General features: G+C 63.1%; 52 protein-coding genes and 1 pseudogene (1 of these 53 running past the window's edge). 23 read left to right on the forward strand and 30 right to left on the reverse strand.

From position 1 onward, the window contains the following. The coding region (locus tag HWN72_RS20360) for an alpha/beta hydrolase (RefSeq protein ID WP_211151214.1) at positions 1–482 on the forward strand (482 nt) is incomplete at its 5' end. A gap of 67 nt (positions 483–549) precedes the next feature. Here the strand turns inward: HWN72_RS20360 and HWN72_RS20365 are convergent. The 6 genes from HWN72_RS20365 to HWN72_RS20390 form a co-directional block, all read right to left on the reverse strand. After that, on the reverse strand, positions 550–711 hold the full coding sequence (locus HWN72_RS20365) for a hypothetical protein (protein WP_211151215.1): 162 nt from the start codon (positions 709–711) through the stop codon (positions 550–552). Positions 712–989: 278 nt separating this feature from the next. Further along, positions 990–1448 (reverse strand): hypothetical protein, encoded by a 459-nt coding sequence (locus HWN72_RS20370; protein WP_309141585.1) that lies wholly within the window; start codon positions 1446–1448, stop codon positions 990–992. A gap of 258 nt (positions 1449–1706) precedes the next feature. Continuing rightward, positions 1707–4955 (reverse strand): error-prone DNA polymerase, encoded by a 3249-nt coding sequence (locus HWN72_RS20375; RefSeq protein ID WP_211151217.1) that lies wholly within the window; start codon positions 4953–4955, stop codon positions 1707–1709. Between the two features lie 10 nt (positions 4956–4965). After that, on the reverse strand, positions 4966–6792 hold the full coding sequence (locus HWN72_RS20380; protein ID WP_211151218.1) for a DNA polymerase Y family protein: 1827 nt from the start codon (positions 6790–6792) through the stop codon (positions 4966–4968). Beyond that, on the reverse strand, positions 6707–7315 hold the full coding sequence (locus HWN72_RS20385; protein WP_309141586.1) for a protein ImuA: 609 nt from the start codon (positions 7313–7315) through the stop codon (positions 6707–6709). The genes HWN72_RS20380 and HWN72_RS20385 overlap by 86 nt, the downstream gene beginning before the upstream one ends. Before the next feature lie 136 nt (positions 7316–7451). Beyond that, complete coding sequence (locus tag HWN72_RS20390; protein WP_211151219.1) at positions 7452–7853, reverse strand: hypothetical protein; 402 nt, start codon at positions 7851–7853, stop codon at positions 7452–7454. A gap of 241 nt (positions 7854–8094) precedes the next feature. Here HWN72_RS20390 and HWN72_RS20395 point away from each other — a divergent pair, with 241 nt between their 5' ends. Next, positions 8095–8370 (forward strand): HU family DNA-binding protein, encoded by a 276-nt coding sequence (locus tag HWN72_RS20395; RefSeq protein ID WP_211151220.1) that lies wholly within the window; start codon positions 8095–8097, stop codon positions 8368–8370. A gap of 84 nt (positions 8371–8454) precedes the next feature. Next, positions 8455–8922, forward strand: a complete 468-nt coding sequence (aac(6'), locus tag HWN72_RS20400; protein WP_211151221.1) for an aminoglycoside 6'-N-acetyltransferase — start codon at positions 8455–8457, stop codon at positions 8920–8922. 353 nt (positions 8923–9275) lie between these two features. On the opposite strand, the gene HWN72_RS20405 is transcribed toward aac(6'), so the two are convergent. Continuing rightward, on the reverse strand, positions 9276–9620 hold the full coding sequence (locus HWN72_RS20405; protein ID WP_211151222.1) for a hypothetical protein: 345 nt from the start codon (positions 9618–9620) through the stop codon (positions 9276–9278). A gap of 578 nt (positions 9621–10198) precedes the next feature. Between HWN72_RS20405 and HWN72_RS20410 the strand changes: the two genes are divergently transcribed. The 3 genes from HWN72_RS20410 to HWN72_RS20420 all read left to right on the forward strand — a co-directional run bounded on the left by HWN72_RS20410 (position 10199) and on the right by HWN72_RS20420 (position 11513). Then, positions 10199–10942 carry a Crp/Fnr family transcriptional regulator gene (locus tag HWN72_RS20410; protein WP_211151223.1) on the forward strand — a complete coding sequence of 248 codons (744 nt, stop codon included), beginning with the start codon at positions 10199–10201 and terminating at the stop codon, positions 10940–10942. 91 nt (positions 10943–11033) lie between these two features. Continuing rightward, positions 11034–11270, forward strand: coding sequence for a hypothetical protein (locus HWN72_RS20415; protein WP_211151224.1), 237 nt, complete (start codon positions 11034–11036; stop codon positions 11268–11270). A gap of 36 nt (positions 11271–11306) precedes the next feature. After that, entirely contained in the window at positions 11307–11513 is a 207-nt protein-coding gene (locus tag HWN72_RS20420) for a hypothetical protein (protein ID WP_211151225.1), read from the forward strand. Positions 11514–12589: 1076 nt separating this feature from the next. On the opposite strand, the gene HWN72_RS20425 is transcribed toward HWN72_RS20420, so the two are convergent. Further along, complete coding sequence (locus HWN72_RS20425; protein WP_211151226.1) at positions 12590–12769, reverse strand: DUF3606 domain-containing protein; 180 nt, start codon at positions 12767–12769, stop codon at positions 12590–12592. Between the two features lie 162 nt (positions 12770–12931). Here HWN72_RS20425 and ligD point away from each other — a divergent pair, with 162 nt between their 5' ends. Both ligD and xth read left to right on the forward strand, forming a co-directional pair. Further along, positions 12932–14812: a DNA ligase D gene (gene ligD / locus HWN72_RS20430; protein ID WP_211151227.1), complete on the forward strand. Its 1881-nt coding sequence runs from the start codon at positions 12932–12934 to the stop codon at positions 14810–14812. Next, positions 14809–15621, forward strand: a complete 813-nt coding sequence (gene xth, locus HWN72_RS20435) for an exodeoxyribonuclease III (protein ID WP_211151228.1) — start codon at positions 14809–14811, stop codon at positions 15619–15621. The genes ligD and xth overlap by 4 nt, the downstream gene beginning before the upstream one ends. A gap of 18 nt (positions 15622–15639) precedes the next feature. Here xth and HWN72_RS20440 read toward each other — a convergent pair whose 3' ends face one another. After that, a complete protein-coding gene (locus tag HWN72_RS20440) occupies positions 15640–15957 on the reverse strand; it encodes a UrcA family protein (protein ID WP_211151229.1) in 318 nt (105 codons plus the stop codon). A 214-nt stretch (positions 15958–16171) separates the two neighbouring features. Continuing rightward, on the reverse strand, positions 16172–16513 hold the full coding sequence (locus tag HWN72_RS20445; protein WP_211151230.1) for a hypothetical protein: 342 nt from the start codon (positions 16511–16513) through the stop codon (positions 16172–16174). A gap of 734 nt (positions 16514–17247) precedes the next feature. Here HWN72_RS20445 and HWN72_RS20450 point away from each other — a divergent pair. Next, the gene (locus HWN72_RS20450) at positions 17248–17880 is read left to right on the forward strand and encodes an SOS response-associated peptidase family protein (protein ID WP_211151231.1); all 633 of its coding nucleotides are present in this window, start codon (positions 17248–17250) and stop codon (positions 17878–17880) included. 53 nt (positions 17881–17933) lie between these two features. On the opposite strand, the gene HWN72_RS20455 is transcribed toward HWN72_RS20450, so the two are convergent. From HWN72_RS20455 to HWN72_RS20490, 9 genes and pseudogenes are all read right to left on the reverse strand, one after another. Beyond that, complete coding sequence (locus HWN72_RS20455) at positions 17934–18440, reverse strand: DUF2726 domain-containing protein (RefSeq protein ID WP_211151232.1); 507 nt, start codon at positions 18438–18440, stop codon at positions 17934–17936. A gap of 63 nt (positions 18441–18503) precedes the next feature. Further along, on the reverse strand, positions 18504–21761 hold the full coding sequence (gene mobF, locus HWN72_RS20460; protein ID WP_211151233.1) for a MobF family relaxase: 3258 nt from the start codon (positions 21759–21761) through the stop codon (positions 18504–18506). A gap of 2 nt (positions 21762–21763) precedes the next feature. Then, complete coding sequence (locus tag HWN72_RS20465; RefSeq protein WP_211151234.1) at positions 21764–24097, reverse strand: type IV secretion system DNA-binding domain-containing protein; 2334 nt, start codon at positions 24095–24097, stop codon at positions 21764–21766. After that, positions 24087–24374 carry a hypothetical protein gene (locus HWN72_RS20470; RefSeq protein WP_211151235.1) on the reverse strand — a complete coding sequence of 96 codons (288 nt, stop codon included), beginning with the start codon at positions 24372–24374 and terminating at the stop codon, positions 24087–24089. Before HWN72_RS20470 ends, HWN72_RS20465 begins: the two co-directional genes overlap by 11 nt. A gap of 457 nt (positions 24375–24831) precedes the next feature. Beyond that, on the reverse strand, positions 24832–24996 hold the full coding sequence (locus tag HWN72_RS20475) for a hypothetical protein (RefSeq protein WP_211151236.1): 165 nt from the start codon (positions 24994–24996) through the stop codon (positions 24832–24834). A gap of 370 nt (positions 24997–25366) precedes the next feature. Beyond that, complete coding sequence (locus HWN72_RS20480) at positions 25367–26782, reverse strand: DUF6880 family protein (RefSeq protein WP_211151237.1); 1416 nt, start codon at positions 26780–26782, stop codon at positions 25367–25369. 484 nt (positions 26783–27266) lie between these two features. Next, positions 27267–27407, reverse strand: a complete 141-nt coding sequence (locus HWN72_RS20485; protein ID WP_211151238.1) for a hypothetical protein — start codon at positions 27405–27407, stop codon at positions 27267–27269. 22 nt (positions 27408–27429) lie between these two features. Further along, a pseudogene (locus tag HWN72_RS31225) lies at positions 27430–27699 on the reverse strand (transposase); the annotation flags it as partial. Between the two features lie 31 nt (positions 27700–27730). Beyond that, positions 27731–27895, reverse strand: a complete 165-nt coding sequence (locus HWN72_RS20490) for a hypothetical protein (protein ID WP_211151239.1) — start codon at positions 27893–27895, stop codon at positions 27731–27733. Positions 27896–28016: 121 nt separating this feature from the next. On the opposite strand from HWN72_RS20490, the gene HWN72_RS20495 reads away from it, so the two are divergent. Genes HWN72_RS20495 through HWN72_RS20505 form a run of 3 tightly spaced genes read left to right on the forward strand, consistent with a single transcriptional unit; the run spans position 28017 to position 32757 of the window. Next, positions 28017–30371: a membrane-bound PQQ-dependent dehydrogenase, glucose/quinate/shikimate family gene (locus tag HWN72_RS20495; RefSeq protein WP_248006189.1), complete on the forward strand. Its 2355-nt coding sequence runs from the start codon at positions 28017–28019 to the stop codon at positions 30369–30371. Positions 30372–30386: 15 nt separating this feature from the next. Beyond that, positions 30387–31349: a cation diffusion facilitator family transporter gene (locus HWN72_RS20500; RefSeq protein ID WP_211151240.1), complete on the forward strand. Its 963-nt coding sequence runs from the start codon at positions 30387–30389 to the stop codon at positions 31347–31349. A gap of 55 nt (positions 31350–31404) precedes the next feature. Next, a complete protein-coding gene (locus HWN72_RS20505) occupies positions 31405–32757 on the forward strand; it encodes a transposase (RefSeq protein WP_248006190.1) in 1353 nt (450 codons plus the stop codon). A gap of 133 nt (positions 32758–32890) precedes the next feature. Here HWN72_RS20505 and HWN72_RS20510 read toward each other — a convergent pair whose 3' ends face one another. After that, the gene (locus tag HWN72_RS20510) at positions 32891–33322 is read right to left on the reverse strand and encodes a hypothetical protein (protein WP_211151241.1); all 432 of its coding nucleotides are present in this window, start codon (positions 33320–33322) and stop codon (positions 32891–32893) included. Between the two features lie 253 nt (positions 33323–33575). Between HWN72_RS20510 and HWN72_RS20515 the strand changes: the two genes are divergently transcribed. Then, positions 33576–34325 carry a Crp/Fnr family transcriptional regulator gene (locus HWN72_RS20515; RefSeq protein WP_211151242.1) on the forward strand — a complete coding sequence of 250 codons (750 nt, stop codon included), beginning with the start codon at positions 33576–33578 and terminating at the stop codon, positions 34323–34325. Between the two features lie 31 nt (positions 34326–34356). Here the strand turns inward: HWN72_RS20515 and HWN72_RS20520 are convergent, their stop codons facing one another. The 3 genes from HWN72_RS20520 to HWN72_RS20530 form a co-directional block, all read right to left on the reverse strand. Then, positions 34357–35556: a tyrosine-type recombinase/integrase gene (locus tag HWN72_RS20520; RefSeq protein WP_211151243.1), complete on the reverse strand. Its 1200-nt coding sequence runs from the start codon at positions 35554–35556 to the stop codon at positions 34357–34359. Then, the gene (locus HWN72_RS20525; protein ID WP_248006191.1) at positions 35553–36602 is read right to left on the reverse strand and encodes a site-specific integrase; all 1050 of its coding nucleotides are present in this window, start codon (positions 36600–36602) and stop codon (positions 35553–35555) included. Before HWN72_RS20525 ends, HWN72_RS20520 begins: the two co-directional genes overlap by 4 nt. Positions 36603–37135: 533 nt before the next feature. Further along, positions 37136–37354 (reverse strand): hypothetical protein, encoded by a 219-nt coding sequence (locus HWN72_RS20530; protein WP_036530932.1) that lies wholly within the window; start codon positions 37352–37354, stop codon positions 37136–37138. A 186-nt stretch (positions 37355–37540) separates the two neighbouring features. Here HWN72_RS20530 and HWN72_RS20535 point away from each other — a divergent pair, with 186 nt between their 5' ends. Continuing rightward, positions 37541–37792, forward strand: coding sequence for a hypothetical protein (locus HWN72_RS20535; protein ID WP_008833401.1), 252 nt, complete (start codon positions 37541–37543; stop codon positions 37790–37792). Between the two features lie 71 nt (positions 37793–37863). On the opposite strand, the gene HWN72_RS20540 is transcribed toward HWN72_RS20535, so the two are convergent. The 4 genes from HWN72_RS20540 to HWN72_RS20555 all read right to left on the reverse strand — a co-directional run bounded on the left by HWN72_RS20540 (position 37864) and on the right by HWN72_RS20555 (position 44101). Continuing rightward, the gene (locus HWN72_RS20540; protein WP_036530935.1) at positions 37864–40080 is read right to left on the reverse strand and encodes a TonB-dependent siderophore receptor; all 2217 of its coding nucleotides are present in this window, start codon (positions 40078–40080) and stop codon (positions 37864–37866) included. A gap of 266 nt (positions 40081–40346) precedes the next feature. After that, positions 40347–42008 (reverse strand): amidohydrolase, encoded by a 1662-nt coding sequence (locus tag HWN72_RS20545; RefSeq protein WP_211151245.1) that lies wholly within the window; start codon positions 42006–42008, stop codon positions 40347–40349. Positions 42009–42030: 22 nt separating this feature from the next. Then, positions 42031–42531: a hypothetical protein gene (locus HWN72_RS20550; RefSeq protein WP_008831844.1), complete on the reverse strand. Its 501-nt coding sequence runs from the start codon at positions 42529–42531 to the stop codon at positions 42031–42033. A gap of 97 nt (positions 42532–42628) precedes the next feature. After that, complete coding sequence (locus HWN72_RS20555; protein ID WP_036530939.1) at positions 42629–44101, reverse strand: PLP-dependent aminotransferase family protein; 1473 nt, start codon at positions 44099–44101, stop codon at positions 42629–42631. 192 nt (positions 44102–44293) lie between these two features. Between HWN72_RS20555 and HWN72_RS20560 the strand changes: the two genes are divergently transcribed. Genes HWN72_RS20560 through HWN72_RS20575 form a run of 4 tightly spaced genes read left to right on the forward strand, consistent with a single transcriptional unit; the run spans position 44294 to position 47581 of the window. After that, a complete protein-coding gene (locus HWN72_RS20560; RefSeq protein WP_036530940.1) occupies positions 44294–44890 on the forward strand; it encodes an FMN-binding negative transcriptional regulator in 597 nt (198 codons plus the stop codon). Further along, positions 44887–46332 carry an amidohydrolase family protein gene (locus HWN72_RS20565; protein ID WP_008831847.1) on the forward strand — a complete coding sequence of 482 codons (1446 nt, stop codon included), beginning with the start codon at positions 44887–44889 and terminating at the stop codon, positions 46330–46332. Before HWN72_RS20560 ends, HWN72_RS20565 begins: the two co-directional genes overlap by 4 nt. Next, complete coding sequence (locus tag HWN72_RS20570; protein ID WP_211151246.1) at positions 46329–46571, forward strand: hypothetical protein; 243 nt, start codon at positions 46329–46331, stop codon at positions 46569–46571. Before HWN72_RS20565 ends, HWN72_RS20570 begins: the two co-directional genes overlap by 4 nt. A gap of 23 nt (positions 46572–46594) precedes the next feature. After that, on the forward strand, positions 46595–47581 hold the full coding sequence (locus HWN72_RS20575; protein WP_211151247.1) for an amidohydrolase family protein: 987 nt from the start codon (positions 46595–46597) through the stop codon (positions 47579–47581). A gap of 193 nt (positions 47582–47774) precedes the next feature. Here HWN72_RS20575 and HWN72_RS20580 read toward each other — a convergent pair whose 3' ends face one another. Beyond that, complete coding sequence (locus HWN72_RS20580; protein ID WP_008831849.1) at positions 47775–48161, reverse strand: hypothetical protein; 387 nt, start codon at positions 48159–48161, stop codon at positions 47775–47777. Between the two features lie 213 nt (positions 48162–48374). On the opposite strand from HWN72_RS20580, the gene HWN72_RS20585 reads away from it, so the two are divergent. From HWN72_RS20585 to HWN72_RS20595, 3 genes are all read left to right on the forward strand, one after another. After that, complete coding sequence (locus HWN72_RS20585) at positions 48375–49043, forward strand: TetR family transcriptional regulator (RefSeq protein ID WP_036530941.1); 669 nt, start codon at positions 48375–48377, stop codon at positions 49041–49043. 107 nt (positions 49044–49150) lie between these two features. Continuing rightward, positions 49151–50488 (forward strand): SRPBCC family protein, encoded by a 1338-nt coding sequence (locus HWN72_RS20590; protein WP_069709444.1) that lies wholly within the window; start codon positions 49151–49153, stop codon positions 50486–50488. 76 nt (positions 50489–50564) lie between these two features. Next, complete coding sequence (locus HWN72_RS20595; protein ID WP_211151248.1) at positions 50565–51341, forward strand: SDR family NAD(P)-dependent oxidoreductase; 777 nt, start codon at positions 50565–50567, stop codon at positions 51339–51341. Between the two features lie 124 nt (positions 51342–51465). Here HWN72_RS20595 and HWN72_RS20600 read toward each other — a convergent pair whose 3' ends face one another. Together HWN72_RS20600 and HWN72_RS20605 are read right to left on the reverse strand one after the other, a co-directional pair. Continuing rightward, on the reverse strand, positions 51466–52836 hold the full coding sequence (locus HWN72_RS20600; protein ID WP_211151249.1) for a sensor histidine kinase: 1371 nt from the start codon (positions 52834–52836) through the stop codon (positions 51466–51468). A 10-nt stretch (positions 52837–52846) separates the two neighbouring features. Continuing rightward, a complete protein-coding gene (locus HWN72_RS20605) occupies positions 52847–53518 on the reverse strand; it encodes a response regulator transcription factor (RefSeq protein ID WP_008831511.1) in 672 nt (223 codons plus the stop codon). Positions 53519–53619: 101 nt separating this feature from the next. Between HWN72_RS20605 and HWN72_RS20610 the strand changes: the two genes are divergently transcribed. Together HWN72_RS20610 and HWN72_RS20615 are read left to right on the forward strand one after the other, a co-directional pair. Continuing rightward, complete coding sequence (locus HWN72_RS20610; RefSeq protein WP_008831512.1) at positions 53620–54708, forward strand: efflux RND transporter periplasmic adaptor subunit; 1089 nt, start codon at positions 53620–53622, stop codon at positions 54706–54708. A gap of 8 nt (positions 54709–54716) precedes the next feature. Then, positions 54717–57671 carry the 5' portion of an efflux RND transporter permease subunit gene (locus HWN72_RS20615; RefSeq protein WP_211151250.1) on the forward strand. 135 nt of this gene lie beyond the right edge of the window, so 2955 of the gene's 3090 nt are visible here — the first part of the coding sequence; it begins with the start codon at positions 54717–54719; its stop codon lies off the right edge, out of view.

Here is a 57671-nt window from a genome sequence, read left to right on the forward strand (position 1 = left end):
CAGGATACGCGGGCTTCCAGTGGTGGGCGCTATCGAGCATTGCACCTCAAGCGCTAGTCGCCGGCGCCGCTGCAGCTGCTCCAGCGATCGACGACTTTATTGATCGCAAGCTGAAAGAATATGGCCTCACCGAGGCTGACCTTGCGATCGTCGGATTCAGTCAGGGCACTATGATGGCCCTGCAGGTCGGCTTGCGCCGGCCTCGCCCGGTGGCGGCAATCGTGGGTTACGCAGGTGTGCTCACCGGCACAGCCGACCTGCGGCAAGACAAGGTTCCCAAGCCCCCTGTACTGCTGGTGCACGGCACAGCAGATCCGGTCGTGCCGGTCGCTGCCCTACATGCCGCTGAGGGCGATCTGCAGCGTCTGGGTGTCCAGGTGACCACGCACATTTCGGCCGGCATTGGCCACACCGTCGATCCCGCCGGGCTGCGATTGGGTCTCGGCTTTGTCAGCACAGCGTTTTCCGCCCGGAAGTCATGAGTGGTTGATCGCACTGACGAGGGTGCGGCGTTCGCACCACTCACAGCGACGCAGCGGTCGAAACGCGTCAAATCTCTCGTCGAAAGAGGTCGGTCAAAAGAAAGTCGTCCCGGTGAGGGAGCTTTCCGGACAACCAGATGAGGCGCGCATCTGCGTCGGCGATGAAAGCAGGTTCCAACGCAAGTTTCGCCTGGAATTCGCGGCGCACGCCGGCATTGCGCGAGAGCAAGCTCTCCACCATCGGTGCCGCTACGAAGTCCTCGTTTCGGTGGCAGGCGACAGTCCCTCGGGCAAGCCCCCCCACGCGAGAAACGATTCCTGGCTTCCGGTTTGAGCAGCGTGGCGGCGAGTAGGCCAAGCGGCTGATTCGCCGGAACCCGGACCGTGCCGACCGGCACGGGTTCCTCGATCTCTGCACGAACTTCGAGATGATCGGTGTGCGGCCGTCTTGCGGGGCCTGGATCTATCACCGCGCAAATTGCAATCCGGTCACGGATCGGCGCTGGTTCACAGAGACCAAATCGAAGCAGCGGCGTCCTCAGAGCGCTTGATAATCGTCAAAGCTTCAAAAGCTTCCTCCGTGATGGTGTACACCGCCTGCCGCTGGGCACCGCGATTCTGGTGATCGACGCGGTAGCCTTGGTAGTGACGCCTGACCAAACCCGCGCGCACCAGTTCCGATACGGCTCGACTGACGTTCGTCAAGGCAGAGTGACGAAGACGTAGGTCGACTGTCTCACGGATGAGGCTGTCGGCTTGATCGGCTTCAGCAGGCATCAAACCGTGCGCGAGCAAGTCGGAGCGAACTCTCTCGATCACTGCCGCCCGTCTGGAATCGTGGTGAGCGACCGGCATAAGGGCGTCGCACAACCATTCCCTGATGGGGACCAGTTTGTCCGCTTCGCGAACGTATGGGCCGGCCGACCCGGTGCTGGAACTCGCCTGGGCAATCAGATGCAGCACCATGAAGCTGTAGCGGGGTCGTTCGCACACATCGGTCAGGCGCCTGAGTATGCCGGGCAACGTTAGCGGACCGGCTGACGCTCGGGCTGGAGCCGTTGGGGCGACGGGGGCCGCGAAGAGATCAGGCTGGAACATATCAGGAATCAAGCACACCCCGACTCCGGTGTGAATCCCTAAACGACGCCGAAGACCGAATAACCAGCTGTGGCACTTTACCAGCGGGTAAAGTGCCACAGCTGGTTCTTTGTGGGAGACTACCATTCAATGAAAATCGCGCGACTTGATCCTTATCTCGGAAGCCCCGATCACGCCGCGCTCCTGCGTGCGCTCGCGCGCGTCAGGCCCGCCCCCGTGAGTAGCCCCATCGCCAGGCCCCGCCCTGAACGAAAATTCTCTGTCGCCAATCCCGCGCAGCAGAGGTGTGTAGTCGATCACCTTGTCGATGATGATGTGGGTGACGATGCCTTCGCGCTGCAGCCGGCCCTTGAGCCCGACCATCGCCGCCGACAGCACCGTGCGCCGCTGCGCTTCAAAACGGTCCGGCCACAAAATGCCATTCGCAACCCCGGTTTCATCCTCGATAGTGATGAACAGCACGCCTTTGGCCGATCCCGGCTTCTGACGTACCAGAATGATCCCCGCGACCTCGACCTGCCGGCCATCCTTGATCTCGTCGAGCTGCGCCGCGGTTTTGATCCTGCGGCGCTTTAAGTCCTCGCGAAGGAAGTGCAGGGGATGCGCGCGCAGCGACAGCTGGATCGTACGGTAGTCTTCCACGACCTCACGCCCTTCACTCAGCGGCTCCAGCGCCACCAAAGGCTCCTCGCTTTCAGGACTGAAGTGGCCTTCGCGCGCATCGGCTGCCGCGAACAGCGGCAGCGGCGCCTCGCCGAGGCCCTTCGCGCGCCACAGCGCCTGCCGGCGATCTTGCGCCATGCTGCGGAAGGCATCCGCATCCGCGAGCTTCTCGATGGCCGCGGCCGGGACGCCGGCACGGCGCCATAGCGCCTCAGCGCTCTCGTATGGATCGTCGCCGCGCGCCGAGACGATCATCGCGCCGTGCAGGTTGGAGAGACCCCGCGCCATGCGAAGCCCGAGGCGAACGGCCAGATAGCGGCCTCGTGTCGGCTCCAGCGTGCAATCCCAGCGGCTCCGGTTGATGCAGGGGGGCAGGACCTCGACACCATGCGCGCGCGCATCGCGCACAATCTGGGCGGGGGCGTAAAAGCCCATCGGCTGCGCGTTGAGCAAAGCGGCGCAGAAGACATCGGGATGATGGCATTTCATCCAGCTGGAGGCATAGGCAATCTTGGCGAAGCTGGCGGCATGGCTCTCCGGAAACCCGTACGAGCCAAAACCCTCGATCTGCTTGAAGGTGCGTTCGGCAAAGTCGCGCGGATAGCCGCGGCCCACCATGCCTTCGACCAGCTTGTCGTAAAAGTGGCTGACGCCGCCGGTGAACTTGAAGGTAGCCATGGCGCGGCGCAGCTGATCAGCTTCCGCTGCCGAGAAACCCGCCCCGACAATCGCGACCTTCATGGCCTGCTCCTGGAACAGCGGCACACCCAAGGTCTTCTCGAGGACCGCGCGCAGTTCGGGGCGGGGGTATTGGGCGGTTTCCTTGCCTTCGCGTCGGCGTAGGTAAGGATGAACCATGTCGCCCTGGATCGGCCCTGGCCGGACGATCGCGACCTCGATCACCAGATCATAGAACTTGGTTGGCTTGATGCGCGGCAGCATCGACATCTGTGCCCGGCTTTCGATCTGGAAGACGCCCAGCGTGTCCGCCTTCTGGATCATCGCGTAGACCTTGGGATCATCGTGCTGAAGAGAAGGCGATGCCATTCCCATTGCAATGCCTCGGTGCTCTTCTAGCAGCGCGAAGGCACGGCGCATGCAGCCCAGCATACCAAGGCCGAGGATATCGACCTTCATGAACTTGAGCGCGTCGATGTCGTCCTTGTCCCATTCGATGATCTGGCGATCAGCCATGGCCGCCGGTTCGATCGGCACCAGCTCGTCGAGCCGGTCGGAGGTCAGCACAAAACCGCCGGGGTGCTGGGAGAGATGGCGCGGGGTACCGATCAGCTCGCGCGACAATTCGAGCGTCAAGGCGAGACGCGGATCGCTGGTATCAAGGTTGAGCTCGCGCGCCTGTTCGTCGCTGACGCCGTCCACCGACCAGCCCCAGACCAGACCGGCGAGACCGGCCGTCATGTCCTCGGGCAGACCGAGCGCCTTGCCAACTTCGCGCACCGCACCGCGCGCACGGTAGCGCGTCACCACTGCGGTGAGTGCTGCCCGGGTTCGGCCATAAGTCTCGTAGATCCACTGGATGATCTCCTCGCGCCGTTCATGCTCGAAGTCGACGTCGATGTCGGGCGGCTCCTTGCGCTCGCCCGAGACGAAGCGCTCGAACAGCAGTTCGTGCTTGATCGGATCGATAGAGGTGATGCCCAGCACGAAGCAGACACAGCTGTTCGCTGCCGAACCCCGCCCCTGGCACAGGATCTGGCGGCGCCGGGCCTCGGCAACGATCGAGTTCACGGTCAGGAAGTAGGGGGCGTAGCTGAGGCCTTCGATCAAGCGGAGCTCATGGCATAGCTGCTTGGCGTAGGCGTCCGGCACGCCATCTGGAAACATACGGTCGGCCGCTTCGCGGGTCAGCCGCTCAAGCAACGCTTGCGGGGTTTCGCCGGGACTGGCTTCCTGGGGATACTGGTACTCCAGCTGACCAAGATCGAACCTGCAGGCGGCCGCTATATCGGCTGTGGCGGCCAGGGCATCGGGGTAACGCGCGAACCGGCGCTCCATTTCAGCGCCGGATTTCATCTGCCGGTCGGCATAACGCTCGCGTCTGAAACCCAGCGCGTCGATCGTGGTCCGGTGGCGGATGGCGGTAACCACATCCTGGAGCATCTTGCGATCGTTGCTGTGGTAGAGGACGTCGCCGAGCACGACCGAGCGCACGCCCGCTTCGCGGCCCTGGACATCGAGCTCGAAGATACGCATTGCGTCGTTGGGCCGCCGGCGCAGCGCCAACCCGATGTACCCGCGCGTCCCGAAGATCGCCGAGAGCCGCGCCAGGGCAGCCGCGTTGGCGGAGTCCGGCAGGTCCGGAACCAGGATCGCGATCAGGCCTTCGCTCCATTCCGCCACGTCCTCCCAGTGCAGCTCGCATTTGCCCTTGCCGGCGCGGGCCTTTCCCAGCGTGAGGAGGCGAGTGAGGCGAGACCAGGCGGCTCGGTCGGTCGGATAGACCAGCAGGCTGGTGCCGCAGGCAAGGTCGAGCCGGCAGCCGGGGATCAGCCGCACGCCCGCGGTCTTTGCCGCCGCCCACGCGCGCACGACACCCGCGACGGAGTTGCGGTCGACTATGCCCAGGGCAGGGATGCCGAGGTACGCGGCCTGCGCGAACAGCTCTTCGGCCGAGGACACCCCGCGCAGGAACGAGAAGTGGGTGGTCACCTGCAGTTCGACGTAGACCGATGATGTCGGTGCGCTGTTCATCCGAAGATGCTCACCCGAAGATTCCGTGCACATGCCACGAGAGGTCGCCCGAACGCAGATCCTCTCCGTCGCCGCGGCGAAACACCCAGAAGCGTTCGCCGCGCTCGTTCTCAACCCTAAAATAATCGCGAACCGCGTAGCTCTCGCCGGTCCTGCGCCACCACTCCCCGGCGATCCGCTCCGGGCCGTCCGCCCGCACGATGCTGTGCGTGATGCCGCGCCACACGAAGCGCCTTGGCGGCTGATCAGGAAGTTCGGACAGGACGTTGGCGATCCGCTCCGGGCGCGCCAGGATGCGGGCTGGGCGAGGCCAGAGCGTCGGCCAGCAGACGGCGGCTTCCGTCGGCGCGATCCGGCCGATGCTGCGCTCGGGAACGTCGCTCTCGCGCATCGTCGAGCGATAGACGGCACCGCGCCCGAGCCGGGTGACGATCTGGTCGATCAGCAGGGCGACGTCCGCTTCTTCGCCGAGGCCGAGGTCCGCGCCCAAGGCGACGGCGCCGAGCGGCTCGGTCCTTAGCGCCACGAGGCCCATGCGTTCGATGCCGAATCCGGGCTCTATCGTCTCGATCTTCATGCCTAGCAGCCGCAGCATATGGGGCACGTCCCGGGTGCCCCGCGCGGTGCCGACGGTGACGATCTGCTCTTCGCGATCGACACGTTCGCACACCAGGCGCAGCAGGCGTACGCCCAGTCCGCGCGCGAGAAGGTCGTGCGCCAGGCGATGGGCGAGTTCGGCCATGACACGGGCAATCGGCTCTGCCGCGCCGATGGGCTCGGCGAAGCGGCGTTCGACTTGCGGCACATCGAACGGCACGACGCCGACGAGCGGCTCGGCCACCCGCCCGGTCGCCTGGTCGAGACGGGTGAGCAAGCTGGCACCGAACCTGCGGCTCAGCGGCGCGCGCGCCATCGACACGAGGTCATTGATCCGTTCGATCCCGAGGCGCTTTGCGGTCTCGCGCTGCCGGTGTTCGAGGCGCAGAGCCGCAAGTGGCAAGTGCCCGATGGCTGCCAGCTCTCCGTGGAGCGGGCAGATGGTCACGCGCTGTGACCCGTAGCGGGCCAGCGCATGGGCCGCGCCGGCGGTGCCGGCGATGGCGATCCGGGTATTGAGGCCGATGCGGCGACAGAAGCGGCCTATCCGCCGCGCCATCTGCTCTTCGCCGCCATAGAGGTGCGGCACGCCGGTCAGATCAAGCAGCAGGCCATCAGGCGCCTCGACCTGGGCCGAGGGGCTCCAGCGCCGCACGGCATAAAGCGCCAGCCGTTCCAGCTCGCGCAGGTCGCCGCCCGGATCATCATCGCGCACATCAAGTTCGGGCACCAGAGCCCGAGCCTGCGTCAGCGCCATGCCGGGTTGAAGCCCGAGCGCGAGTGCCGAGCTATCCGCGGCGGCGATGATCACTCGCTGCCGGTCGGTCTTTCTTGTGACCAGGGGAGGGGCCGCAACATCGCCGGGCAATGCTGGTGGTCTGGCGTATCCGGGCGTCCTCGCCGCGTCCCGCTGGCGATCGCTCTTGAAGGGATTGTCGGCGGCTTCCGAACGGCGCCCGAGCTCGCGCGGCGATGGCCCCTGGTGCGCCGGCAGCCTGTCGATATCCTTGCCGGGCGCGGCCATGGCTGCGCCAGCGCCTGACCCTTGCGCCCAGCGCGCGCCAGGCCGCCACCCGCCGCCGCGGGGGCACGAGCATGACGAGCCGTCTTCCGGCTCGAAGCCGGCAACGGGCAGGGGTTGGGATGTCGCCTGTTCAGGCGGCCTGCCGGTCCTCGCGGCGTCGCGGCGCAGCCGATCGACGGCGAGGCTCGGCAGGAACAGCGAGGCAACCCGTCGCATCGCAGCCCTCCAGTAGCCAGGATTGAGGATCGCCGCCGCGCTGGCGAACCAGCGAGACCTGCCAGCGTGCCCGGCCAACACCGGGCACCGGCAGCGCCTGCGATGGCGCGCAGGCGATACGCCAGCGGGTGACGGCGGAGGACGGCTGGGCGAGCGGATCTTCAGCAGCGCGCCGCCAGCGGCGCAGCAGCAGCGCCATGGTGCCGCCTTCTTCCGCTGCCAGTTGCAAGCGGCGCGTCGCGGTCATGCCGATACGCGCGGCCTCGCACACCACGGCGGCAAGGCCGCCATGGCGCAGCGCCTCTTCCATGACGGCCAGGGCATCGGCGTCGCGCCCCGCTTCGACCTGGATCAGCCGGCTCGCCGGGATACCGGTGCCGGCGAGGCCCGGCGCGAAAAGGTCGGGACGCTCCATGATCCACAGGACATCGCCCTGCGAGGCGCGGGCTGCGATCCCGGCCGCGAACAGGGTTGCGGCGGCATCGTCGCCCAGGGCCGCCGTTTCTCCTGCGATCTCGTGCAAGGCCGAACTCGCCAAACCCCGGCTCGCAAGCCGGTCGTCGACCTCTGCGATGCCGAACGGAAGGGAAGGCGCATCCGTGCGACATACCGGTGCGATCGCCTGGACCTGGGCAATGAGAGACTGCAGTCTTTCCGACTTAGCTGTGCTTATCATGGTGCTCACCGGACCTAATGTTCGCTATATGTTCTTCTTGTCCTACCGCCGCGCTGCCGCAGACAGATCCCGTGAGACAAAACGGTTCAAGGGGATCCTGGAAATCGGGGCCACCGAAGAGGGGACCGCCTTCCTCAATCGGCCGGGCATTGTCTCCAGTTTCCGCCGAGCCGCGCCAGGTCACGATGAAGCGGCGTTCGATCGCAGCCGCAATCCGCTCGGAGAATTCCACTTTGGCGCCGCGCGCTTTGGCGGGATTACGGTCCGCGAAAGACCGGCGCAGCCATGCGGGGGCAAGCGACAGCGCAATGGCGATGTCCACGCGCAGCTGGTGCGCCCGGCCTAGCCGCTCACGGCCTTCGGGCACGTCGATATCATCCGCCAAGGGTAGGTCATCCGAATCCATAAACAATGGAACATACAGCGAACACATCGACCGAGCGAGGCGTTTGATCGCGCCTCGATATCCACAGCCTGTGGACAAGCGGTAGCATGGCAGGGCCGGGTGCCGGTCAAACCCTTGATCGGCGGCGGGTTTGAGCCATGCTACCGGCGCTGGCGCGAATTGCCACTTGGCCAGACGCGCGGGGCCACAACGATTTCAAACTTCGACAGGACGAACACGAATGAACAACAATGACCTCGCCGACGCCATCGCCTCGGCTCACGACCTGACCAAGGCTGATGCGCGCAAGGTTGTAGACGGCGTGTTCGACGCCATCGCCGAGGCGGCCAGCAAGGGCGAGGAAATCTCGCTCAATGGGTTTGGCAAATTCAAGGTCAAGGACAGCCCGGAGCGCGAAGGCCGCAATCCCGCGACCGGCGAGGCCATGACCATCAAGGCATCGAAGAAGCTCGCGTTCACGCCGGCCAAGGCGGTGAAGGACAAGCTGAACGGCTGATCTGAGGCAGTGCGGCGCTCTGGACGTCAGAGCGCCGCACTGCAAGCTGGTCCGACCCGATGACGATGGAGAGCCTTTGGCGTGATGGTTCGGATTGAAGTAGCTGGCGAACACAACCTCGACGACTGGGCCAATCTGCGGGCGGCGCTTTGGCCGGTGGCCGACGCGGCCGACCATCGCGACGATCTTTTGGAGTCGCTGTCTGAGCCAGGCTCACTGTTCGGCTTCCTCGGGCGCAATGCTGCGGGCGAGGCGGTTGGTTTTGCAGAGGCAGCGCTGCGCAGTGATTACGTCAATGGCTGCGACACCAGTCCGGTAGCCTTCCTCGAAGGGCTATACGTCGCCGAGAGCAGCCGCCGGCTCGGCGTCGGCCGGGGCCTGATCGAAGCGGTCGAGGGCTGGGCGCGCAGCATGGGATGCCGTGAACTGGCCTCCGATGCCCTGCTCGAAAACAGCGCTGCCCATGACGTGCATGCCGCGCTCGATTTTGAAGAAACCGAGCGCGTGGTCTACTTTCGAAAAGTGCTGGATGATGCGCCAACTCTGAGCTGAAATAGCTTCGCCTCGGCTAGTCCAGTGCGATCGATACAGCGGCGCTTGGCCTTGGCAAAGCCCCTCCACGATAATCTCAGACAAAAGGCCGGCGGAGCATAAGCTCCGCCGGCAGCTGGTGGTCGGTCCGGCATGGACCGCCCTCCGGGTCGCCTCGGTAACGGCAGATGATGGCTCTCGCGAAGATCTGGCCAGCGCTTTAAGTCGAAGCGGGAATGCAATGGTCTTGCTGCTGCGAGAGGGTTAAAGCACCCCCGGACAGTTTGCACTCGACGCCAGTCGGCGTTTCACACTGACGGCGCGCCGCAGGCCGAGCCTATTGGCGCAAAATACCCGTCGAACCGGTCTTTCTGCTAAGACGGTTTCACTGCGAAAGAAGCCAGGAAGTCAGCGTAGCGGCGCGAGTAGAGCTGGGCCCAGCTCCCGAGGTTATCGATCTGCGCACGGGAACTCTCCATCACGATGCTGGAAATGACATTCATGCGCTCCGCCGTGCCGGTTGCCGCCGACAACTTCCCGGCCGAGGTGAATATACGATCGAAGCCGGATTGAGCCTGACTTGCAAATAGGTTCTGGGCCGCCGAAGCCTGCTCGCTGATGGCGTTGCGGGCCGTTTCGGCACGCTCGACAAAGCGCTCAACGCCCAAAAACGGCGAAAAACCGTGGCGCCAGTCGATGTTATGCTTGAACTCAGTCATCGGTCTCTCTTTTCGTTGAGGGCAAAACGGCCATACGCGACGCTCAAATGGACGCCGCGCGGAGCCACGGAGGATTAAATCGCTCTATTCAGGAGCACCATCGACGACCGCCCAGAAACGGCTCCTCAATTGGTCGATCTCGTTTGGAGCCAGGCGTGCACGCGGCGGCTGCGTCGGTTCAGACCATGAACGGTGGGCAGGGCGCGGTAAGTTAAGACCGGCGCGCCAGTTCTGCGGCGTCTCAATCATATATGGAAAATCCTTCGGTTAGTTCCGAATTGCCAGCACTGCTGGTTCGTCCAATCGGATTCGCCCCTTCTGTGCCGCGCCTAAGCCCGGCTATGCCCCTGCTATGGCTTCAGATATCGCAAGAGGTCATGATTCGAGTAGTAAAAACAATGTACGCTACCGCACCATCCCGGAACTAAACTTGGATCAATACTAAATGGCTTCTTCGGCTGAGCCTATCGCAAGGTTGTTAGACCGTATGTGAGAGGAACGTCGGCTTAGATCAGTCGTTGTCCTTGTAAGACAAACGGAGAAGTTGCGATAAAAGTCTAAGCGGAGAGGAGATGCCCATGAAAGCCGAAACGAGCTTTGGCAAAACAACGAACTGGCTACTTCTGGGGATGGGAGCGCAGGAACGCCTGCGGTTGTGGCCCCTGTGCGCTCGCCGCCGATTGCCAGTCCGAACTCATCTCGAGCGTACGGCCTCAGCTCTCACCAGTATATGTTTCATCGAAAGCGGAGTGGCCTCCAGTCTCGAGACCGGTGATGTTCGCGACCCTATCGAGGTCGGCGTGGTCGGACGCGAGGGAATGATCGGCACCGCAGCCATTGCCAACCTAATACCCCAACGAGACGCTTTTGTTCAGATAGAAGGCGAGGCATTGTTCGTCGAGATCGGCGATTTCCAGGACTGCATCCGCTCAAGTGTCAATTTGCGCGCGTACCTGTCTCGTTACATTCAAGCCCAGATGGTGCAGATAAGTCTCGCAGCGAGCGCAGGGGTTCGTGCCAGTGTCCAGCAACGCCTGGCTCGCAAGTTGCTGATGTACCGGGACCGCACCGACACCGACGATCTTGCACTCACCCATGAAAGCATGTCGCTCATGCTAGGCGTGCGGCGCGCCAGCATCACTCATGCTGTCCACAACTTGGAAGCCAATGCCTTTATCCGTGCACAGCGGGGCATGATCACGATCAGGGACAGGCCTGGGCTGGAAATATACTGCGGCCGATTTTACGGTGTCGCTGAAGCGCGATATACTGAGATCATGGGGACCACGCCGCAGCCTGCCAGGCTGCACATGCGAGCATGACGAAGAGCGCGTCGGTTTCGTTAACCAAGGAACGCGGAACGACGGTCCGTTTATGCGGTTGAGTAAGCCTAACATCGAAAGGCAAACAGATATGACCGAACCCACTAACCGCACCCATGAGGACAAAGCCCATCGCTACGACAAGGAGGAAGAGAGGCTGAACCCCGGACTGGTTACCGGCGGCACGCGCGGCGTGGGAGCCGCTCCGACGGATCAGGCGGGCGGCGAGGCGGCCAAGAAACATCCTCTCGACAGCACCGATGCAGAGCAGGCGGGTACTCAGCGCGATCCGAAATTCAAGACCGAAGACGAACGCGGCCGACCCTAATTCTCCCCGCGCTGATCTCGTTCAAGGAGACGAATTTTGGACACCGACGGTAAGAACCGCATTCACGAGCACGGTCCGACCCCGCATGAGGGCGGTCCTCCCAAGAACCTGCCATACCTAGCCATTGCCCTCGTGGTAATGTTTCTCGTCGCGATCGGCGTGGTCTGGATAGGGGGCGATAGCCTAAAGCGCCCCGGTGCCGACCCAGGCTCGATCGATGCTCACCAGGCACCGGCAGATTGATGCGGCGCCGGTGCGAACAGGCCAAGCCGTAAGGCACCAGAGCCCGGCTCATTAGTTGGAGCGGCACAGGGCTATTGAGAGGAGGATGACGTGTCCCCGGCAGTCCGCTTTTTCCTGGCTGCGCCGTTTTTGGCGGCCGCCGTTTTGCTATCCATTCCCAGCACGCTTTGCATGTACGCGGCAAAGCTAATCGAGGGTGAAAGCTGACGTAGGCGGCAAAGAAAACAAAAGTCCAGGCCTGCTGGCGCAGTTCCTTGGCAGTCGCAGGTCTTCGAACGATCCTTTTGGGCGGGCGCAAACGTAAGGGATGCAGCGTCCGTTTGGCAATATCGAGTTTCCATCATCAATCGTGCCGCCGTGTTGCCGGAACTGCGTGCCTCGCTTTGTCCGATGACCGGAAACCGGCGTTGCTCGGGAAATCTAAACCTCGCGAGGGGCATGGCTGAAGGAGCAGATCAATGTCAGGCGGCGGAGAATACGAGCCCAAGGATTCGCGAAAGGCTACCGGCACGGCCGGCGACCCTAACAAGTCTTGGCGCAAGCAGGAAGACCCCAGAGACGGCAGGGGAGAGTACGAGCCTCGGGATGCGCGCAACGCCACTGGCCAGCCGTCGGAAGAGACCGATCGTTGGAAGAAGGATGAGGTGGACCCGCCACTGGCTGATGGTGAAGCCGCAAAGGGTTCGGGAAAGGCCGAATAGTCTTTGGTAAGGAGGCGAGCCGCGCAGCCGGGACGCACTGCGGGCATTGTTTCCGATGAGACATGTCTCGATCGAGCGCTTTCGCATCCAAGCTTGAAGCCGCAGCGGCCTCGATCGGCCTGAACGCCGGTCCCGGCGTAGATCGGCGATCTGGAAGGTGAAGGGGTAGCCGATGCGGTTCACCGCCCTTGTCAAAGCGATAAATGATGCGCCTATCTGCTCTGAAATCAGACGGTGGCAAGAAAGGCACGGACATGCCAGAAATCATCCGCAGCTTATGACCAGCGGGGCCACAGGTTTATCCACAGGCTGGGTCGGGACCCACCCCAGCCTTAGCCTAGGGATAGGCCCCGATCCCGCGGACGTTTGTAGCGATCATTTGCCCTTGAGGTGACGTTCGACCGCATCAGCACTGTTGCCGACGGCCTTGACGGCAGCCGCCAACTCGTTGCCGCTCACACTGAACTTTTTAGTCCAGTACTCGACCTCATAGTCCTCGCCTATGGCGATGCGCGACGCATCCTGGGGGGCGCGTAGCTCCTTGTTGTCCGACATCCGGGTTCTCCTTCGATTCAATGACGCTACAACCGAAAAGCCGGGCCGATGGTTTCGCACCGCTAGGGATCAACCGGTACCGTCTGCGCCAGGCTGACTCTCATCAGCGCTGGAACGAGTCTGCGCTGTGGACCATTCTCTTAAGCTAAGGAGGATGCCGCTATGGCGCGTTCAACCACTGTGCGTAAACCGGCCGTCTCGGCGCGCAATAAGCAGTCACGGCCAAGCCAGTCGCCGCCGGCGTTCCGCCCGGTGCAACTCGCCAAGCTGGTCGATGCGGTGCCCGCAGGGACGAACTGGCTCCACGAGATGAAGTACGACGGATACCGCGTCCTGCTTGCCGTCGGCACCGAGGGTGCCCGCGCCTATACGCGCTCGGGTCTCGACTGGTCCGATCGCTTCAGCCGCATCGTCGAAGCCGCCGCAAGCCTCGGTGTCAAATCGGCGCTGATCGACGGCGAGGCCGTGGTCTTCGATGCGGACGGCCGGTCAAACTTCCAGGCGCTGCAGGGCGCGCTCAAGGGGGCACCGGGCACGATCGATTTTATGGCCTTCGATCTGCTTGAACTCGATGGCGAAGATCTCACCCAGCGTCCGCTTACCGAACGCAAGGATCGGCTGAGAGCGATCCTGCCAGAGGACGTAAGTATCCTGCGCTATTCCGACCACATCGTCGGCAGCGGCGACAAGCTGCTGAGCAGCTTCTGCGATGCCGGGCTCGAGGGGGTGATCTCCAAGCGAGCGGACGGCCGCTACATCGGGTCGCGGTCCGGAGGCTGGCTCAAGACCAAGTGCATCAAGCGCCAGGAGTTCGTCATCGTCGGGTGGACACCATCGGACACATCCCGTGCCTTTCGCTCGCTGATGCTCGCAGTCCACGAAGAGGGCGTGCTGCGTTATGCCGGCAAGGTCGGCACGGGCTTCGGCAATGATGAGATCATGCGGTTGATGGGCATCATGAAGCCGCTCGAGCAAGAGGCACCGACGGTAAAAGCGCCGCGCTCAGAGGTCCGCGGCGCGCACTGGCTGAAGCCGAAACTCGTTGCGGAGATCGCCTATACCGAGATGACCAATGAAGGCACCTTGCGCCATCCTAGCTACCTGGGCCTACGCGAAGACAAGAAGGCTGAGGCCGTAGTTCTGGAGACCGAAGCGCCGGTCGCGTGCGCGGACGCCGCCGCTTCTGCCGTCGCGATCAGCAACCGAGACCGTGTGATCTTTCCGGAAAGCGGGATCACCAAAGGACAGCTGGCCGCCTACTACGCCGCTGCCGCGCCCGTCATGCTGCCCTGGCTGGGCTCACGTCCGATCAGCCTGGTCCGCTGCCCGCAGGGCCGGGCCAAGAAGTGCTTCTTCCAGAAGCACGATGCCGGCAGCTTCGGCGAAGCCGTGCGCCAGGTCGGCATTCTCGAGAAGGACGGCCACACGGAGCCATACCTTTACCTCGATACGCCGGACGGGCTGATGACCTGCGTGCAGATGGGTACGATCGAGTTCCATGGCTGGGGTTCCAGGATCGAGGACGTGGAGAAGGCCGACCGCCTCGTCTTCGATCTCGACCCGGACGAAGGGCTCGACTTCGAGGCGGTGCGCAGCGCCGCCTTTCACTTTCGCGATATCCTCAAGTCTATTGGCCTCGAAACCTTTCCGATGGTGACGGGAGGGAAGGGCGTCCACGTCATCGCTCCGCTGGTGCCGCGCGCCCAGTGGCCGGAAGTGAAGGACTTTGCACACCGCCTCGCGCGCGCCGTGGCGCAGGCCGACCCGGAAAATTTCACAGCCGCTCTGCCGAAGGCCCAGCGCAAAGGCAGGATATTTGTAGATTACCTGCGCAACCAACGCGGCGCCACCGCCGTGATGCCATACGGCGTGCGGGCAAGGCCGGACGCTCCGGTGGCAGTGCCGATCACATGGAAAGAAATGGAGACGATCGACACGCCCTCCCACTTCCACATCGGCGATGCGAAGGAGCTGATCAAGCGGGCGGGGTCAAAGGCGCTTTCTGGCTGGGGCCGGGCCGACCAGGAGCTGCCAGACCTGTGAAGATCGCGACCTATAACGTCAACGGCGTCAACGGCCGCCTGCCGGTGCTACTGCGCTGGCTGGAGGAGGCCGAGCCCGACATTATCTGCCTTCAGGAACTGAAGGCACCGGACGAGAAATTTCCAGAGCATGCGATCCGCGACCTTGGCTATGATGCGATCTGCCATGGCCAGAAAAGCTGGAACGGCGTCGCGATACTCAGCCGCGTCGGCGAAATCCATGAGACCCGCCGAGGGCTGCCTGGCGATCCGGATGATACCCACAGCCGCTATATCGAAGCGGCGGTAAACGGCATCCTTATCGGCGGGCTCTATCTGCCGAATGGCAATCCGCGGCCAGGTCCCAAGTTCGAGTACAAGCTGCGCTGGTTCGAGCGGCTCATCGAACATGCCGCCGGCCTCATGGAAACCGGGTTGCCGGTCATGCTGGCCGGTGACTTCAATGTCATGCCGACTGATCTCGATGTCTACAAACCCGAGCGCTGGCTGAAAGACGCGCTGTTTGCCCCGGAGGTCCGCGCGGCCTATTTCCGGCTGCTCGATCAAGGCTGGACCGACGCCTTGCGCACCAGCCACCCGGGCGAGGTCATCTACACATTTTGGGATTATTTCCGGAATGCCTACGGCCGCAATGCCGGTCTGCGCATCGATCATCTGTTGCTCAGTCCGCCTCTCGCCGAGCGCCTCACTGCCGCCGAAGTCGATCACCATGTGCGCGGGTGGGAGAAAACCAGCGATCATGCGCCGGTCTGGATCGAGATTTCAGACAAGCCGCGTCGGCGGCGTAGGAAGGCGCCGGCGAGACCCTGATGCGCGGCCACTTGGGCGTCAGCCACCAAGCTGGGTCGCGCCCGCCTTCTCGACTGCCGCCGCGACGCGGTCGCCCACGCTGAAAAGCGCCTGCTTGTAACAGGTGTGATCGACCGGGTTGATATGGGAACCGGGAAGCTGGTCCATGCGGCAAACATTGCGGGCTGCCCGAACGATACGGGCATTGAGGGCGTCTTGCCCCTTCGTCGTTGCAAGATCGAGATCGTCGTAGCGGACCTCGATGCTTCTTGCGGATGCCGCAGGAGCGGCGAATACGGCGGCGTTGCAGAGCGCGGCGGCGATAAGCGCGGATTTGGGTGCGGTGAACCTGAACATGATGCTTTCCTCCTCAAGCTGAGCCTTGAAGGAATGTCCCGTCCGGCTCGATGAAGTGGTTATGCCTTGGAGCTTCTGTTCCCGCACCCCATGCTCGATTGGCCATCATCGCCGATCGACAGAGGCCCCACCGCGGCGATCAACGACATCGCAGATCGACGAACAGCGTTTCGGTTCGGGAACGGCAAACGCCGCTCATGCTGGCGGAGAATCGCTACTGCTCGAGAGCAGCATACCAGGCCGCATAGGGCGTAGTCCTGGCCATGTGCCTGTTCAGGTCCGGGGCGCCATCGTCCCACCACACCGGGCCACGCTCACCAAGCGCATTTTTTGCCTGATCGACCATGGCGTGTGCCTTGTCCTCAGCCTCCCTGTCGCCCTTCTTTCGAGCTGCCCCGACCGCTCGGCGTGCGGCCATAAGTTCCTTCACCAACTCGATCCGTTTCTGCTCGGGCAGGGCGGGATCGGTGAGCCGCCAGAGCCGGCCCCGCACTACGAAATACCTTCCGTCAGGGGTGACCGGATACTTGCCACCTTTGCGCTTGGTCTCACTCATCGGCGATGCTGGAACGCGTGAGTTCGCAACGCTTCCCGGACGGATAGGAAATATAGCCGCTCCTGCTCTGCATCAGGCAGTGCTCTGTGGGCGGGCGGCCCGTCTGGCCGTCCCGTCGATCCGAGAAGATCCACAACGGTTTTCTCTAGGGGGGCAATGACCGGAGTACCCAAAAGGCGTTGTACCTCTTCTCTAATGAGTTCATCGGTTCCCCGAAGTCGAAGGGTGCGGCGTGGAGACCCTGCCGCTCGCAGCAACGCGCTCAGCCATTTACCGTCCCAGCTTGGTGCGCTGACAATCAGGTCATGGCCAGCGAGCTGACTTAGCATTATGCGCGCAACCTCATCATGGCCGAACCCGGAGCCTTCTATGATCTCTCGGCTGATGCCGTGAATTTGCTTCCGCATCCGGATCCCAGTCGTTCCAGCCCGGGGCTGGTTTGATTAGATAGTCCGCATGGACGCCATTCTCGAAGACCCACCCGACCTCGATCGGATAGCTCTTCTTGCCGAGTGAGGAGGCTTCGAAATCGATGAAGACCAACATGGTGTTGTAACGGGCCGACAGTCGGCGAGGTTTCCGGCCGCTGAGTGCAAAGATTGCTTACGACTACGGAGATTTCTTTCGTCAGGAAGCACCGGGCATCTTTGCCGGCGAGCAACGGTTTATGCCTAGCCCTACAACTCAGACCACAGGGCAGAGGCGCCTGCCGGCGACAACGAGGATAAGCGAAGATGTGTAACCGAGCTCGCATGAGAGGCGAACCCGAGACGCTGTTCGGTTCGGTCGCCCAATTGTTCACCGAGCGTCCGCGGGACAACCGGTTTGACCCGGTTGAATTGCGCCCGAAAGGCCGGGCCTATGTAATCCGGGAAGAGGGCGGCAAACGCGCCTGGGATGTGATGACGTGGGACGTGTTGGGCGGCAAGGCGGCCTGGCCGATGACGAACGTGCGCCAGTTGTCGCTGCCGCAGTGGCGCAAGCTAGCCGAAAACCCGGAAAACCGCTGCCTTGTTCCGCTCACCGAGTTCTGCGAGTTTACGCCAAAAAAGCACGACCTGGGCGATGGCAAGCCGCCGCTCAAGGGCGAGATGTGGTTCAGCGTTACCGATCAGCCGACATTCGCCGTGGCCGGGTTCTGGCAGCGGACGGAAGCCGGCAACGGTTTCACGATGGTGACCTGCAACCCTAACGAACTTGTGGCGCCCATCCATCCCAAGGCCATGATCACCATCCTGGAGCCGGCCGACGTCGAAACGTGGTTGCGGGGGTCCTATGACGAGGTTGTCGCGCTGCAAAAACCATACGATGCCTCGCGTATGGTCGTACGCGGCCCAGTGTTTCCCACCAGGCGCAATGAACGGTAGAGCGGGACAATTCAAAGCTGTGTGGGGCCAGGGCCGGCCCTTGTCACGATCACCTATTCCCGATGCGCTGCTCCTCGTGTTGGACTCGGCTCAGCGATCAACCCCGCGACAGCGACGCGGACATCATTGAAATTTGGCTGAACGGAGCGGCCAATGCGAACGGTGCGGTAGCCTGCACCTGCGGTCATGGTGTCGCGAGCACGGTCGCGATCGGGGCGATGGCTGCTGTCGTCGATTTCGATAAGCGCGACGATCGCGCCGGTGCGGCGGTCCTGCATCACAAAATCCACGATCTTCTGCGAGAATGCGTTGCGGTCAGCTGGGCGCCTGGACTTACCCGTGACTTTGGGAGCATCGAGTAGGGCGCCCATGGAAACCTGTGCGTGAAACCGGCACTCGGGAACCAGGCGCTCAAGAATGTCGAGCATCGCCATTTCCCGCCGTGTCATGAAAGGCTTTGCCACAGGGGCCGGCTTTCGGCCAGACGCCCCACCCGTCAGCGCTTTAATAAGGAGCGCGATACAGCCCAACGCTACCAGGATGGCGATGGATTTATCCATTGCAGAGTGCTCCCCCGTGAGCGCGCATGGCGCTGTGTATAGTCAATAGTTTCATAATGGCTCCTACAGGTCGAGGCTGAGATTCTTTTGTGGCAGACCGGGCAGTTGTTCGGGGCCGCCGGGCATAGGCGGCAGGCCGTGGAGATCATCGACATCGGGCGGCCTAATCCCGAGGCCATCCCCCTCGAGGGGATCGATTGCGTTCTTCTGGCCGCCGTGATCGCTATCCTGGTCCTGGATGCGATCCTCCCTCGTTGGATCGCCCCCGTTCTCAGGCTTGGAATAGTCCGTGTCCGACTTGCCCATTGGCGGAAGGTCGGAGAGCTCGAGGCTGTCCAGGTCGCCAATTATGATGGGGTCGCGGTCGCCCGGTTCCTGAGCCGCCATCGCTGCCGAGAGTGCCGCATCTGCAGCCTGGGTCTTGGCGCCGGGTCCGTCGATGTCGAGCCGGCCGAGGCTTTCCAGGGCAGAAGTCTTGTCGCCGGGACTCCGGTCGAGCTGCTGCGCCAGCTTGGCCTGGTCGTCGACGACCATGGTTATGCCATCTTTGACACGGGTGACGAGGACGTTGAACAGGCGTTGGTTCGACAGGTTCTTCTCATAGCTGAGCATGACGCCGATCGCCTTGTCGGCGGTGATGCCCTGGGCCATGTGCATGTTGAGCGAGTATGCGAGATCGAGGCGGGAGAGCATCGGATCGCCGCGCTCGAGGGTGATCTGTTCCTTCGACGCGCTTTCGAAAGTCACGCTGGATCCTTCGATCGACACGACCTGCGCGATCGCGGAATTCATGAGGCCGCGATCCTTGTCGGTGGCGGTCCAGCGGATTTTATCGCCTTCATGAATGGCGACGGTCTTGAGGGTGCTGATCTCGAGGCGGTTTTGCTTGTTCACCGGGTCGATCTTCTGAGGATCAAACCGCAGCTTGCGGCCAGTCTCGCCCCGGATTTCCACCTTCCCGTTCCCGAAAACCCGTGTTACCTCGTATTGGCCGCGTTGTATCCCGGCCTCCGGGACGTGCCCGGTAGCGTTGAGGGTTTGCCCAACCTTGTAGGTGTGGGCGTAGCGAAACTCTTCCCGGACCGTGCTGACGCTTTCCTGGATGGTAACATCGAGGCCGTCGCCCTTGATCGAGCCTTCGCGCAGAAGCCCAGCCTGGATTTCTTCGTTGATGACCCCGCGGCTTTCGCGGCCCGATGCGAAGACGGCGGTGGTAGCGCGTTCCGCCGGGGAGAGCGCAAGCCAAATCTCGGCCGCCTGCCGTGCCGGCTCACCGTGCTCTTGCACGTTGTCGCCAAGCACCCGCAGCGCCTGACCGGCTTTACCGACGTTGGCCAGCGCCGCCACGGTGAGCAGCTGCTTGTTATCGGGGTTGATGCGGATATTCTGGTCCATGCGGGCCATCGGGGCGCCGGCGGCCTGCGCCATGGCGAAGGCTTTGCCCTGGTCGATCGAGGAGAGCTGCTGGCGGTCACCGATGTCGCCGGTCTTCACGACGCCGAGTGCCTCCGCGATCGCGACCAGCTTGAGCATATCGTCGCTGGAGACCATCGACGTCTCGTCCACGACGATCACGGTGTTCTTCATCTCATCGCGCCTGGCCTGCGCAGCAGGCGTATGCGGATTTTCGAGATGCCCCTGGTTCTGCCAGATGAACGACGCGATCGTCTGAGCCTCGATCCCGGCGGCTTTCATGTCTTCGACCGACAGGTTCTTGGGCGCCATGCCCTCTTTCATGTCGACGACCATCTTGTTCTGGAATGCGAGGCCCAGGACATTCTTGCCCTCATCGCGCAGGACGGTGGCGGCGGCCTGGAGCATGGTGGACTTGCCGGCGCCGGCGACGCCCTGGACGAGAACATGACGGTCCGAGCCCGAGACGATCATCGTGGCGGCGGCCAGCTGCCCGGCATTCAGTTCATGAGGCGAGGCCGCCTGCAGCCGGGCCGGCGCATCGGCAGCCGTAACGATGGGGCTGACCTGGCCCTTGCCGTTCTCGAAGTGGGCAATGATCCTCTCTTCGGTTGCGACGACTTCTGGCGTCGTGACCGCATCCGCCATTCGGCCGTTCACGCGGATCTCGCCGGGGAGCAGTTTGCCCTGGTCGATCAGTTTGTCGATCCGGGCAGAGACATGGTCGATGGTGACACCCTTCAGGCCAAGGTCGAGCGCGGTTTTGGCAACCCGGTGGATCTCGAAGGCAGCTTCGCGCTGGCCGTGGATGCGGACGGCCGAGGCGACAGCCAGCTGCGCGCGCCCCTCTGCAGGCGACCTTACCAGGCGCAGGATGCCTCGATCGACCAGCGGATCGGAGGAGCGCATCAGCCCGGACAGGACGTCCCGGGCGCCAGCTACGGCATCGACGATAGCCTGGTAGCTGCGGTCTAATGGGCCATCCGCTTCCCGGGCGGTCGAGACCTGCAACGCCGCCGCGGCCAGATCCCTGCCATTGAAACCCAAAGCGGCCGCCTTGTCCTGCCAGGTCTTCAGGAGCCCATCGCGATCCTCGACCGTCAGTTTGGGATCGCGCGTGGTGACGGTGACACCGTCACGCCCTTTGGGCGAGACGATCCCTAGCTGCTCGGCCTTCAGCATGATCTCTTCGCGGCGCTGGCTGAAGGCCTCCAGAACGGTCTTCGGAACGCCGGTAATCTCGAAGGTGCCGTGCTTGCCCTGCAGCTCGGTTTTGTAGCCCAGCTTGTCCATCTCGTTTCGGAGAAAGGAATGGTAGATCGAGCCGATCACGGTGTTGTTGGCCCAGATCTTGTCGGCATGGAGGGCCTGCCATTTGCCGTCGGGCATACGGGTCATGTTGGCGACGATCGTGTGGATGTGCGCCTGGGGATCGAGCGCTCGGCTCGTGTCATGCTGGAACAGGGCATAGACGAGATTGCCGGTCGCGACCGGAGCCGTCTTGCCATCGACGGTCTTGCGCCCTTCGGCGAGGTTCTTTTCGACCCAGGCCATGGTCTTCTGGACGGCCATGGTATGGGCGCCGTCCGGGCCGAGGATGCGCTTGTCGCCGGCGATGTAGGCCATGATCGAAACCGACTTTGGGGCGGAGAACGTCAGGTCGATGCCGGGGCGACGGCCGTCCCGGCTGTCGACCTGTTCCCCGGTGGGGGTTTCTCCGTTCAGGACCTTCTCGAAGGCTTCCTTGGTGACGGTGCCGCCAAGAGAGGAATCCCGCAGGCCTTCGCCCCCCCATTGGCTGACCTCGGTGGCGGCGTCATCGGTATAATATTCCCCGCTGACGAAGTCGTCCTTGGTGAAGTAGTTGGCAGCGCCGGAGGATGAGCGAACGGAGGCGATCGAGTGCATGGTCAGTCCCCAATGCCCATGTCATCCTCGCCATGCTCGCGACTGAAATTTTCGCGCGCCTCCCGGACACCCAGGTCTTCACGGTCCGGTTGCGCTGCGCGCGGAGTATTTTTGTCGCGATCGGACTGTTTGATCGGGACAACGTTGGTCGCATCCGTGCTGCGCTCGCGCTCGTCCCGGGTGTCGCTAGTCGGCTTGCCATCGGTATCTCGTGGAGCACTGGGATCTATCCGTTCCGCTGCCTCACGATCAACGTCTCGGGCCTGCCGTTCCTGTTCCTCACTCGGCGCCGAAAGGATCCCCGCCGCAAACGCTACCGGGATATCCCGTTCTGAGATTTCCTCCTCAGTGAGAGCGAATGTTTCGCCGCGCCCACCATCGTCGCCTCCACCTTTCGGCTTACCCCCTCTTCCGCGAACCCCGCCTTCAGGATCGTCCGGCTTTTTCGGTTTGCGCTTGATGAAGCCTTTGGCGACATCGGGATAGTCGCGCCACTGAAGGAGGATGCGCGCGGCAGGAAACCCGTCGGGGAATTTCACGAAGCCGTGCAGGGCAGGGAGGTTGGTGATATCGTCCGGGATGACCAGCGGTTCGATCTGCTTGCGCGGCGTCAGCGTGGATGCATCGCGGGTACTGTTGTAGCCGTAGCTGTAGCCCTCATCCATCTGCCGGATTTCCCGGTTGCCGATGTAGCGCGAGCACTGCTCGGCCGTGTCGAGATCGGCGGCAGCGAGGATCAGCTTGGTGCGCGCCAGTGACGAGAGGTTGCGCGCATTTTCCTCGCCGTAGACCTGGATCAGCTTCTCGAACGAGTGGAGCCCGAGGATCATAGCGCCGCCGAAGTTACGTGCGGTCTGCAGGCCGCTTTCGATGGCGGGAAGCCGGTGCAGGGCGCCAAGCTCGTCGAAGATGAACCAGGTGCGCAGCGAGCGCGTGCGCGGCATCGACATCAGGGCGTGGATGGCGAGGTTGGACCAGAGTGTGAGCAGCGCCCGGTTCATTTCGAGATCGGTATAATTGCAGGTGATGAAGAGGATTGATCCCGGCTTCTTCTCGCCGGTCATCCAGTCCCGGATCGAGTAGCTTTGACCCTCGTCGGGCAGGAACCGCAGGACCTGCGCGTTGGTGTTGAAAACGGCGCGAATGGACTCTGCCATGCGAGCCGCTTCCGGCGCGGTGAGGGGGTCGGCGATCGTCTTCTGAAGGTAGAGATGAACCTTCTTCAGATCGGCCGTCATCAGGTTGTCGGCGAGCGCCTTGTTGGTGGTCTCCCCGCGCTCGATGAGCTTCATGCACATCTCGATAAAAAGGGTGCGTGCCGCGAGCGCCCAGAACGGTTCCGACGATCCGCCATCAGATGGGATGAGCGCCGAGGCGGCAGCGGTGAACTCGCTATAGGTGGTGCAGTCGTCGAAGATCGACCAGGCCGGGCAGCGCTCGTCCAGGGGGTTGAGGATGGTGTCGCGGTCAGGGTCGTAGAACGCCTCGACGTAAGCGCCGGTCAGATCGAAAACGACGGCGGTGTCCTGGCGCTTTCGCATCTGCGCGATGTGGTGGCGAAGGACAGTGGTCTTACCGGCGCCCGTGGTGCCGATGAGCATGGTGTGAGACTGCTCGAGGCGGTGCGGGTAGGGGATACCGGCGAGGTCGTAGGGGTGGTGGATTCCAGCTGCCTTGCGGTCGGCAAAAGGAAGCTGGAGAACCTGCTTTGCGGACAGATTCGGGAACAGCTTGGCCGCGTCCTTTTCGAACTCGATTGTGTTATGCTGGACGATCTCCTCGTAGAGCATATCGCGCTCGACCAACATGGCGCCGCGCTCGTGTCGTTCCTGGACGATGGATTTACCGCGCCGGTTCGCAAATTCCACGTACCAGATCGCGGCAGGAACGGTCACGAAAGAGGCGATCAGGATGGAGCCGAAGATGCCCCGTACCGCCTTGCCCCAGGCGGCGGCGACTTCTGGTACAAAGGGCACGTAGCCCATCACCGTGCGGTGCACGGAATTGTCCGGCAGACGCAGGTTGACCTGCTTGAGGTTGTCGAGCGCAACCCAGTCCCACAGGGCCGAGAGAATACGCATGCAGATCAGCTGGAAATTATTCTCGTTAAGGGTGACCGACAGGATGATGAAATAGGACAGCGCGAAGAGGACCAGCCACATCACGAGCGGCAATCTCGCGCCTTGCGACCACATCCAGACCTGGGTGGTCAGGAGTTGGCTTCCCCGGGTGAAGTTGCCGGAGTTACGGGGGACATCGCCGCGGGCCGTATGGTGCTCGAGCGGGATGTGCCGGCCGTCGTCGCGGATGTCTTTTTTGGGTTCTTTACGCGCCATGATAACGCTCCATCCGGCGGTCCGTTTCCGCCAGTATGCGTTCGCGATATTCGGGGTGCTGTTCCTGGATGATCGCGTCGAGGGCGATCTGCGCGTATTCGACTACCCGGGCTTGTCGCCGCTGGCTGGCGGTGAGTACAGATTGAGCACCTAAATAGTGATCAATCGCGTGACGAAGAACGTCAGCAAAAGTGCGGCTCTGCTCCTTGGCGAGCTTGTCGATTGCGGAATAGTGCTTGCGATCAAATCTGATCGTGCGTTGTATCGATGTAGTCAATCCAACCTCCTAGCAGGGAGGCTGGTGGGATTACGAAAAGCCCGGTCTTTCTAAACGAAAATGACGGACATTGCAACTCCCTGTTGGCGTTAATAGGTCCCAGTGAGTACCATCTATCTCATTGAAATTGCGATACTTGTTGCACTGGGGTGCAATGGGATACATGTTGGGACCGGGTGGGATACAGACAAATATCCCGCTAACTGTCTGAATTTACAACACAAGACCTGCAACGAAGTTGCGTAGGGTGTGCTGTCAATAGACAGCCTTTTTGTCTCTCGAAGGATCGTGCAGATCAGCTTCGTTCCGGCTTGGAATTTCGTTTCCAGCGAGGCAGTTGCGCGCATCTGACTTCGCGCAGAAGACCACATCAGCCCCTGTTGCGGCTGCCTGCCGTTCCCGATTTGGACCGAATTGGGGACCAAATAGCCATCATCGATTGACCATCTCGGCGAGGCTATTCATCCATCAAGCCTTTCTCGATCAGTCGGCGAATTGCCTCCGGTCGGGTCGGTTGGCCGAAAGCGTTTTCGCGCCATTTGTCGATCCGCTCGACGAGCTCGATACTCATGGTGAGATGCTGCGCGACGGCCTTCTTTTTTCCGTGTGTCTTGGGGGTCATTTGTCGAGTCATTCAGGGTGGAGGTTGCACGACGGGCATACCAAAAACCGGCGGCGCCGGTCGCGTGGAATGGCGGTTTTGATATCGATGGAATGAGGGTGCGGCTGCAGGGCTATTGGGTAGCTCGCGGTTACGAAAACCCCACAGCCGCGACAGCATTCATAGGCCAGATCGTGGCGATCCGACAGACCCTTTACAGGAGTTTACATCCCGCCCCATCGCAACAGTCATAATCGAATGCTAGGGGCCGCGTTGCGACCCTGAAGGGCATCCTCCGATACCCTTCCTAACACCTCGGCCCGGTCTCTTCAGTCCCCCCGCAGAGCCGGGCCTACTTTTCCGTTTCTGTCCGCGTTTCACAGTCGCACTATCAGGTGGGCGCATTCCAGAAAGCAGCCTTGCGACCATGCCGCGCCTTGAGATCGGCAAGGTACGTTTCGTGATCGGAATGCCCGCCAAACGAGGTGATTTTCCCGGCAAGGTGTGCGCATGATTGAAGATGGCGCGCAGCATGGGGATACCGCTTTGACCGGCCCATTTCGAGCGCGAAGTCGATCATCGAGCGCAACAGCAAAGTCGCTGCCAACGGGTGTCGCTTCTCCAATGCATCGGCGGCCTGATTCAAGAACCAGTAATGGTCGCCGTTCAGTTCTTCGTGCCGGGCCATGACCATCTCAGCGGCCTTGTCGAGCGCGGGCCATTCGATGAGAACTGACAACCCCTGATGGAAATCGGGGAATTGCGATGCGTGGACCAGAGCCTTCTCCTCGGCCTCGATGTCATCGAAGTCCGGCAGACGTTTGAGGTACGCCTTCAGGTATTCCGGCTGTAGGCTCTGATCGAATGCCTGCCACCTTTCACGCTGGGCATCCTCAGTCATCCCCGCCGCCTCCAGCGCTTCGATCCACATCCGCTCCCATTCCGGCCATCGGCTGCCGTCTCGCATCTCGGGGTTGGCCCGCTTCAGAGCCTCCAGTGCCTCTTTGGAGCGGCCCGCTGCCAGCAACCGCTCTGCGATTGTCGCCGCCACGGCAGGGTTCGCCTGTTCGGCTTCGGTGTATAGCGATGCATAGCCGTCTACATCGCCCATCACGTCCGCAATTTCGGCCAGGGCAATCTGCACTCGTCGGTTGCGATACCTGACGTCGTAGGCCGGGCCGCGCTCGCTGATGGCGATAACCTTGCGATCAACTGAGGGCTGGCTTTGAGAAGATTGCTCCAGCTTCGCTTTTAGCAGTGTCAAGCCGTCCGATCCCAGGGCCTTCGCCATCACCGGAATCAGGTCGTCAAATTGACCGTAGTCATTCGCGAACACTGCATCATAAACGTGGTCTGCCATGCGGGTTGCACTGACGCGTGCCTGAGGAGCGATCTCGCCCATATCCTCGACGGCTTGCCCGAAAATGACGCCTACCGTTCCGCTACTATCGTCACACCTCGCGTAGATCGACGACGCGAGGCCCAGAAACCGCCACAGCAACTCATACGCCTCTGCGGGCTGCGACGGCGCGACGTGGCTGATGATTGCTTTACGCTGAGCATCCAGGTCCTTCGCAACCGCTTTCACTTTATGCCAATCGATGAAGGATTTCGATTTGGCGATGGTGGCGATGCGCTTGCGGATTTCAGCGGCGGCATCCGCCCCGCCGGACTGGCCAGCCAACTCCAATCTCAGGCGCCGTTTCATCGCCGCGTCGCCTTGCGCCAGTTCCATGATCAATTCTGCCAAACGCTCGGCGCCCAGCGCCGAGAGGTTCTTCACATTCAGGGTCTTTGAACTGGCCATGCCGCTCCTTCGCCAGACGCGGTAAAACGGTCAATGACAAAAGGCCGTCAGTCTGACTGACCGGCCCGAGAATTTCGGAGCCGTGCACCAATACGGCGACCGATTTATGGCACCGGACAGAATGGCAAGCTCTGGCAACGGTCACGGGAAACCTACGTCAGCACGCGACCCAGGCTGTGTAAAAACGTTTCGCCGTCATCGAAACGAACAACTTCGGAATCGCCATGGTCTACATCGCGAACGGAAAGAATCGGGTATCGACATTCCATGAATCAAAGTTGCGCGGTCGAGTGCATCATCGGCGTTTTTACACAGCCTCGACCACATTCCGCCGTTAAGCGGCGATGGCATGAACGTCCGCCTATTTCGCGACCTGCCGTTCGTCGCTCGTAGGGTCGTGCCCTGGCAGGTGAAGACTTCCGGCAAGGGCAATGCCGTGGTTGAGAAAGCGTGTCTGTTTCATCACTGTCCTATTGCCCGGAGTTCACAGACCAGCATTACTGGTGGCTTGGTTCATGAGAAACGGCAGGTTTCCGGTCAGAGCCAGCACTGCGTTGGCGACTGCCGGAGCAATCGGTGTAACGCCGGGCTCGCCCATGCCGGTCGGTTTGTTGGCAGACGGCATGATATGCGTCTCGACACGCGGCATATAAATCGTTTGCCAGTGTCCGCATGGCGATCTTGGCGTGTAGCACCGTTACGTCGACAGCGGCCCGGCCGCAGCGGGTTCCGCACCAAACACGTCAGCCGCACCCTCCAGCAGCCACGACCGCCACTGGGTGATGAGGTTCGGATGCACCTCATACTGCTGCATACCGCTGCGCCAACTCGGCGAGCGTCTTCTCGCCCTTCACGGCCGCCAGTGCCACCTTGGCCTTGAATGCCGGACTATGGTTCCGGCGAGGTCGCTTGCTCATCTTGCCTCCTGCTCGCGGCCAGCCTGACCGCTCAGATCAGCAATCGACTTATCCCCATTGTGCAGATTTCCCGAGCCGCCTCTATCGCCGTCTCGCCCATGATCCGCAAGAAATCGGCAAGGATGGGAAATCCCTCAAGACCCGGTGCATGATCGCAGCCTTCGCGATCGGCGTTGGGCTCTTCGGGAACAGCCAAGGCTAACTCCCTGCCGCACGGAACATTCCGCTTGGCGGGGCATTTCCGTCGTGTCGCCCCAATTGTTTCCGGAGTGTAAATAGTGGTCTCGCCGAGCCTGCAACCGAGGTTAACTCGCCCCTTGGCGCCCTTGATCCTCGGCGGCGTTATCGCCGCGATCGGACTGGTACTGGGCATCGGCGGCATCTGGCTCGCAGTGCTGGGCGGCTCCGGATACTATTTCCTTGCCGGCATCGCTCTGCTGACTTCGGGCGCACTACTGATCCGGCGGCGGATACTGGGTGGGTGGCTGTACTGCGTAATCTTCGTGCTCACCGTCATCTGGGCCTTTGCCGAAGTGGGCGCGAACAACTGGGCGCTGGTGCCCCGCGTGATCGCCCCGCTGGTGCTGCTGGTGGCGGCGCTGCTGGTGATGCCCACACTTTCGGCTCACCCCTTGCGCTGGAAACTGGGGCTTGGGACCAGCGCGGCCGCCATCGCGCTGACAGCGCTCACCGCCACGATCTTCGCGCGAATGGCCGATACCAGCCCGGTGTCCAACCTTCCGGGCTTGCGCTACGAAATGGGCGATCCATCGCTTGCGAAGGCTGGTGAGGACTGGCCCGCCTATGGCGGCACCGATGCCGCGCGCCGCTTTTCCCCGCTCGGCCAGATCACGCCCGAAAACGTGGGCAAGCTGAAGCGCGTATGGCTCACCCATACTGGCGACATGCCCTCCTCCGCGCAGATCGCCAAGACGTATGGCGGCGAGAACACTCCGCTCAAGGTCGGCGACATGCTCTATGTCTGCACGCCCAAGAACATGGTCATCGGCCTCGATCCGGCGACCGGCAAGCAGCGCTGGAAGTTTGACCCCAAGGTGTCGGACGATGCGATCCCCTATACCGCCGCCTGTCGCGGCGTGAGCTACTTCGTGGTCCCCGGCGTCCCGGCGGACCAGCCCTGCGCGCAGCGCATCATCTACGGCACGCTCGACGCGCGCCTGTTCGCCATCGATGCGCATACCGGCGCGCGCTGCGCCGCCTTTGGCACCAATGGCGAAGTCGACACCAAGATCGGCATGGGCGATACGCCCGCAGGCTACGTTTCAATCAACTCGCCGCCCACCATCGTGCGCGGTGTCGTCGTCACCGGCCATCAAGTGCTCGACGGGCAGGATCGCTGGGCGCCCTCGGGCGTGATACGCGGCTATGACGCGGTGACCGGCAAGCTGCGTTGGGCCTGGGACATGATGCACCCAGACTGGAACGGTTATCCGCCACAGGGCCAGACCTGGGCGCGCGGCACCCCCAACATGTGGACCATCGCCAGCGGCGACGAGCAGCTCGGCCTCGTCTACCTGCCGATGGGCAACGCGGCGGCGGACTACTACTCCAGCCTGCGCCGCCCGCAGGAGCGTGATTTCGCGACCTCGCTGGTGGCACTCGACGTGGCCACCGGCAAGCCGCGCTGGAAGTTCCAGGCCGTGCGCGACGACGTGTGGGACTACGACTTCGGCGCGCAGGCGACACTGGTGGACTACAAGGGCGCGCCCGCGCTCGTGCTGCCGTCCAAGCAGGGCGACATCTACGTGCTCGACCGGCGTACCGGCAAGCCATTGACGCCGGTGGGCTCGATCAGGGCGCCCGGCGGCGGCGTGGAGCCCGACCAGCGCGCGGCCACCCAGCGCGTGTCGCTGTGGCATACCCTCCGCAAGCCCGATCTCACCGAGCGGGACATGTGGGGCATGTCGCCCATCGATCAGATGATCTGCCGCATCCAGTTCCGCAAGGCGAGCTACAAGGGCTTCTTCACGCCGCCGGAAAGTGATCGCCGCTCGATCGAGTATCCCGGCTACAACGGCGGCACCGACTGGGGCGGCATCGCGGTCGATCCGCGCCGGGGCGTGATCGTCGCGAACTACAACGACATGCCCAACTACGTGCGCCTCGTCCCCCGCGCCGAGGCGAACAGGAAGGGCTGGGCACCACGCGATCAGGCGCGCGGCGAGATCGGCGGCGCCGAGGGTGCGGGCGATCCGCAGGCGCACACGCCCTATGCCATCGACGTCAACGCGGGTTGGCGTCTGCCCTTCACCGGCATGTTGTGCAAGCAGCCCCCCTACGGCGGCATCCGCGCCATCGACATGGCCACCGGCAAGACCATCTGGGACAAGCCGCTGGGCGAAGCGCGCACGAACGGCCCCTTCGGCATCCCCTCGATGCTACCGCTGACCATTGGCACACCCAACAACGGCGGCTCCGTAGTAACGGCGGGCGGAGTTATCTTCGTCGCTGCCGCGACCGACAACCTGATCCGCGCGATCGACCTCAGGACCGGCAAGGTGCTGTGGAAGGACGTGCTGCCCGCAGGCGGGCAGGCGACGCCGATGACCTACATGGTGAAGGGCAAGCAGTATCTCGTGATCGCGCCGGGCGGCCATCACTTCATGGAGACCCCCATCGGCGACCAAGTCATCGCCTATGCCCTGCCCTGAGTGAGGCGCACGGCCATGGCAGGAAGTGCAGGACACATTCGCGAAAACATCGTCCTCTTCGGCGCGCTCGCGGCGAACCTTGGCATCGCAGTCGCGAAGTTCGTGGCGGCGGCGATCGGCGGGTCATCCGCGATGGCGACCGAAGGCGTCCACTCACTCGTCGACAGCGGCAACCAATTGTTGCTGCTCTACGGGCAGAAGCAGGGCCGCCGGCCCCCCGATGCGGCGCACCCGTTCGGCTATGGGCGCGAGCTGTATTTCTGGGCTTTCGTTGTCGCCATCCTGATCTTCGCTGGTGGCGCGGGCATCTCGATCTACGAGGGCGTGCTACATATCCGCGATCCCCACCCCATCGCGGACCCGACGTTGAGCTACATCGTGCTGGGCATCGCGTTTCTCATGGAGGGTGCCTCTTGGGCCATTGCCGCCAAGGAGTTCAATGCAGGCCGCGCCGGGCAGAGCTGGTGGCAAGCCGTGCGCCGATCGAAAGACCCGCCGGGCTTCATCGTGCTGTTCGAAGATAGCGCCGCGCTAATTGGTCTGGTCATTGCCGCCCTCGGCATCTGGGCCAGCGGGTACTTCGCAGATCCGCGGCTCGATGGGGCCGCTTCAGTCCTTATCGGACTTGTGCTTGCAGCTGTCGCCGTGGTGCTGGCCCGCGAATCTAAGGGCCTGCTGATCGGAGAGGCGGCAGATCCGGCGTTGATCGCCGGACTGCGCGCAGTGATGGAGGCCAATCCCGCTATCACCAGCGTCAACCATGTCCGCACCGTTCACACGGGCCCGGACGCGGTATTCGTCGCCGCAAGTGCGGATTTCGTGGACGACCTGCCGATGGGCAAGGCGGAAAGCCTGATAGAAGATCTGGAGGAGCAGATGCGGGTACTATCGCCCCGCATCACCTCGATCTACATTCGGCCCGAAAAGCGCGATCGGTCAGTTCTGGTTTACGGCGCTGTGCCTTTAACAGCCCGTTGACGAAGTCGGAGTGATCTGATTCACGCTGGAGCCGGAAGGAAGGCGGTCAGCGACGATGGCGATGAGGCGTGATGGTGATGTTCAGGCGGATCTGATCGTGTCGTGGTCGGATGTACCTCGCTCTCCGGGCCACGCGTTTTACGACCGGCTTCAGAAGGTTCTTGTCGATGGCGGGTTTGACCGCTTTGTGGAAGATGCGTGCCAGGCCTATTACGCGGCGCGGATGGGGGCGCCATCGGTGCCGCCCGGCCGCTACTTTCGGATGTTGCTGATCGGCTATTTCGAAGGCATCCACTCCGAGCGCGGGATTGTCTGGCGGTGTTCGGACTCGCTGTCGCTGCGCGAGTTCCTGCGACTGACGACCCGGGAGAAAGTGCCCGACCACAGCTGGATGTCGAAAACCCGCAGCCGCCTGCCGCACGAGGTTCACGATCAGATCTTTGCCTGGGTTCTGGGGCTCGTGGCAGATCATGAGCTGGTGAAAGCCGAACGGATTGGCGTGGACGGCTCGACCATGGAGGCCAATGCGGCGCTGCGCACGATCGTGAGGCGCGACACCGGCGAGACGTATCGCGAAATGCTTACGCGCATGGCGCACGAGAGCGGCATCGAGACGCCGACAGCAGACGATCTGGTACGCCTTGATCGCAAGCGCACGGGCAAGAAGCTGTCGAACACGGATTGGAAGAGCCCGGTCGATCCGGATGCCAGGGTGGCCCGGATGAAAAACGGTTCGACCCGGCTCGGCTACAAGCCCGAGCATGCGGTCGATCTGGATACCGGGGTGATCGTCGCCGCTCCTATCCATCCCGCCGACAAGGGCGATACGAACACCCTGGAGGCGACGCTGGAGGCGGCTGTGCGCAACCTGGCGACAGTCGATATGGCACCGACCCCGGATAACCCGTGCGACCTTGTCGCCGACAAGGGGTATCATTCCCGTGAGGGCCTCAAGGCACTCGCAAACGGACCATGGAAGACCCGCATATCGGAGCCCGTGCCCGCCAAAGGCATCCTGCGCTGGCACGGTGACGAGGAAGCACAGAAGGCGGTCTACGCCAATCGCGCCCGCCTGAAATCCCGCATCGGTCGCAAGACCATGCGCAAGCGCGGCGAGATGGTGGAACGCAGCTTTGCCCATGTCCTGGACCGTGGCGGCATGCGCCGCGCATGGCTGCATGGGCGCGAAAACCTTCATAAGCGATACCTGATCCACGTCGCCGGCTTCAACCTGGGCATCCTCATGCGCGCACTGTTCGGATGTGGCACCCCAAGGGAGGCCATCGGCCCCTCACAGGCGTTCTTACTCGTCGCTCAGACCGAAAATGCGCTGATCTTCACCTTCGTCGGCCAAGTCGCAGCCGAAACCGGCGTCCTGCTGATCATCATGTCTGCGGAACCGGGCTGAGCGCCGTCCCGAAAAACCGACTTCGGCAGCGCGCTGTTAATCTGAAGGGTGCCTGGTATGCTTCAGATTAAAGGCACGGTGCTGTAACGGGGGGCGCCGCCCTGTGCTACACCATCTTGAGTGCCATTCCGGGTTACTCGAGTGTGATTTTAACGCCGCCGCCGCTGGCACTGAGCTGCAAGCCTTTCGAACTGGTATCGAGTTCAAGGATGACGTCGCCCTTCTTGAGCTTGATACTGCCCGCACCTTTGACGGCCGTAGCGCTAGCATCAGCCGCGACATAGGTCCCGGCGAAGTCGGAGATGTCGGTTAGGTTCGAAACACGGCCATGGGCGCGAATTTTCGCCACACCGATCTTGCCGATCGAGATACCACCAATCTTGAACTTGTAGCTTTTGCCATTGTACGTGAGCGTGCCGCCGCCGACGTTGCCGCCCACCAGGAAGCCGAATTGGGTTTCGCTTATGGAGATCCTACCGCTGGTTGTCCGCGCGTCGGCGATAAGCGGAGTGCCAACCAGAGTTGCTGCTGCGGTCGCGAAGATGAGGTTGCGGTAGAAGCTCATGTCAAATCCTTCTGAGATGCGAGCTAAACGTCATCATTCCACGATTGTTGCAGGACACGGAGTTTCGACCGCTTCCAGCGGAAGCAGACGATGCCCCAAATAGACGGGAATAGCCGCCCAGTCCCACGACCCGGCGCCTCCCTTCCAGCGCCCGCCCGCAAAATCACATCCCAACGCAGGGGTATACACAGCAGCTGTTCCAGCGACGAGCATCCTGGGTTAGGACATCAGCGTCAGATTCGAGGGGAATTCGATGCTTCATGAGGCATTGTTAAATAAGTTAGCCTCGATCCATCGCTTGTCGGGGATCAGCGAGAACGATGCCAAAGAACTTTGTGCTAACGTACATCTGATATCTCGCCGAGACGACATTATATCAGAAGGAAGCAATCCGAACCGTATTCACATCCTCTTGAGCGGATGGGCGGCGCGTTACAATATTCTGCGCAACGGATCGCGCCGCATTACAGGATTTCTCCTGCCCGGGGATTTTGGCGGCGTTCATTCGACAGTATTGCAGCGAATGGATCATGGCATCCTCGCCCTCACGGAATGCCGGGTTGCCTTTGTCCAGCCCGAGCGAATTAACGAGATAGCGGTTTCGACACCGGGGCTCGTTCGCGCGTTGTGGCGCAGCTCGTTCATAGACGAGGCGATCTTGCGCCGTTGGCTCGTCACGAACGGTCGCGGCAATGCCATTCAATCTGTGGGGCACCTTTTGAGCGAGATATACCTTCGCGCTGGTCGTGTCGGGCTTACAAGAGATCAAACGCTGGAACTCCCGATCACCCAGGAAGAGATCGGCGATGCGACCGGATTAACTCATGTGCATGTAAATAGAGTACTCAGGCATTTGCGTGAGGAGAAAATTGCGACTGTCAAGGGCGGAACGCTTTTCGTTAAAAACGAAGAGGCACTCTGGAAAAAGAGCGGATTTAATCCGGATTATCTCTACCTATCGGACTTGTATAGTCCGCACAAACAGCCGCTAAAAACAGCGTAAAATCTGTCACTCTGACCGTAAAACGGCTTTTTTATGCGGCCATCATCCGTTCGATGGCCGCACCGATCTGCTCGGCGGCGTCAAGAACATGCTCATCGTCAAGGTGAGCATAGCGGGCGGTGGATTGCGGATTGGAATGCCCGAGCAAACGGCCGATCATCGGCAGGGTTTCTTTGTTCATTGCCGCATGGCTGGCGAAGGTATGCCGCAGATCGTGCATCCGCACACCGGGCAGTCGCGCCTCGTCCCGCATTAAGTGCCAATGCCAGGATATGTCCAACATCGGCTTTCCCAGCTTTGCATTCCAGAAGAGCCACGGCACGCCCTTGATCCTCGACAGGCTTGCGATCAATGCCCGCGCTTCATCCCCCAGCCAGACGGTGCGCGGCCCGGTCTTGCTGTCACGCAGCTTGAGCCGGTTCCCGCGCACGTCCCGCCATTGCAGGCTGGTGACCTCCCCCACGCGGCATCCCGTCAGCAACAGCAACGTTACCGCCGTGGCCGCACTCGCCCTGACCGCGTGCTCCCCGGCCCGCGCCTCGATCAACACCTTGCCCAGCCTCCCCAGTTCCGCGTGACTGAGGAAGCGTTCGCACTTGCGCTTACGGTTGAGGCGCACGACCCGGCAAGGGTTGGTGTTTTCGAGCCGATAGCCCCACGCCTCGGCCTTGTTCAGCATGCTGTTGAGGATGGACATGACCCGATTAGCGCCGCCCGGCCCCATCTCGTTATTCAGGCCCGCAAACCATTTGGTCACATCGGCCTCGTTGAGGGCATCGATGAAAATTCCCGGGAAAGCCTTGTCGAGGTAGAGGCGGCGGTAGGTGTCATGCGTGACGAGCGTGGACAGCTTCCACTGCGGCGCGCATCGCCGCCAATACTCGGCGAGGAAATCGTCGAATCGCGGTGCGGAGCGGATGCGCTGGCGGTCGGTGGCGGGATCGAGACCGACCTGCGCATAGGCGATCACCCGCCGTGCGACCATAGTGGCCTGATGCAGGGTGATGACAGCGGCAGAACCGATAGTGACGGTGCGCAGTCGCCCCGCCATGCGGGCCTGGACGATGTAGACCTTGCGCCCGGTCGCATAGTAGCGGATGCCGAAACCATGCTCGACGCCGAGCCAGGTGGTGGTTCTCGGCTTGCCGCGCGGCAGGCGCAGCGGCACGACGTTGGCCCCGACATCGGCGAGCGCCTCGGCGACGATCTGCTTGAGAGCTAGCGCGGTCATGACGATAACCCGATGCTGCGGGCAAGCCCGCCGGACACGCGGCAAGCGGCATCGGCTATCACGTCGTCAGAAAGATGCGCGTACTTGGCCGTTGTCTCGGTCAGCAGATGACCCAGCAGCTTGCCGATGGTCGCCAGCGGAACCCCGTCCATGATCGCGGTGGAAGCGAAGCTGTGCCGCAGGTCGTGGATACGCACGTCAGGCAGAGCGCATTTACGCCGGAATTGATACCACCATATATCCAGAGCGACAGGTTTGGTCCCGCCGACATTCGGAAACACGAACGGACACCCTTCGCGCCGGGGCTGGGCTTCAAGAACGCCCAGCGCCTGACTGTTGAGCCAGATGACCTTGGGGCCGGTCTTGCTGTCGGGAAGCGCAAGATGGGGAGGCTTCAGCCATTCCCATTTGAGATCGCGGATTTCGCTGGCGCGCGCGCCGGTGAAAAGCAGCATACGGATTACAGCCACCTCGGTCGGATGGGTCGGCTCGTCCTCCCGCAATGCCGCGCTGAGACGCCGAAACTCCAGAGGGAGGAGATACCGTTCGCAAGGATCGCGCTTGTAACGCGGCGTTCCCCGGCAGGGGTTCGAGCCCTTGCGACGCAGATGCAGCGCTTCGGCATATTTGAACAAGGCGGCCAATACCGGAATCGCGCGGTTGAAACGCGCCTCGCCGTCTCCGGCGCAATCGTCGCGCCAGCGCATGACATCCGCCGGGGTAACATCGGCGACGCGCATGGCGCCGAACACAGGAGCGAGATCGCGCCTCCATGCGCCGATATTGCGCGAGGCGGTGGAAGGCTTCCAGCAGCGGGCAAGATCGGTCCAGTAGGTATCGACGTAATCGGCCATGGTGGGTGTGGCCTTGGCCACCGCCCGCTTGGGCAGGCCGTCGAGCGCGACCTCGGCCAGCAACCGCCGCGCCTGCGTGCGGGCAAGCTCGGCATCGACATCGCGGGTGCAGCCAAGCGACGTGCGGCGGTGCTTGCCGCGATGGCGCAGGCGCACGAACCAGTAGTACCTGCCCGATGGTCTGACCCTCAAGCCGAAGCCCGGCAACTGGGTATCCCAGATACAGTATTCATGATCGCGAAGCGGGAGCTTTCGCCGCGCGAAATTACCGTCCAGATATGCCCGGCGCCCGGGCTTTTGCCGCTGGGGGACCATAAGGCCATCCGTTATACCCGAACTGTGCCTCGGAGTCCCGGAAAACCGCGCATTTACGGGGACCACATAGCCATCGGCAGGGACCGGACTGTTAGCACCGTTTCCAGACGCGGCGACTGATTTTACTGCATTTTTTTCCATTTCTGCACCGTAAGGTGCGTAGGGTGTGCTAGATTAAGGTTTGCTAGATTAAGGTTTGCTAGATTAAGGTTTGCAGCAAATGTCGGTATCGGTGGTTGCGAGCCCCCGCAACCAAACAATACAATAACTTAGCAGACATACGCCGCGCTCCACGAAGCACCGTGTCCGCAATAGGTCCGTTCTCCAGCACAACATTTTTGAACAGAAGCGTGCCAGAACGTCCGGTTCTGGGCGTCGGCTTGCCGTCGCTTTACGACCGGAAGGGGTGGTTAGCTGCCGGGGCGTATGACAATGTCAGACTGATGTTTCATCATCAGCATCAACATCAAAGTCGATAGTGCGAAGCCGATGAAAGCGAGCAGCGCAAAGTGCTGACCTTGATTTCCGGTAACGATGAAGGCCAACATTTCCAAAGCGATTAGCCGATTGATGACGAGCAACCGGAGATCGCCGTAGCTGCGGCAAAACAAGCGCTCACGCCACGACATGTCACGCCACTGCGCCTTGGACCGCTGATTAAAGGTGTCAACCGCTTGACGTGTTCAGACCAACCCGGCCACTTCTGACCACCAGCAGTGCAGCGCGCCGGAGCCGAAAGCCTTGCGGATCCCGACGACCGGCAACGTCACATTTGCGGCATTGAGCTTGGTCCAAACCCGCGATAGTCGCGCGCCATGATGAACATTCCCTGGGACCAGCCCGCAACGCTGATCGATCTGGATGGCAAGACGCCGGTGATCGGATCGATGCTCGAATGCGTGATGCACTTCTCTCTCTTCAAACCTTTCGCCAAGGAGCAGCCGCGCATCCTGCTGACGCGGCCCGTGTTTCGCGAAGGGCGCAAGACCCGCACCTGGGTTCTCAATCCCGGCGAGATCGAAAAACTTGTCGAGCGGCTCGATGCGGAGAGGCAGGCAGCTCAGTAGCCCCCCCCCCCCCGCGCGATCAGTCGGCATCCCGCGCCGTTCGACGCCGTACGGCGCGGGATGATCCGGCATCAATATTCGAAAGTCATCGACGCCTTCACGGTGCGCGGCGAGCCCTGCAATAGATAGCCGCCGAACGCCGATGACCAGTAGCGGCGATTGGCGATGTTTTCGGCGCTCATACGGAAGGTGACGGGGTGTTCGCCGATCACTGCGACATAGCGCGCGCCGAGATCGAAACGGACCCAGTCAGGCAGTTCCTGAGCGGCGGCCGCCGCGCTGGGGATGTTGATCATCTGCTTGCCGGTCAGGACCACGCGGCCGGTCAACGTCAGGGCCTCGATGAAGGACGGCACGACCTCGGTGCCGAAATTGACCTGGTAGTCGGGGACGCCGATCGCCTTCTTGCCGTTGTTCACCCCGTTCAGCGATTTGGTAATCTTGGCATCGTTGACCGAGAACCCGCCGATGAAGCGAAGCCAGTCGGCGGGTTCGCCGTTGAGGGTGACCTCGACGCCGCGATTGCGCTGCTCACCGTCTACCACGAAGGTGCCCAGGCCGCTTGCAGGCGTCGTGGTGAAGGTGCTCGGCTGTTTCGTCTGATAGAGCGCGACGGTGCCGGTAAGGCCGTGGATCGCCATCTTGCCGCCGAGTTCATACTGAACTGACTTGTATGGCGCGAACACTTCGCCCGGATTGGTGACGTTGGTGAGCGGCGCGGTGGGGCCTTGGGCCAGGCCCTCGATACGGTTGGCGTAAAGGGAGACAGTGCCGGCCGGCTTGACGATTACACCTACCACCGGGGTCGTCCGGCTTTCATCGTAGCGGCTGGTCCGGGCGAGCGTGGTGCGATTGTAGGCGTTGACTATCATGTTCTGCCGTCGCGCGCCGACGGTGACGAGGATGCGATCGCCCAGAAATCCGATCGTGTCCGATGCGAACAGGCTGGTGAACGCGCCGGTCGAGACGCGCGGCAGATCTGTAAAGGAGCCGGAGACCAGGCCCGGCGTTACCGAGTTCGGCGGCCGATCGACGATCGGGGCATTGTAGAGATTGGTGCAGAAGGAAGTGGCACTTGCCCCGCAGGCTGTGCGGACCGCCGCTGGGAAGGCACCGAAGGCAAAGGCATTGCGGTTTTCCGTATAGGTGGCCGATCCACCGAAGTTGATTTCGTTGGTGATGCCGCTCACGGCGAACTTGCCGCGCAGGCCGAACTGGCCGCTCTCGTTATTGTCCTCGCGCGGGACGTAAAGGCGCGAGCCGGTGCCGGCACCGGTGGCCGCATTGGTGATCGTGAGCGTCGAATAATCGCCTTTTTCGGATCCGTCGCGCATTCCCGCGGCGAGATAGACCATCCAGTCCTTGGCGATATCGATTTCGACACGCGCCAGCGCATAAATGTCTCGCAGCTTGGTGAAGGTCCAGGGCTGTCCGTAATTGTCGTTGGCGTCCGGCGTCCTGGGAACCGCGATGTTGTTCGCCAGCCGTACTGTTGGCCGGCTATAGTTTGCCGCCTGCTCCTCGTAGCCGAAGTCGAGGAAGAAGCGCCCCGGTCCCTTGCGGAAGTCGAAGCTGGCGCCTGCGACCTTTACCTCGCGGTGCTCGTTATCGACCGCAGTGTCGCCCGAACGATAGACTCCGTTCACGCGGATGCCGAATTCCCGGTCCGGGCCGAAACGTGTGCCGATATCGACATTGCCGCCCAGAATGCCGTCGGCGCTGTAGCTCGCGGTGCCGCGGATCAACGTCTTCTGCGCGCGCTTCGGCACCAGATTGATGCCGCCGCCGATGCCGGACCCACCCGGAGCAGCGCCGAACAGGAAGGCGCTGGCACCGTTCAGGACCTGGACGCTCTCATAGAGTTCCGGCGAGACGAGTTGGCGCGGTGTGACGCCATAAAGGCCGTCGATCGACACATCGTCCCCGTTCAATGCGAAGCCGCGGATGACGAACAGCTCGGACTGGTTGCCCGAGCCATAAGTGGTGCGAACCGAAGGGTCGTTTTCGAGAACGTCGCCAATCGTCTCGGATTGTTGATCGAGGATCAGCTGCGCCGTGTAGGACGTGATGTTGAACGGTGTGGAGAGTGCGTCCTTGTTACCCAGGACGCCGATATTGCCGTCGCTTACGACCTGCTTCTGCGCCTGCTGACCCGTTACGATGATGTCGTTGCGGCTCTCCTCGCTCTCGGCATCGCGGGGAGCATGCTGGGCGAAGGCGGGTGAGGCGATTGCGAATGTCGCCGCGAGCGCCGCGGCGCTGGATCCCCGAATGATGGAAATGCGCATGGTTCGTACCCCAAAATGAGTTGACTCGATCTGCCGCGACGGATTTTCCCGTCCGCTGCAAAGGTTCCTTCCTGCGCCCGCGCCGAGCCGCACGGTCCAGCATTCCATCTGACTGCGGCCTGGAGCCGAAAACATCCAGTTTGTCCTGAGGCAGGGGACCAGGTGATGCTGGCCGCATTCGGAAAACTCCCGCCGTCGATGCGTGATCTGCCCACCTCGGGAAACATCGCCCGGCGGGCTGAAATGCCGGTGTGCGGCAGCGCCGCTCAGCCGAAGCGCTGTTTTCCGCCGACGACGGTGCGCAGCACGCCGGTTTGCGCAATCGTCTCCGGATCGATGGCGAACAGGTCGCGGTCGAGTACGACGAAATCGGCGAGACGGCCCGGGGCGATGATGCCCATCCGCTTATCCATGAATCCGGCATAGGCTGCCTCGCGGGTATAGCCTGCCAGGGCCTGAGCCAGCGAGATCCTCTGCTCCGGGTGCCATCCGCCGGGGTTCTTCCCGTCGAGCGTTTCGCGCAGCACCGCCGCCTGGATGCCGATGATGGGATCGAGCGGGGCCACCGGCCAATCCGAGCCCAGGCAGACATGCGCGCCCGAGGCGACGAGCGAATGAAAGGCGTAAGTTCGGGTAAGGCGTTCCTCGCCGATGCGCCGGATCGCCCACCGGCCGTCGTCGATCGCGTGGTAAGGCTGGACCGAAGCGATCACGTTCTGCTTGGCGAAACGGGGGATCGCCGCCTTGCTGAGCGATTGCGCGTGCTCGATCCGGAAACGACGGTCGCGCATGCCGTTGGCGTCAGCGACTTCGGCCATGACGTCGAGCACTTCGTCATTCGCCTCGTCGCCAATGGCATGTGCGGAAACCTGAAGCCCTGCCTTGTCGGCTTCGCCGATCCATTCGCGCAAGTCGGACCGCCTGGTGACAGCGATGCCATGCGTGGAGGGATCGTCCAGATAGGGTTCGTAGAACAGCGCGGTGCGTGAACCGAGCGATCCGTCGTAGACTGCCTTGCATGCCCCCCAGCGAACCCAGTCGTCGCCGCGCCCCTCGGCCTTGACCTGCGCGACCGCGCGCTCCCAGTCGGCGATTGGCGTATAGGAATAAAAGCGGATGTCGGTCTCGCCGCGCGGGCGCATGCGGCGGAGCGCGTCGTGGGTCTCCCAATCGACATCGGTGTTATGTACCTGGGTGACACCCTTGCTGAGGCCGAGCGTGATGCCTCTGCGGATCGCGGCCTCGACCTGTGCTTCGCTGGGCCTGGGAATTGCGCGCGTGGCAAGGTCCCGTGCCGCGTCCTTGAGCACGCCCGTCGGCTCGCCCCGTGCATCCCGCAGGATTACGCCGCCCGGCACGTCGGGCGTGTTGCGATCGATGCCTGCCAGCTTCAGCGCCAGCGAGTTGAGCAGCAGCATGTGCAGATCGTAGCGGATCACGGCTACCGGAATGTCGGGGGTGACGGCATCGATCCATTGCCGTGTCGGCATTTCTCCTCCCCAGCGGTCGGCGTCCCAGTTCCCGCCTTCGAGCCATTGGCCTTTGGGCAAGGCAGCCGCAGCCGCGCCGATCCGTCGGACGAATTCTGCCGGTGTGTCTGCATCGCGCAGCGACGGGCGCGACAGCATCAGCGAGGCGCGGGCGAAATGCGTGTGGCAATCGACCATACCCGGCACGACGAACGCGCCTTGCAGGTCGATCATCCGGGTCCGCCTGCCGCTACGCGCTCGCACCGCCGCGTCGCCGATTGCAACGATATCGGTGCCGATCACGCCGAGCGCATCGCTGTGTTCCGAGGGGCTGCGGCCGGTCCAGACACGGGCGTTGACATAGGCCGCGTCCAGTTCCGCCTCGGCCGCGAGGGTGGGAAGCGCGCCAATGGCCAACGCGCAGCCGGAGCCCCCGATGAAGCGTCGCCTGTCGATCATCTCTTCGTTTCCCCCACGATCGTTACTTTTGGGCTGGCTGAGGGTTTTCGGCCCGCCACTTGTCGAGTTTGTCGAGCCACTGCGCCGCGCTGAGCGGGCCGTAGGCCTTGCTGTCGGTATGGGAAGCGATGGTCTCGCGGATACCGAGGAAATAGGCCGGGCCGCTCTCCATATGCAGTTCCTTGCGCTTGGCGGCCATTGCGGCTTCCTGTGCGGTCGTGGGCTTGAAGCCGGTCACCGGCTTGAACAGCAGCACATCCCAGTCGGCGCCATCCTCGTGGACGAAGATCTGGATCGGGGGAAGGCCGGCCGTGGCAGCGACCTGGTCGGCGCGGTCGATGCGGCGTATGAATTCTTCCTGCTTGCCGGGCGCGAGCTTGAAGATTTCGAACCACGCTTCCGGCCAGGGCGCCGCTGCGTTCGCGGTGCCGGACGCCGATGCAGCGGGTGCCGCCCCTTGCGCGAATGCAGCAGAGGCAAGGACCGTCGCGGCGCCTGCCAACAGGAACTTCAAGGTCTTCATCAAGGGTATCCCCGTTTTGTGCGAAAGAATTCCGGTTATTAGTTCCCCGCCTTTGGCTGCGCGAGAACATCCAGTTTCGCCAATATGACTGGTCCACTTACCTCGCGGCTGCGGCGGCGAGCGTAGAAAGGGCCTGGCGTGCTTCGTGTTCGGTCAAGCTGGCAAAGCCGATGCGCAGCCCGCGCGGAGCGTCTTCGTTCGTCATGAAGGATTCTGACAGGGCGAAGCGCAGGCCGAATTCCGCGCCGCGCCGCTCCACGCGGTCGAGGTCGGCGCGATCGCGGAACCGGAGCCAGAAAGCGAGGCCGCCATCGGGAACCGCGTAATCGACCAATCCGCCGAGCGTCGCGTCCAGCATCGCGGCGAATCTCATGCGGCGCGCTGCATATATCTGGCGCACCTTGCGGCTGTGACGGCGCAGTTCGCCGTTCTCAATGAGCTGTGTCGCGGCATCTTCCGTGAGGATATTACCCATGCCGTCCACCAGCGAAACACGGTGAGCGATCGCGTCGATGACTTCTTCGGGCGCGGCGATGTATCCGATGCGCAGGGCCGGGAGCAGGAGCTTGGACAGCGAGCCGACGTAGATCACGCGGTTCGGAGCATAGCCGGCCATCGGCAGGAGCGGCTGCGATTCGAAGTGGAATTCGTGGTCATAGTCATCCTCGACGACGGCAAAACCGAACTGGCGGGCCAGTTCGAGCAGGCGCAGGCGTCGTTCCGGGCGCAAGGCGACGGTGGTGGGGAACTGATGGTGCGGCGTCACGAAGGCGGCGCGCACACGTTCCTGGCGGCAGGCCCGCTCGACCGCCTCGACATCTATTCCGCCTTCGTCCAGCCCGATGCTGATGATGCGAGCGCCGCATGCCCTGAAGGCGGCGACGGCCGGTTCATAGGTCAGGGCTTCCACGAGAACTGCATCGCCCGGCGTGATGAGGACCTGCGCCGCAAGGAAGATCCCGTTCTGACTGCCACGCGTAATGCAGATGTTGCGGGCAGTGACCGGCAGGCCGCGCTGGCTCTTCAGCATCGCTGCAATGCTTTCGCGCAGACCTTCCGAGCCGCGGGGATCGCTATATTGAAGATGATTGGCCCGCGATGCCCGCTGGGCCGCGACCCGATAGGCCCGCACCAGGAGTTCCGGCGGGAACAGTCGGCCATCCGGAGAGCCCTCGTCGATCTTCAATCCTTTGCCGCCCGGCAGCGCCAGAGCGCGTATCGGCGGCCTTGCGAACCGATACTCGGCGCCGCCGTCCATATGCTCGGCGACGTCCGGGCGCGCGGCTTTCCCGGTTGGTTCGGGCAGCGAAGTCGACACCTTGGTGCCGCGGGTGCCCGCCGAGGCGAGCCAGCCTTGCGCGATCAGGTCCTCATAGGCGAGCACCACGGTCTTGCGATTGACGTTCAGCACGTCCGCAAGTTCTCGGCTGCTGGGAAGAAATGTGCCGGATGCCAGCCTGCCGCTCTCGATGTCGCGGATGAGTGCCTGGATGATCTGCATGTAGACGGGCGTACCGCGCGAAGAGTGCACGATCCGCTCGCTCAAGCTCATTTTCCATGGACGCAGCATTGGACCCGGCTCCTGGTGCAGGAAGAGATAAAATCGAGGCCAGCGTATGGGTGTTGCAGTTCCAGGACAATCGCCGATACCCTTGGCCCAGCGAAATTTTAGCTCTTGGTGCTTGCAGCTGTCCGGCCCGCAGGGAAAACAGATACCGTAAGGCCAGGAGGACGTGATGTGGCAGGCGAAAGCGGGGCTGGGGTGAGCGAACTCTTCGAGCGCTTCGACGGAGGCGATGTTCGCGATTTGATTGCAGAATTCCCTCTCGCCTGGGTGTGCGCGGCAGCCGGCGGCGCGGACCATGCGAGCCTGCTTCCCTTGCTTGGCGAGTATGATCCCGAGGGCAGGCTGACTCACCTCGTTGGACACATGGCTCGGCGCAATCCGCTTTACGCGGCTCTTTCGTCAGCTCCGCGTGCGCTGGTCCTGTTCAATGGGCCGGACGGATATGTTTCGCCGGCCCAGGCCGGTCTCGACAACTGGGCGCCGACTTGGAATTTTGCCCAGCTGCGGATTGAGGCAGAGGTGACCTTCGAGCCTGACAGAACCGAAGAGGCGCTCGATCTGCTCGCCGCGAGGATGGATGATGGTACGGGTTGGGGAAGGACGATGCTCGGTCCCCGTTACACCGGGATGCTCGAAGCGATCGTTGGCTTCAGGGCGCAGGTGACCCGCGTTGCAGGCAAATTCAAGCTGGGCCAGGACGAAAGGCCCGAGACGCTTCGCTCGATCGTCGCTCGTCATCCCGATCCGGTTCTCGTCCGCTGGATGCGCCGGTTCAACGAGGAGCGGATATGATCCGTCGATTGCGCATCATGGCTGTTGCTGCCGCCAGCGCCAGTCTTTGTGCGGCGCCGATCGCGGCCAGAGACCATGCTCATCATGAACAGGCCGGGCCTTTCAACAAAGTCGGCGAGATCGATCCCTGGCTGCGCGATCCATTTCCCAGCACCTACAAGCCCGGACCACGCTCGGATGTGCTGTTCCGCCACGCCACCGTGCTCGACGGTGCAGGCGGCCGTCTTGACGATGGCGATGTTCTGGTACGGGACGGCAAGATCGCCGCCGTCGGGCAGCGCCTGGCCAACCCGGGCGGCGTGCGGGAGATCGACGCGCAGGGCCGCTGGGTCACGCCGGGCGTTATCGACGTACACAGCCATGACGGCACTTATGTACTGCCCCTCACCACCATCGATCGCCAGGCGGGCGACGTTGCCGAGGCCAGCGACGTCAACGTCGCGGACACCTGGATCGAGACTGCGATCAACCCGCAGGACGTAGCCTTTTCACGCGCGCTGCAAGCCGGCGTGACGACGATCCAGGTGCTGCCGGGCTCGAGCCCGATTTTCAGCGGCCGCGCGATCACCGTCAAGCCGGTCCACGTCACCACGGTCGCTGCGATGAAGTTTCCCGGGGCACCACAGGGTTTCAAGATGGCCTGCGGCGAGAACCCCAAGTCCGAGGGGGCGGAAAGCCATCGCGGGCCGACGAGCCGGCAAGGCGTGGTCGCCTATGTCAGAAAAACCTTCATGGATGCCCAGAAGGTCCTTCATGACTGGAGGGATTTCGACGGCAAGCCCGCCAAGCGACGCGGGCCGCCACCAGGGCGGGGCCAGGATCTGAAGCGCGAAGCGTTGGCCGGCGTGCTGGCCGGCGACCTGAGGCTCAACATGCATTGCTACCGCGCCGACGACATGGCCACGATGCTTTCGGTCATGCGCGAGTTCAACATTCATCTCGTTGCGTTTCATCACGCAGGCGAGGCTTACAAGATCCCGGAACTGCTGCGCGAGAACGACGTGTGCGCGGCGGTGTTCGGTGATTGGTGGGGGTTCAAGATGGAGACGCTGGATTCGCTGCGGGCAAGCGCGTCGATGCTCGACAAGGCGGGGGTATGCGTGACGATGCACTCCGATTCCCCGGCTTCGGGCCAGCGGCTGGCGATGGAGGCGGCCAAGGCGGCCGGGGCGGGCAGGCAGATGGGCATCGCGGTGCCGCCTGAACGGATGATACGCTGGATCACAAGCAATCCTGCGCGCGTGCTGGGTCTCTCCGATCGGATCGGCACGCTTGCACCGGGCTTCAATGCCGATGTCGTGCTTTGGTCCGGCAACCCATTCAGCATCTATACCAAGGCCGATCTCGTGCTCATGGATGGAGCGGTCGTCTCCGATCGCAGCGCGCCATCCGAGGAGCCAGACTCCGATTTCGAACTCGGCCGCGCGGCGGTGCGTCCATGAAGCGGGGCCTTCTTTCGCTGGCCGCCGTACCGTTCGCCGTTTTGGGGGCCGTGCCGGTGGCCGCGCAGGAGATCGCCATCGTCCATGCGGAGGCCTGGACGATGACCGGCGACACCCCGCTGAATGACGCGACGGTGCTCATCGATGGTGACAGGATCGTCTCGGTGACGGTCGCAGGCGGTGTACCAGCGGGGGCGCAGGTGATCGATGCAGGCGGCAAGCCGGTAACGCCGGTCTGATCAATGGTGCGACCCAGCTTGGCTTGGTCGAGGTCTCCGCCGCAAGTGACACGCGCGATTATTCTGCGGCAAAGGATGCCGGGACAGGTCCGTCGTTCGACGTGTCTTATGCGCTCAACGGCAATTCAACGCTGGTCGGGTTGGCGCGCGCGGATGGTGTCACCAGCGCGCTCAGCTTCCCGGGGCCGTCGGGTATTGCGCCTTTCTCCGGCATGGCCGCGATTGCGCGGCTGCGTCCGGGGGCCGACATTCTCGGCAAGGCACGCGCAGCAATGTTCGCGGTGATCGGTGGCGGCGCGTGGGATAGGCAGGCCGGTTCACGGGCAGCGCAATGGGGGTTGTTGCGCGCCGCCCTTGACGAAGCGAAGCTCGCCACTTTGCCCTCTGGCGACGAATTCGCGCTCAAGCGTCAGGATCGGCTGGCGCTTCGTCCGGTGCTTCAGGGTGCCATGCGGCTGGCGATAGTCACGCACCGCGAAAGCGATGTGCGTCAGGCGGTCAGGCTTGCCGGAGACTATCGAATCAAAGTGGTGATCGTGGGGGGCGCGGAGGCGTGGCGCGCAGCGGACCTGCTCGCCAAGGCACATATTCCGGTGGTGCTGGATCCTGAAGCGAACCTGCCCAGCACTTTCGACCAGATCGGCGCGCGGCAGGAGAATGCCGCGATCCTGACCCGCGCAGGAGTAAAGGTGGCGTTCGGACTGGTCGGCGGAGCGGTAGAACTGAGCTATAATGCAGGGCTGGCGCTGCGCGAAGGCGCGGGGCTTGCAGTCGCCGCCGGACTTAGCCGGATCGACGCGCTGCGGGCGATCACTGTCAATCCGGCGGCGATCTGGGGCGGCCGTGCCACTACGCTTGCGCCGGGCAGCGCGGCCGACATCGTCGTCTGGGACGGGGATCCGCTGGAGCCTTCCACCGGTGCCGCCGTTGTCATCATCGAAGGCAAGCGCGCCAGCCTCACCACGCGGCAGAGCGAATTGGAGCGCCGCTATGCGCCCGCCGTGCCGTGATTCACTGCTTTCTTGTTCGCCATTGCCGGTGCGTTGGCAGGTCTTGAACGGCAATGGCACGAGCCGCCAGAACGGCAGGCGGTTCCGACGGCTCGACTTTTTGACAGCAAGGTTTCAGAATTTGAAGCTCACCGAAACGCCATAGGTTCGTGGAGCGCCGTAGAGATTGAGGAGCCAGCCGAAGCCCACGAGGTCATTGGTATATCCGGGCCATGCCGCCGATCGACTTGTTGTTGATGGGGTGCACGTGATGGCCGTTGGACGTGTAGGGATCGGCGTCGCCGGGGTTGCCGCCGTCGTTGCCGCGCACGCAGCCCGGGCTGGCGCCGTTCACGTTGCCGTTCAGATAGGCGCTGCAGAAGGTCAGCGCAGGAATGCCGCCGAAACCCCCACCTGAATTGAAGGCGGCGAAGGATTCGGGGGTATAGACGCCATCGCTTCGATCGCCGTTTTCTGCCTTCCCCCAAAGAAAACGAGGATGTGCTGCTGCAGGCGGGGGGCCGCCTCGCCGTGCTGGCGGCCTCGGAAGTCTGGGGAGGGCAGGGGTAATGACGGTATCGTTCGGCTTGCGGCCCGGCACCTAATCGAAGCGTTTCCATGCTCGCCAGCTTGAGGTCGCCGCCCAAAGGCCCGTGCGGATCGCGTAATCGTAATGCGCCGGCGATGCGGCGCGCTGCATTCCACCTGCACTGCCGGAAGCAACGGCAGTATCGTATCCTCGCGCCTGACACTGGGACGCATCCGGCATGTGAAACGGGTTGTCGGTTTGACAAATTAGAGCAATGGCGGTTGCATGACGGAAATGGGCACCTCCGGCCGCTATTCGACCTCGACCAAGGGGGAGGCGACACGAAACCGTATCCTTGATGCGTCCGAGGTGCTGTTCGCGCAAAGCGGCTATATCGGCACTTCGCTGCGCGACATCGCCAGGGCAGCGGACGTGAGGATGGGGCTGGTCCATTACCACTTCGGCAACAAGCACCTGATCCTCGATGCCGTGCTGGAGCGCAAGCTCGACCTGTTGCGCGGCACCATCGCCGCCAGCTTCGCGCGTGCCGAGGCGGGCGGGAAGTTCGGGCTGGAGGAGATCGTGACCGCTTTCATCCTGCCGTTCCTGCAGGCGGCCTCGCGCCTCGACGACCCCTTGCGCAATTACATGGTCATGACCTCGCACCTGATGAGTTCGTACCGCTTGCCTGAACTGCGCCCGATCCTCGCCAAGCTGAGCGTGGTGTCGCAGATCCTGATCGACCGGCTGCGCGAATACCGGCCCGACATCGCCGAACGCGAACTTCTGGCGGGCGTCTATCTGATCGAGGCGGCGCTGATCTTCATGGTGCAGGACCCCGGCTTCCTCGACGACATTAGCGCGGGCCACCATTCGGTTGCGCGGCTGGAGGACATGGCGGCCCCGGCGCTGCGTTTCTTCGCCAGCGGACTGGAGAGTCTGAAGGGCACCTGACGACCGTGTCGGGCCCTGTCTGTTTTGTCAGGCAGGTCGATCGACCAGTTTTGTTATCCTGCTCCGTGACGAGACGGACCCGGCAAGAGGTCCCGAAAGGAGCAGAGATGGGAAGGCAAGACATCGACGCGCTGATGATTGATGGGCGCAACGCCGACAATCTTCGCGGCGACCCGATCACCGGCGACCGCTACACCTCGGTCGAATTCATGCAGCGCGAATGGGACCATATGTGGACCCGCATCTGGCACGTCGCCGGCCGCACGGCCGAGCTGGAGGAGCCGGGCGACTACGTCGTGCACAACTTCATGAACGAGTCCGTCTTCTGCGTCCGTCAGGACGACGGCTCGATCAAGGCGTTCTACAATTCGTGCCGCCACCGCGGCATGCGGCTGGTGTGGGACGCCAGTTCGCAGGACTCGTTCCAGTGCCCTTACCATGGCTGGGTCTGGGGCAAGGACGGCGTGCTGAACTATGCGCAGGACCCGCAGGACTTCCCGCAAGGCAACCCCTGCGGCAAGCTGAGGCTCAAGGAACTGCGCTGCGCCACCTGGGGCGGCTTCGTGTGGTACACGATGGACGACGAGGCGCCCGAACTGCTCGACTTCCTGTCGCCGATGCCGGACCTTTACAAGAACTACCCGATGGACACCGCCGTGCGCGTGTTCTGGATGAAGATCGACCTCGAAACCAACTGGAAGTTCGCCACCGACAACTTCTCCGAAAGCTATCACACCCGCACTGCGCACCCGCAGGTGCCGCCATGGATCGACCAGGACGTCGACACCGCGCGGCACGAGATGTGGGCGAACGGTCATGGCCGCACCGTGCAGCCGATGCGCCCCTCGCTGTCGGATCGCCTGCCAGACGGCGTGGTGCATCCCTTCGACATGATCCTGCAGGCGTGGGACATCGATCCCGCCGCCTACCCGGACTACGAGACCAAGGCGATGCAGGGCTGGCTCGACCTCAAGGCCGCCAAGAAGCGGCTGTGGAAGGAGCGCGGCTACGTCCACTACGAGCACATGGACGACGAGGAGATCACCGACAGCCCGCATACGGTGATGTTCCCCAACGTCACCATCAGCTTCCTGCCGGACAACCTGATTTTCTTCCGCACCGAGCCGCACCCCACCGACCCGAACAAGTGCACGTTCGATCTGTGGTGCATGGCCTTCCCGGTCGAGGGACAGGCCGTGGTGGAATCGATCATGGCCGGTCCCCAGCCGCTGCGCGAGGCCGAGATGCAGCACCGCGCCTTCGACAACGGCCGCGGCGTGCCCGAGATCAAGGACCAGATCGTCTATCAGGACATGCTTCTGGCGGAAGGCCAGCAGAAGGGCATGTATTCTCGCGGGTACACCGACGCCTATCTGGCCGCGCAGGAGACGCGGGTGCGCTTCTTCCATGAAGTGCTGAACGATTACCTCGAGGGGCGGCGCTAGGCCGTCCCCCCCCATCGGCATGTGCTCCGCACTTTGGCCTTGCCGGGCAACTGACGAGACGAAGGAGACTCGATCCATGGATGCGACCCGACTGGACGGCGCGATCGCGCTGGTGACCGGTGCAAGCGGTGATATCGGCGCAGCCGTGTGCAGCCTGCTGGAAGCACGCGGCGCCATGGTAGTGCGCTCCGACTTGCGCGCGCCGTCCGGGGGCAAGCAGGAATTCCTCGCGCTCGACGTTACCAGTGAAGGGAGCTGGGCCGAGGTGCTGGGCGTCATAGAAAGTCGCCACGGCGCGCTCGACATCCTGGTCAACAATGCGGGCATCGCGCCGATGGAGCGGATCGATGCCATGGCGCTGGAAGACTGGCGCCGCTGCCAGCAGGTGAACGTCGAGGGCGTCTTCCTCGGCCTCAAGCACGCCTCGCCGTTACTGGCGCGCAGCGGATCGCGGCGGCCCGGCGGTGCCGCGGTGGTCAACTTGTGCTCGGGCGCATCGGACCGGCCTGCCGCGTTCAGCGCCGCCTATTGCGTCAGCAAGGCCGCCGCACGGATGCTCACCCGGGCCGCTGCCGTCGAATTCGCCGCACTCAAGATGCCGATCCGCGTCAATTCGGTCCATCCCGGCGTAGTCGAGTCCGCGATGATGGACGATATTCTCGCCACTTATTCGCGGATCACCGGCGGGACCCCGGTGGAGACGCTGCGCGCGGGCGTTGCCGCAGGCAACCCGATGGGCCGTTTCGTAGACCCGGCCGAAGTTGCGGAAGCCGTGGCATTCCTCGCATCGAGCGCGGCTCGGTACGTCCACGGTGATGCGATCCACCTCGATGGAGGCTACGCCGCGGCCTGAAAGGCTGGGCATATGTGCTGATCCGTCCGGGAACGCCTCCTGGGGCGGGGAGTGCCGGTCCGATGGCGCTTTGGGCTTCGACGGGACATGCCGATTTCGCCCGGTTTCGGCGCAGGGACAAATCCTATAATTCGGGCCTGATTTCCGGCGGCAAGCAAACTTCCACACGCAGCCCGTCCCCGTGCCCGTCCAGGAGCCGGATCGTGCCGCGGTGCAATCGGACGACTTCCTGCGCGATGTTGAGACCCAGCCCGCTGCCGGACCCCGATGGCTGAGCGCCGCGATCGAAGCGGTTCAATACGCGTTCCCGGTCATGTTCGCTCAGGCCCGGACCACTATCCTGTATGATGAGGCGCACCGTATCGGTCTGCTTCGAAAGCTGGATCAGGATGACGCCGAATTCCGGCGTGTAGCGTATGGCATTGTCGACGAGATTGGAAACGAGCTGTTCGATCGGATGTTGATCGCCGTGAAACGGAATATTGCCGTCGCCCGCCTCGAAGCAGATCTCGATATTCTTTTCCAGCGCGGACGGGATCGCCCAGGACACGACATCGGCCACGACCACGTCGATCGGGAATGACGCGAAGTTGGCAAAACCGTCGGACCCTGCCTCGATCCGGCTGAGGGTCAGCAATTGACCGGTCAATCGAACCAGGCGGGTGCCTGCCGCATCGACCTTTTCCAGCATCGCGCGCATGTCGTCATAGGTGGTCGTGCGGAGAGCGAGTTCCACCTGGGTGCGCATGTTGGTCAAAGGTGTGCGCAACTGGTGCGAGGCATCGGCAATGAACCGCCGCTGGGCTGACAACAGAGCCGCAAGACGTGCGATCAGGCTGTTGATCACGCCGACCTGCTGGTGCAGTTCCATCGGCAGTGCATGGTCATCGATATGCCGCAGGTCGTTGGGGTCGAGCCGCGCGATCGCGTCGCGAACCCTGGCTAGCGGCGCGATGCCTCTTCCGACGCCGATCCAGATGAGGAGGATGATCCCCATGAGGAACAGCGATTGCGGCGCGACCATGTAGGCCATGACCTCGCGCGAGAGCATGTTGCGCTTCTGCCTGGTTTCCGCGACGCGCACCAGCATGAAGCGGCCCCCGTCACCGGCTACGCGGGTCTGCACGATCCGAAAGTCCCGGCCCTCTATCCGGGCGCCGTAGAAGATGTTGCCGTGGGAGTTGGTTACGGTCGTGGTGGGGGCAGGGACGCCTGCATTGCCGACATGGCGCATGCCGGTATCGTCGATCATCAGGTAGCGGATCTGGTCCACCCGGTCGAATTCCAGCATTTGCCGGGCCGCAGGCGGCAGGTCGACCGAGAAGGTGCCGTTGGAACTGACGACCTGCCGCGCGATCGTTTCGACCGAGTCCTCCAGCGAACGGTCGTAGGCCACGTTCACGAAATGAACGACGATCGCGTAGGAGGCCCATAGCCAGATCGCGGCCAGCGCCAGCGTTGTTGGCAGCAGCCACGCCAGCAGCCGCCTGCGCATGCTGAGACGCCTAGCCATTGCGATGGTGTTCCATCAGATAACCGAGGCCATGAATGGTGCGGATACGCACCGCATTGGCGGCCAGCTTCCGGCGCAGACGGCTGACGTAGACTTCGATGCTGTTGGTGGCGACTTCGCGGTCCCAGTTGCTCATCTGCTGGGCGAGCTTCGCCTTTTGCACGACTTCGCCGACGCGGCCGATCAGCGCTTCCAGCATGTCGGTTTCCCGTAGCGACAAGTCTATGGGCTGCCCTTCGACGAAAGCCCGGCGCGTCTCGGGATCGAACTCCAGCGGTCCATTGACGAGCCGGACCACCGTACCGGAAAGGCGCCGGCGGATCGCTTCGATGCGGGCTTCAAGCTCTCCCAGCGCGAAAGGTTTGACGAGATAGTCGTCGGCGCCCGCGCGCAATCCGGCGATGCGATCGTCGATGGCGTCGCGGGCGGTCAGGATCAGGATCGGGGTCGCATCGCGCCGGCCGCGCACCCGGCGCAGGAGGTCCAGCCCATCGAGATCTGGCAAGCCCAGATCGAGCACGACGAGATCATAGCCGCCGCCATGCAGCGCCAGATCTGCGGCCTCTCCGGCAGCGACCGCATCGGTGCGATGCCCGGCCAGTTCGAGTGCGCGGGCGATCGTCTCACGCAAGTCCGCATCGTCCTCGACCAGTAGCAACCGCATTCATAACCTCCGGTCCAGTCAGGACTTTGTCAGGGCTTCCCCATAATCGCCCGGACAGGGCCGTCTTCACCGGAAGACACAATGGCAGGGAACCTATTCGCATGGCACTGTGCTTGGCGCCGCGTTCGCGTCTTCTATTCGCGCTGCTGGTATCGGCAAGCCTTTCCGCCTGTTCGGGCCAAAGCGACGTCGAGAAGCCCGATGCGCCGCCGGGACTGGAGCAGATGATCCGGCAGGGCTTCGTGAAGGCGCAGCGGGTGGGCGAGGGGGCAGGCGGCTTCGGCCTTCCACTGCCCGCGCGGGTGGCATTCGAGGCGCAGGGCATGGCGGCGATCGACACACCCGTAGCGGCCCGGATCGTCTCGATCGCGGTGCGCCCCGGAGAGATCGTCAAGCGCGGCGACGCGCTGGTCACGCTGGTCGGCGCGGAAGTGGCCGGAACGCGATCGGACGTGACGCAGGCGAGTGCGCGCCTTGCCGCCGCCGAAGACATGCTGCGCCGCCAGAACGAAATGGTGCGCCGGGGCGTGGGCACCGAAGTGGAGCGCTTCGGTGCGGAAACCGCCGCACGCGAAGCCCGCGCGGAATATGCCCGTGCGTCTCGCGCTTCCGCGATGATCGGTGGCGGTGATGGCGCCACGTTCACCCTGCGCGCGCCGGTAGGCGGCACCGTGCTCGGACTCAAGGCCAGTATTGGTTCCATAGCGGATGCGGGCGGCGATCCGATCATGGAGATCGGCGATCCGACGCGCCTGTGGATCGTCGCCGATGCCGCCGAAAGCGACTTGTCCGGGGTGCGTCCCGGCATGGAAGCGCAAGTCACGGTCGCCGGGGTGACCGTTCCCGCGCGGGTCGATGGTGTCGGCTCGCTGATCGATAGCGACCAGCGCCGCGTTCCCATCTATCTGCGCCTGTCCGACCGGCCTGCGGGCATGACCGCCGGAATGCTTGCCGAAGTGCGTTTGCCGGGACAAGCTGCGATCACCGTCCCGACCGATGCCGTGCTCGTCAAGGATGGCGGCAACCGGGTTGTCTATGTGCGCACCACCAAGGGCGCCGTTGCGCGTCCCGTGCAGGTGGGCGCATCGCGCGCAGGGCGCATCGTCATCACCTCAGGCCTGAAGCTGGGTGAGACCATCATCACGCACGGCGCCCTGCTGCTCGACAGCAGCGCCAGCCAGCAACTCTGAGCCCCGCCATGCTGTCTCGTCTCATCGAATTCTCGGTTCATCGCCGCGTCGTTGTGCTGGTGCTTGCGGGCATCCTCGCAGTGTTCGGCATCCGGGCCTATCACAACCTTTCCATCGAAGCCTTTCCCGACGTCACCAACGCGCAAGTGCAGGTCATCACCCAGATGCCGGGTTATGCCGCGGCAGAGGTGGAGCGGCAGGTCACCATCCCGCTGGAGCGTGCGCTGAACGGCACGCCGCGCATGACCTTGCTGCGCAGCGAAAACCTGTTCGGCCTTTCCATCATCACGCTGGTGTTCGACGACGATGCCGATCCGTTCGACAGCCGCATGGTGGTGGGCCAGCGCCTTGGCGATGCGGAACTGCCGGAAGGCGTCACGCCCGCGCTGGCGCCGGAATCGACGCCGCTGGGGAAGATCTACCGCTTCCGCATCACCAGCGACCGTTACGACCTGTTCGCGATCCGCTCCGAGATGAAGTGGACCGTCACACGCATGCTGCGGCAGGTCCAGGGCGTGGCCGATGTCGTGCCTTTCGGCGGTTACCTCAAGGAAATCCAGGTCCAGCCCGATCCGGCCAAACTCTACGCGGCGGGGATCAGCCTGGACACGCTGGAAGAGACGCTGAACAAGGCGAACCTCAACGTCGGCGGCGGGTTCCTGCGCACCGGCGATCAGGAACTGACGGTGCGTGGCATCGGCGTGATCCAGACCCCGGAAGACATCAAGCAGGTTCCGCTCAAGGCCAAGGACGGCACCGCGCTGACCATCGGCGACGTCGCCACGATCCAGACCGCGCCGACCCCGCGCAGAGGCTCGGTATCCTACAACGACCAGCGCGAGGTGGTCGAAGGGCTAGTGCTGATGCGGCGGGGAGAGAACCCCTCGCTGGTGCTCGAAGGCATCCACGATCAGGTCAAGCGGCTGAACGATACGATCCTGCCCAAGGGCATGAAGATCGTGCCCGTCTACGATCGCAGCGAACTGGTCGGCCATACGATCGGGACGGTGCAGGACAACCTGCTGCACGGCTTCATTCTGGTCATCGCCATCGTCTGGCTGTTCCTGCGCAGCGTGACCGGATCGGCGGTGGTCTCGGTGGTGATCCCGCTGTCACTGCTGACCGCCTTCATCGGCCTGAGCCTGCTGGGGCTTCCGGCCAACCTGATATCGATGGGCGCGATCGACTTCGGCATTCTGGTCGATGGCGCGGTGGTGCTGGTCGAGGCGGTGATGCACGCCATGCAGACCGAACGGCCGCAGGACAAGAAGGCCATCCTCAAGCTGGTGATCGCATCGGCCATCGATGTGGGGCGCCCGACATTCTACTCGATGCTGATCATCATCGCCGCGCTGCTGCCGGTCTTCACCCTGCAGTCGGTGGAGGGCCGCATGTTCCGCCCGCTGGCGCTGACATATGCCTTCGCGCTGACCGGCGCGCTGGTGTTCGCGCTGACGGTGGTGCCTGCCTTGTGCGCCGTGATGTTCAAGCCGAAGCACGCCGATATCATCGAGCCGCGCTGGATCGGCTGGCTGCGCGAACGATACCGGTCCCTGCTGGATGGCATCCTGCGCGCACGCGTGATCCCCATGGTAGGCGCGGTGGCACTGCTGATGGCGGGCGCGATCGCGGTGGACCGGCTTGGCACCGAATTCCTGCCCGAACTCGATGAAGGCGACATCGCGATCTTCGTCGAGATGCCCAACAGCATCGCGCTGGAAAAGGCGCAGGACGTGCTGCAGGAGGTCCACCGGCGTATCCGCGCGATCCCGGAAGTGCGCGACGTCCACAGCGAGCACGGCAGGCCCGAAGACGGCACCGACAACGAAGGCGTCAACATGGTCAAGACCTTCGTGCGCCTGCTGCCCGAGGAGAACTGGCACACCGGCAAGACCAAGGCCCAGATCATCGAACAGATGCGTCATTCTCTGGCCGGGATTCCGGGCGTGCGCTTCAACTTTTCGCAGCCGATCAAGGACAGCGTCGAGGAAGCGGTGGCAGGCGTGCGCGGCAAGGTTGTGCTCAAGATTTTCGGCACTGATCTGACCGTGATGCGCCAAACGCTGCTGAAGGCGGTCGATGCGATCAAGCCGATCCGCGGCGTCACCGAACTGGACCTCTACCGCGATGCGCTGGGGCCGCAGTTGCAGATCCAGCTGGACCGCGCGGCGCTTGCCCGTGCGGACGTGTCGATCGAAGATGCGCAGCGGACGATCGAGACCGCTCTTGCGGGCCGCGTCACGACCGAATTCTGGGACGGTGAACGTCCGGTGCCGGTGCGGCTGATCCTGCCGTCTCCCTCGCGCGACGATGCCGACAAGATCAGCGCCTTGCCGATCATGACCCCGGGCGGTGCGCGCGTGCCCTTGGGCCAGCTTGCCCGGATCACGGTGGAGAATGGTCCCACCACGATCGTGCGCGAAGGCAATATCCGGTTCCTAGCCCTCAAGTTCAACGTCGAGGGGCGCGACATGGGCTCGACCGTCAATGATGCGATCGCCGCCGTGAATGCCAAGGTAAAGCCGCCGGAAGGCCACTACTTCGTCTGGGGCGGCGAGTTCGAGAACCAGCAGCGGGCCGCCAAGCGGCTGCAGATCGTGGTTCCCGTCGCGTTGCTGCTGGTCTTGTGCCTGCTCTACGCCGCGATGAACAGCGGGCGCAGCGCCATCGCGATCATCGCCACGATCCCTTTCGCGTTGACCGGCGGCGCCTTCGCGTTGCTGGTCGCCGGGGTGCCGCTGTCGGTCAGCGCGGCGGTGGGCTTCATCGCCTTGCTGGGGCAGGTGTCGCTGATGGGCGTGTTGGTGCTGTCCGCTGCCGAAGAGCGGCGGCGGGCGGGCATGGACCTGCTTCCTGCCCTGCTGGACGGTGCGGTGGACCGCTTGCGGCCGGTGCTGATGGCGTCCTCGCTGGCGATGCTGGGACTGCTGCCGATGGTCGTCTCCAGCGGCATAGGCAGCGAG

Source organism: Novosphingobium sp. HR1a (genome assembly GCF_015594425.1).
Taxonomy (GTDB): Bacteria; Pseudomonadota; Alphaproteobacteria; order Sphingomonadales; family Sphingomonadaceae; genus Novosphingobium; species Novosphingobium resinovorum_A.

Coding starts and splice junctions, on each gene's coding strand:
- HWN72_RS20370 (WP_309141585.1), bottom strand. CDS start 1,448: ATGGTGCTGCATCTGATTGCCCAGGCGAGTTCCAGCACCGGGTCGGCC.
- HWN72_RS20375 (WP_211151217.1), bottom strand. CDS start 4,955: ATGAACAGCGCACCGACATCATCGGTCTACGTCGAACTGCAGGTGACC.
- HWN72_RS20380 (WP_211151218.1), bottom strand. CDS start 6,792: ATGCGACGGGTTGCCTCGCTGTTCCTGCCGAGCCTCGCCGTCGATCGG.
- HWN72_RS20395 (WP_211151220.1), top strand. CDS start 8,095: ATGAACAACAATGACCTCGCCGACGCCATCGCCTCGGCTCACGACCTG.
- HWN72_RS20405 (WP_211151222.1), bottom strand. CDS start 9,620: ATGACTGAGTTCAAGCATAACATCGACTGGCGCCACGGTTTTTCGCCG.
- HWN72_RS20410 (WP_211151223.1), top strand. CDS start 10,199: ATGAAAGCCGAAACGAGCTTTGGCAAAACAACGAACTGGCTACTTCTG.
- HWN72_RS20415 (WP_211151224.1), top strand. CDS start 11,034: ATGACCGAACCCACTAACCGCACCCATGAGGACAAAGCCCATCGCTAC.
- HWN72_RS20425 (WP_211151226.1), bottom strand. CDS start 12,769: ATGTCGGACAACAAGGAGCTACGCGCCCCCCAGGATGCGTCGCGCATC.
- ligD (WP_211151227.1), top strand. CDS start 12,932: ATGGCGCGTTCAACCACTGTGCGTAAACCGGCCGTCTCGGCGCGCAAT.
- HWN72_RS20440 (WP_211151229.1), bottom strand. CDS start 15,957: ATGTTCAGGTTCACCGCACCCAAATCCGCGCTTATCGCCGCCGCGCTC.
- HWN72_RS20445 (WP_211151230.1), bottom strand. CDS start 16,513: ATGAGTGAGACCAAGCGCAAAGGTGGCAAGTATCCGGTCACCCCTGAC.
- HWN72_RS20450 (WP_211151231.1), top strand. CDS start 17,248: ATGTGTAACCGAGCTCGCATGAGAGGCGAACCCGAGACGCTGTTCGGT.
- HWN72_RS20455 (WP_211151232.1), bottom strand. CDS start 18,440: ATGGATAAATCCATCGCCATCCTGGTAGCGTTGGGCTGTATCGCGCTC.
- mobF (WP_211151233.1), bottom strand. CDS start 21,761: ATGCACTCGATCGCCTCCGTTCGCTCATCCTCCGGCGCTGCCAACTAC.
- HWN72_RS20465 (WP_211151234.1), bottom strand. CDS start 24,097: ATGGCGCGTAAAGAACCCAAAAAAGACATCCGCGACGACGGCCGGCAC.
- HWN72_RS20475 (WP_211151236.1), bottom strand. CDS start 24,996: ATGACCCCCAAGACACACGGAAAAAAGAAGGCCGTCGCGCAGCATCTC.
- HWN72_RS20480 (WP_211151237.1), bottom strand. CDS start 26,782: ATGGCCAGTTCAAAGACCCTGAATGTGAAGAACCTCTCGGCGCTGGGC.
- HWN72_RS20485 (WP_211151238.1), bottom strand. CDS start 27,407: ATGCCGTCTGCCAACAAACCGACCGGCATGGGCGAGCCCGGCGTTACA.
- HWN72_RS20500 (WP_211151240.1), top strand. CDS start 30,387: ATGGCAGGAAGTGCAGGACACATTCGCGAAAACATCGTCCTCTTCGGC.
- HWN72_RS20505 (WP_248006190.1), top strand. CDS start 31,405: ATGGCGATGAGGCGTGATGGTGATGTTCAGGCGGATCTGATCGTGTCG.
- HWN72_RS20510 (WP_211151241.1), bottom strand. CDS start 33,322: ATGAGCTTCTACCGCAACCTCATCTTCGCGACCGCAGCAGCAACTCTG.
- HWN72_RS20515 (WP_211151242.1), top strand. CDS start 33,576: ATGCTTCATGAGGCATTGTTAAATAAGTTAGCCTCGATCCATCGCTTG.
- HWN72_RS20520 (WP_211151243.1), bottom strand. CDS start 35,556: ATGACCGCGCTAGCTCTCAAGCAGATCGTCGCCGAGGCGCTCGCCGAT.
- HWN72_RS20530 (WP_036530932.1), bottom strand. CDS start 37,354: ATGTCGTGGCGTGAGCGCTTGTTTTGCCGCAGCTACGGCGATCTCCGG.
- HWN72_RS20535 (WP_008833401.1), top strand. CDS start 37,541: ATGATGAACATTCCCTGGGACCAGCCCGCAACGCTGATCGATCTGGAT.
- HWN72_RS20540 (WP_036530935.1), bottom strand. CDS start 40,080: ATGCGCATTTCCATCATTCGGGGATCCAGCGCCGCGGCGCTCGCGGCG.
- HWN72_RS20545 (WP_211151245.1), bottom strand. CDS start 42,008: ATGATCGACAGGCGACGCTTCATCGGGGGCTCCGGCTGCGCGTTGGCC.
- HWN72_RS20550 (WP_008831844.1), bottom strand. CDS start 42,531: ATGAAGACCTTGAAGTTCCTGTTGGCAGGCGCCGCGACGGTCCTTGCC.
- HWN72_RS20555 (WP_036530939.1), bottom strand. CDS start 44,101: ATGCTGCGTCCATGGAAAATGAGCTTGAGCGAGCGGATCGTGCACTCT.
- HWN72_RS20565 (WP_008831847.1), top strand. CDS start 44,887: ATGATCCGTCGATTGCGCATCATGGCTGTTGCTGCCGCCAGCGCCAGT.
- HWN72_RS20570 (WP_211151246.1), top strand. CDS start 46,329: ATGAAGCGGGGCCTTCTTTCGCTGGCCGCCGTACCGTTCGCCGTTTTG.
- HWN72_RS20585 (WP_036530941.1), top strand. CDS start 48,375: ATGACGGAAATGGGCACCTCCGGCCGCTATTCGACCTCGACCAAGGGG.
- HWN72_RS20590 (WP_069709444.1), top strand. CDS start 49,151: ATGGGAAGGCAAGACATCGACGCGCTGATGATTGATGGGCGCAACGCC.
- HWN72_RS20595 (WP_211151248.1), top strand. CDS start 50,565: ATGGATGCGACCCGACTGGACGGCGCGATCGCGCTGGTGACCGGTGCA.
- HWN72_RS20600 (WP_211151249.1), bottom strand. CDS start 52,836: ATGCGCAGGCGGCTGCTGGCGTGGCTGCTGCCAACAACGCTGGCGCTG.
- HWN72_RS20605 (WP_008831511.1), bottom strand. CDS start 53,518: ATGCGGTTGCTACTGGTCGAGGACGATGCGGACTTGCGTGAGACGATC.
- HWN72_RS20610 (WP_008831512.1), top strand. CDS start 53,620: ATGGCACTGTGCTTGGCGCCGCGTTCGCGTCTTCTATTCGCGCTGCTG.